Here is a 57,671-nt window from a genome sequence, read left to right as displayed (position 1 = left end):
CGGAGTGACTGTGTCGGCCACCGCAAAAGTGTCCTCGATCCGCTGGTCGATGGGGGACGGGAAGACTGTCATCTGCCATGGGCCCGGCACCAAGTACCGGGCTTCGTACGGCATGACCAAGTCGCCTGACTGCGGGCACCTCTACCGCGCCGGCTCCAAGGACCGGGCGGGAGGCCGCTTCAAGGGCACCGCGACCGCGACCTGGGCCGTCGAGTGGCACGTCACCGGCGGCGGTGAACAGGGCGAGTTCACCGAAGTCCGTGACAGCGACTTCACGGTGGCCGTGGGCGAGATGAGAGTCCTCGACTAACAGGATGGCAAGCACGTGGTGTTGAAGAGCATGTCCAAGAACAGACCGCAGGTGCCCGCTCCGCCAGCCGGGGACGCCGTGATGCGTCCCGACGTCGCCATCACCGACCCCGAGCCGCCCCGCCAGCGCCGCCGCTCCTTCATGGTGATCGGCGTGGTGATGGTGCTCGCCGGTGCCATCGGCTTTGCCGGGCTGATGAACGCCTCAGGAGATCGCTCCGATGTGCTGGCCCTGGCCCGTGACGTGCCGTCCGGGAAGAAGATCAGCGCGGCGGATCTGCGGGTGGTCTCCCTGCCCGACGATCCCGGCCTCAGGCCCGTGTCCGCGGCGAAGAAGGACACCGTCGTGGGCCGCCGGGCCGCGTCCGCGTTGTCCGAAGGCTCCCTGCTCACAGTAGGCCAGCTCACCAGCCACGGGGGGCTTAGGCCCGGCGAGGCGCTGGTCGCCGTCGAGGTCAAGCGGGGCATGGCGCCGGTGGATGCACTGCGCCCCAGCGACACGGTGAGTCTGGTGACACGGCCTCAGGAAGGTGCGGCTCCCGGCAAGGAGCCGGCCGATCTGCCCGAGGTGACCGGGCGGGTGGTCAAGGTGGGTGCGCCCGCCAGCAGCGGTGATGTCGTGGTCCAGGTCGCCGTCGGCGACGGGGACAGTTCGATGGTGGCTGCCGATGCCAGTGCGGGCCGGGTCGCGATCGTCCTCAAGGCCGGGGGTTGAGCGCGATGTCCGTCATGGTGCTCGCCGGCGGGCATGGCTGCGGAGTCACCGTGTCCTGTCTTGCCCTGGCCATGTCCAGTCCCCGTCCTTCCCTGCTCGTGGAGGCCTCGGGACGGCAGGCCTCGATCCGCAGTGGCTACCGGCAAGGGGCCTGGGGCGGGGAGGTGGGACTGTGGCATCTGGCCCAGGCGCACCTCCAGCACCACCTCGCCGAGGCCTTCGAGGCGCATCTGCGCCCGCTGGACGCGGAGGGTAACCGGCTGATCCTGCCCGGACTGACCGACCCCGCCCAGGCCTCAGCCCTTACCGGGACCTGGGAGCCGTTGTCGCTGCTGCTGCACGCCATGGACCAGCATGCGGGTTACGACGTCATGGTCGATGCCGGGCAGGTCATTGTGGACGGGGGCGGCGTGCATGCCGGGCTGTTCCCGACGGTTCTCGCTCACCGCGCCGATGTGGTGCTGCTGGTGCTGCGCAACACCTTGACCTCGGTGGCCCAGACTCTGCCGGTGGCGCGCGTCCTGCAGGGCGAACTGGAACGGCGGGGCAGCGGCAGTGAAGCGCTGCGGCTGCTGGTCATTCAGGAACTGTCCGCGGTCGCGGGGGGCTTGCGCTCCGATGCCATCGCGCGCCGGTTCGGCATCCCGGTCGTGGATCTGCTGCCCTGGGACGCGGCCGCCGCCGGCCTGTTCACCCATGGTGCGCAGCGCCCGCCGCGGCTGGCGAAGCTGCCTCTGCTCAAGCAGGCCCGTAAGACGGCCGCGGCGATCGCGGTAGAGGTCAATACTCGGCGCCGCGCGTTGGACATGCCCGCTGCTGCGGTCGGTTCCCCTCAGGTGGCCGGAGTGCTGCAGCGGCTGTCCGCGGGCCGGCCGCCTGGTGCGACCGTGCCTGATCCCCGGTTGCCGGGGGTGCCCGCGCATGGCTGAGCAGCCTCCCGCGTCCGGGGTGCCGCGTCTGCAGGACGTCTTGCGCCAGTCCCTGGCCCAGCAGGTTCCGGACATGCCGGCCGCCCCGCCGGCGGGCACGGTGGTGCGCCCTTCGGTGAGTTCCTCTCCTTCGGCCGTGGGCGTCACCGAGCAGGCCGGGGTGTTGCCCGCCTCTCCGCAGGACATTGCCGGCCTGCGGGATGCGGTCAGCGACGACATTGTCGCGGCCGATGAGAAGGACCCGCTGGCCAACGAGAGTGCGCGCCGCGAGCGGGCCCGCTCGCTGGTGGCCACGCGCGTCTCGCGGTGGGCGGTGGATCAGGCCCGCCAGCGTGCGGCGCTGACCCAGGCGCAGGTCGAGATTTTGTGCCAGGCCGTCTATGACGCGCTGTTTCACGCCGGGCCGCTGCAGAAGTATTTGGACGACCCGGACGTGGAGAACATCGTCGTGCTGGGCGACAGCGTGCAGGTCGACTACTTCAACCGGCCCACCGTGAGGGTCGCTCCGGTCGCCCAGAATGATGATGAGCTGATCGCGTTGATCAACCGGTTGGCGTCGAACTCCGGGCATCGTGAACGGCGTCTGTCGGCGTCCTCGCCCATGGTCAGTTTCCGGCTGCCGGACGGTTCCCGCGCCGAGGCCACCACTTTGACCGGCGAGCCGTTTTTGGGTGTGCGGCGCCACCGCGTGATGGCCTCCAGCCTGGAGCAGATGCAGCAGTGGGGCACCCTTTCGCCCGCGCTGTCGGCGTTCTTGCACGCGCTGGTGCTGGCGAAGAAGAACCTTTTGATCGCCGGGGACATGGGGACCGGCAAGACGTCGCTGCTGCGCGCGCTGGCGAAGAAGATTCCGGCCGAGGAGCGGGTGGTCACCCTCGAGTCGGACCGTGAGCTGTATCTGGACCAGTTCGAGGACGGCGCGCAGTTTTTGGCGATGGAGTCCCGCGAGTCCAACGGCGAACTGGTCGATGGCCGTCCGGTCGGGCAGATCACGGTGGCGGACATGTTCCCGCACGCGCTGCGCATGCTGTCCACGCGCGTCATCGTCGGCGAGGTCCGCGACCGTGAGGCGATCGCGATGCTGCAGGCGATGAGCGCCGGCGGTGCCGGGTCCATGTGTACCCTGCACGCCGCCTACCCCAAGCTGGTGCTGCCCCGCCTGGTCACGCTGTGCCCGGGGATGCACCGTGACGACGTCCACGAACTCGTGGGCACCGCCGTGAACTTCGTGGTCTATCTCAAGCAGATCAACCAGACCCGTCAGGGTGGGCGCCGCCACCGGTTTGTCTCCCACGTCTTGGAGGTGCAGCCCGGTGAGAGCGGCCGTCCCTCCCTCCAGGAGATTTTTGCGCCCAGTGGCTGTGATCCGCGCGGCATCCCGCAGCTGGCCCCGTCCTGCATCGAGGAGCTGGAGACGCTGGCCGGCTTCGACCGGCGCTGGCTGACCGTGCCCCCGTACGGCGCGTGGCCGGCGCCGCTGGATCTGCTGCGCGCGAAGGAGGATGCGGCGTGAGTACGGATCAGTGGAACCTGCTGGCTGCGCTGTGCGGGGCACTGCTGGTGGGCGGGCTGCTGGTGACGGTGCGCGGCGCCGTCCCGGCGCCGGTCGCCGGCCAGCGTCCCCCCTCGCGGGTGGGGGTGCGCTGGCAGCAGATGCGCGCCTCGCTGCCCGAGGCGTGGGCGCGCCGGTACCGGTTCATCGTTTTCCTCGCCGGGCTGTCCGCGGCGGGCGCCTGGCTGTACTGGGCCCGCCCGGTGCACGGCCTGCTGGCCGCGGTGGCGGTGCTGGGCATTCCGTGGATCTGGAATCCGGCCGGCACCAGCGAGCGGCAGATCGTGCGGCTGGAGGCACTGGCGGAGTGGCTGCAGCAGCTGGCGGGGGTGCACGAGTCCGGCGGCACCCTGGACAGTGCCATCACCGCATCGGCCACACGCGCGCCGCCGGCCATCCGCCCACAGGTACGCCGGCTGGCCGCGCGGCTGCGGGTGGGCTCCAATCCGGCGCTGGCCTACCGGCAGTTCGCCGACGCGTTCGCGGACGGGGCCGTCGACAACGCGGTCATGCTGTTCCTCACCCACGCCCAGGACCACGGTCCGGGGCTGAGCCGGGCCCTGCAGTCCATGGCCAGCCTCACCGAGCAGGAGGCCATCTCGCTGCGCACGCTGGATGCCAAACGCAGCCAGGTGCGCACCGGCACCCGCTGGGTGTCGGTCATCTCGTTGGCCATCGCCGTCTACGTCCTGACCAATCCGTCCTGGGGGGACATCTACCGCACCGGACAGGGCCAGCTCGTGATGCTGGCGTTGGGCAGTGCGTTCGGCGGCGCCCTGGTGGCCATGCGTGCGCTTGCCCGGTCCCGGCCCGCGCCCCGGCTGCTGGCCGCCCTGCCGTCCACGCCAGGCAGGCACGGGGAGGGCCGCGGGCCGGCGGATGTGGACCAGCCGAGGAAGCGGAAGGCGGCCCTGTCGTGATCTCTCCCGAAGCCCTGGTGTGCGGGGCCCTGGCGGGCGGCGGACTGTTCCTGCTGGTGCGGGAGTTGCTGCCCGCCCGGGCGGACATGGACGCCGTCTTGGACCGGCTGGAGAACACCACGCCCCTGCCCGGGCAGGCCAGGCCCGCGGGCGGCCGGGCCACACCGCAAGAGTCGGTGTGGGAGCGGGCCGGGGCGCAGATCCTGGCTGCGCACGGCCACCGGCTGAACGTGCCGCGCGCCGACCTGGAGCTGCTGAACAAGTCGATGACCCACCATGTGGGCACCAAGGTGCTGGGCGCCGTGGCGGCCCTGGTCATGGTGCAGGTCAGCTGGCTCCTGCTGAACCTGGCGGGCTTTGGCCTTTCTTTCGCTCCGCCGCTGCTGGTCTCGGTGGGCTTCGCCGCCTACCTCTGGTTCTCCGCGGACGCCGATGTGCGGCGCACAGCGAAAGCGGCCCGTCTGGAAGTCCGCTACGCCATCGCCTCCTTCCTGGAGCGCGCCCAGTTGGAGCGGGGCGCGAACGTGGGTCCAGAGGCGGCGGTGCAGCGCACCGCCGAGGTCGGTGACCACTGGATCCTGACCCGCATCAGTGCAGCCCTCAAACGGACTGAGCTGGCGGGCATCCCGCAATGGGAGGCACTCAAGCAGCTCGGCGAGCAGCTCGACATACCCGAGCTGGCGGCGCCGGCCGAGTCCTTCTCGCTGGCCGGGGCCGGGGCCTCGATCCAGAAAACGCTGGCGACCCAGGCCCTGTTGTTGCGCCAGCGGCTGCTCACCGACCGGGAGGCCGAGGCGAACTCGGCGTCCGAGCGGCTGGTGGTGCCCGGCACGGTGCTGTTCACGGTCGTGCTGGTGATGTTCGCCTACCCGGCGTTCAGCGCCTTGACCTCCATCTGACCAGACATGCCTGCACATGTGGTGTGGCATTCAACAAGGGGAAGACGTCATGAAGTTAACGGGGCTCGAGAAGGTCACGGTGCGGCTGCACACGGCGTGGCTGATCCGCAGGGAGAAGATGGCGGGGGTGCGCCGGGACGCCGGGATGGAAACCCTGGAGAAACTGATCCTGGGCGCGGTGGTGCTGGGCGTGGCAGTGGCATTCGGCACCGTGTTCAAGGACACCTCGACGACGTTGATCGACCGGTTCAAGGCCGCCGTCGGCGCATGAGCGGCCGCATCCGCACGTGGTGGCGCCTGCGGCAGGAGGCGGTGCGCGGACAGTCGGGGGTTGCCACCTTGGAGTTCCTCATCATCGCGCCGATCCTGCTGTTCATCTCCTTGCTGGTGCTGCAGTTGGGGGTGTTCTTCTTGGCCAGTACCGCCGCCCATACCGCGGCGCGCAAGGGCGCGCAGACCGGTGCCCAGTTCCAGTCCGGCCCCGGGCAGGGCGCGGCGCACGCCGAGGCCTGGCTCGCCCGGGTCGGGGTGGTGCAGCAGGCCCGCGTCAGTACGGCCGGATCGACCGGCCAGCGGGTGCGGGTGACCGTGTCGGGGCGGGTCATGAACTTCCTGCCGTGGGACTTGCGGATCGAGCGCAGCGCCGAGGACACCGTGGAGAAGAACCAGTGAGCCGGCGGCAGGAGCGCATCCGCGGCCCCAGGCAGCGGATGCGGGTCGTGGCGTTGGCCGGCCGGGCCGGTGACGATCGGGGCTCATACACGCTGGAGGCCGTGCTGTGCCTGACGGTGCTGGTACCGATTTTGGGCATCATCGCGGCGTTCGGGCTGGCCGGGCTCGGGGACAGCACGGCGGCGAACGCCGCGACCGCGGCCGCCCGCGCGGCCAGTGAGTCCGCCGACCCTGATACCGCCCAGGCGCGCGCCCGGCAGGCGGCGCTGCGCTCTCTCAGCCAGGCGCAGCGCACCTGTGCGAGCACGGACATCCAGGTCGACACCAGCCAGTTCCCCTCTCAGCCCGGCCAGGCCGGCACCGTCACGGTGTCCGTGCACTGCACGATCCCGCTGGCGCAGCTGGCCGTGCCGGGGCTCCCAGGCTCCAAAACACTGCGGGCGACCCGGCACAGCGCCGTGGACCGGTATGTGGCCCGCGCCGGTGAGGAGCACAGCCGATGACGGTTCCCCGCCTATCCGGCCGACAGCACGCAGGCCCCCGTCGTGCCCTGCGGGCGCGGGCGACGCGGGGCGGTGACCGCGGCTCGGTGCAGCTGTACTTCATCGGCTTCGCGCTCGTCATCATCGCTCTGCTCGCGCTGCTGGTCGACGGCGGACGCCTGCTGATGGCCGATGCCGATGCGGACGACATCGCCGCCGAAGCCGCGCGCGCGGCGGGCCAGGAGATCAACGGGCCCGACGCCATCACCGGCAAGGGCACCCGCGCCGACCCGGCCCAGGCCATCGCCACAGCCCAAGACTTCCTCGCGGATGCGGGCGTGCACGGCACGGTCACCGTCGCCGCGGACGGGCAGAGCCTCACCATCACCGTCCACGACACCTACCACACGCTGCTGCTCGGTGGTTTCGGCCCCACCCGCATGCAGGTGACCGCGCGGGCCGACGTCACGCTCGAACGCACCGACCCGGGAGCCTGAGATGCCCCACCCCTCCCTTGGCCGCCGGGCCCTGCGCGTGCTGCGGGCCGCGGGCAGCCTGAGCATCCTGGCCCTGCTGCTGGCCGGCGTGCCCTGGGTGCTCGCCCGGGCCGGCACCCTTCCGGCCGGGGTGCCCAGCGCAGCGGACATCAGCAACGCGCTGCTGTCGCCGGACGACGGACAGGTGCTGTTCACGGTGATGACCGTGCTGGCGTGGGCACTGTGGCTGTGGTTCGCCCTTAGCGTGCTGGCCGAGCTCCCCCGTCTTCTGCTGCGCCGCCGCCCGGCACGTGGCCGGCACCGTGCGCTGGGGGCACCGCAGCGGCTGGCCGGTTTCCTCCTGGGCGGTCTGCTGGTGTTGCCGGCCGGCACCGCGATGGCCACTCCGGCGCCCGCGCTCGCCGCTACCGCCCCGGTCCAGCCCACCCCTGAAGAGCCTGGTGGCAAGGAGGCCGCTAAGGACACCGTCCCTGCCGCGGCCGCTGCCCGGCCTGCGCCCGCGGGGCCGGTGCATGTGGTGGGGGAAACCGGCGAGACCGTGTGGGACCTGGCCGTGGACTACCTCGGATCCGGCACCCGTTCCAGCGAGATCCGGACCCTCAACCCGCATCTGCCCCAGAGCGCGCTGCTGCCTGCCGGACTCCACGTACAGCTCCCACCCGACGCCCGCATCCCCTCCCCCGCCCCCTCACCGATGCCCAACCAGCCCCCGGCGCCGGCCGCCCCCAGCCCGCGGGGGCAACTCGCGGCCGCCCGCGAGCAGGTGGAAACGGCCAAGGAGCAACAGGGCGAGCGGACCCACACCGTCAAGGCCGGCGAGTCGCTGTCCGGCATTGCCCAGGAGGAGTTGGGCGATGCCGCGCAGTGGCCGAAGCTGTTCGAGGCCAGCAAGGGAGACGATCAGCCGGGCGCTACACCGCCGGTGAGCCATCCCGACCTGATCTACCCCGGCCAACGGATCACCGTGCCCACCGCCGCGCCAGGCGCATCAGGCGACCAGCGCGAGAGGCCCGGCTCGCACGAGGACGGCTCTGCCGGGGAACAGGACAACTCCGGCAACGGAGAGGAGGCCGGGGCCGGCGCGCCTGATTCCCGGCACCCGTCGGCGACACCCCAGCAGCCCGGCCGTGAGCAACCGGGGCCCACCGACCGGCCCTCCCGCGAGCCGATGCCTGCGGCCCAACCCGCCCCGGACGCCGACGCCTCCTGGACATCGGGGGCGTTCAGCCTCCGCACTGCGGGGGTGCTGGTCTCCCTGGCGGCCGCGGTGACCTTGGCCCTGGCCCTGCGCCGTATCCTGCAGCGCCGCCGCGCCCGGCCGGGCGAGCTCATCGCCATGCCTGAGGAGACCTCCACGACCGAGGCGCAACTGGCCCAGGCCGCCGAGCCCGCAGGTCTCCTCCGCCTCGACCTGGCGCTGCGCACGCTCGCCCACCACAGCGCCCAGCAGGGGCACTCGCCTCCGGCACTGCGCGGCGCCCGGATCACCGACAGCGGCGTGCACGTCCTGCCCGAGGACCTGCAGGCCGCCCCGCTCGCCCCCTTCACGGCCGGCCGGGGCGGCTGGTGGAACTGCGAGAACACCGCCGAACTCCTCGACCAGGACGAGGCCGCTCGCGTGCCGGCCCCCTACCCGGGGCTGGTCACCATCGGCGCCGACGAGGACGGCCATCTGGTGCTGCTCGATCTGTGCCGCACCGGCGTGCTGCTGCTGGACGGTGATCTTGAACGCCGCACGGAGGTCCTCACCTGTCTGGCCCTGGAGCTCGGCATGAGCCCATGGGCGAGCGACGTGGAAATCGTCGTTGTCGGGTTCGGCAAGGGCCTGAACCACCTGCTGCCCACGGGCCGCATCGCGCACATCGACCAGCCCGATCACGCGGCCCGGGACTTCGCCGAACGTCTCCTCGAAGCCCACCAGGAACCCGCCGCATCCCGCACCCCCTACCTGATCCTGTGCGCGGCCGACCTGGGGGCGGACAGTGCCTGGCAGGTCGCCGAGACCTTCCACACAGCGGGCGACACCATGAAGGTCGCGCTGATCGCCCCCGCCGGACAAGCCCATCTGCTTTTCGAGGACAGCGAGCTCCTGGACGCGGCCCGCACCCAGCCGCAGCCACTCGACAGCCTCGGCCTGGACATCACCCTGCAGCGCCTGGAGCACGACGCACTCCAAGAGGTCACCGACGCCCTGACCGTGTCCGGACAGGAACCACGCCCGGCCGACGGGCCTTGGCAGCACGTGCCCTCCGAGACACAGACCGCCCACGCAGCCCGCACCGCGGCCACCGCGCCTTCCGCCCGCAACGACCCACCCCGCACCCCGTCCACCGACTCCCCCAGCTCTGGCTCTCCTGCCGCCACCCCGGCCACCAACCACACTGCGGCGGACAGCAACGGGCTCGGCATCTACCCGGCCCTCCTGGCCGCCTCCGCCTCCCCCAGCGCCATACCCGCGATGGCCTCTGCGGTGAGCAGGAATCCCGACGCGCCCGATGCACCGCTGGCCCCGGCACCCGAGGACCTCGACACCCCGCTGCCGTCCGCAACCGCGGGCAACGCACCACCCGCTCCCGCCGCCGAGCGACCGCTCCCGGGGACCACTCCTGCCACCAGCAGCGCACCGCCTGCCCCAGCCACCGGCCACCGGCCCTCCCCCGGCCTGGCCGGCAGTGCTCCTCCCGGCGTGCCGTTCATCCAAGTGCTGGGGCCGGTCACCATCGTGGGCGTGGCCGCCTCCCGCCACGGCAACCGCGAAGCACAACTGGCCGCTCTGCTCCACCTGCGTCCCGGCCGCAGCGCTGACACCTTGTGCGCGGAGATGGACCCGGCCCACCCCTGGGCCCCCGAGACCCTCAACTCCCGCCTCGGGGGCCTGCGCCGCAGTCTGGGCAAGGACGACGAGGGACTCTGGTACGTGCCGCGGCGCTCCGTGAAGACGGACCCGTTCGAGATCTCCCCAAAGATCTGCTGTGACTGGCACGCCTTCCTGCGCACCGTCGAAGCTGCGCTGCCCCACGGCCCCGCCGGGCTGCCCCACCTCGAACAGGCCCTGGCCCAGGTGCGCGGGAAGCCCTTCGGCACACATCCGCTGCCCTGGAGCGAGCCCCTGCAACAGGAAATCATCATGCGCATCGTCAGCACGGCACACACCGTGGCCACCCTGCGTCTGGAACCCGGGCCGCACCACGACCTGACCCTGGCCCGCCGCGCCATCGCCACCGGGCTCGAGGTCGATGACACCTGCGAACTGCTCTACCGCGACTGGTTCCAGATCGAAGCCGCTGCAGGAAACCGGAGCGGCCTGACCGCAGCAATCTCCCGCCTCGACCAGGTCAACCGTTCCCTGGGCCTGACCGCCGAACTCGATACCGAAGTCCTGATGCGCCAACTCCTCGACCAGACCGGCGACCAGACCTGATACACACACCGCCACCGCATCGGACAGGGCCGCAGCAGCTCGGCCATGCCACGAACGCGTACTTGTTCCGCCCTGTCAGACGCTATGGGCGGCCGATGCCCAGAACCTGACTCAGACCGTTTGGCCCCGCGTGCCCAGGGCCGCCTCCAAGCGGGCGATGTCCTCGGCGTCCTTGGTCCGCCGAGGCCGGGAAGGATCCCAGACGGGCATCATTCGCTTGATCTCGATCTGGGCCTGCACACTGACAATCGCGCACTCCAGACCACCGATACGGCCCGGACCGGCATCGAGCATTCCTTCGGGCCAGGGCGCACCGGCCCACGGGCCCCCGGCAACCACCACACGGCCATCCGTGTCCCGGCCCAGGAGCGTAAAGCTGCTCTCCAGACCGTCCTTGACGAAATCGAGCTGCAGGTCGGGGGGCGCCCCGGGGACCGTTTCATAGCCGTGCTGCAGCACCCCTCCCGCCAGGTCAGCGGCATCATCCGCCCAGACGAACCAGTCGATGTCCGCATGGTCCCGCGTGATCTCGCCGAGGAAGAAGTCCATGGCCCACCCACCGCGGAGCCATACCGGGACCCCAAGAACCCCAGCAACCTCCACGGCCTCCGCAATCAGGCTGAGCTGCCGATCAGCACGTCCCGTATCCACAGCGCGGCAGGTTACCCGGCAATGGCTTTGCCCAGCACATCATTTGTCCCCACAGAGCGGGCTGATGTTGCCTGATTCGGCACTAGATCGCGTCGGCGACCAGTATGCCTACCGAGGGCGGTCAGCCCGTTGACGGCCGGGAAGGCATGTGAAGATCGTTCGGACAAGCTGCCCGAAGTTCAGACGCGGCACGCAAAAAGTCGACGCACCCAAGATCTCGTCTTGGGTGCATCGACTTTGTCATGGCCATGCGCCAACATGAACCAGCGTTTCCCGTCCCTGTGCTTGCCGTGGTTGGAGCCAGTAGCGTGACCAGGGTGCCCACCTGCTTCGACTGAATCGGCCGGAGCGGCTTCTGATAAGGAGCATCCCCGGTTCATCGCATCAGCGCAGCTCTGAAGTTTGCACACGGTCAGGGTTATCTCGCTGCTCCACATGATGGACCCCCGTTTCCCCACGTCAGGTCCCTCTCCACGAGGTGTCGCAGCTTCTTTTGCCATGGACAAAGGCAGGGACAAAGCACGGGCTCTGGTTACAACGGCTTGCTGAACTGCGATCCTGGCGGGTAATGGCCGTAATGCACTGCCGGTGACGCCAATCACCCCAGTGATCGTCGGCAAATGGAGCCAGTAGCCCGGCCGGTGATCCGTCGAGATCACCGGCCGGGTCGGAAGGTGGACCGTGCCTGCCACCCCGAAGAAACCGGGTGATCGCACCGGTATAGATGCCGCGCCGTCAACGGCTGCCGCACCCCTCCCCTTTGACATGACGCAAGCTTTTGTCCTGGTCGCCTTTTTGGCAGCCGCAGTTGTGCTCACGCTCATCGCGCACATGAACGTCGGCGACGTCTTGATTCTTCTCGGCGGTGCGGGAGGTATCGGCGCAGGGGTCCTCTTCTCTGTGCACATGAAGAGCCAGAGAAGCCCCCGGGCGGGCATGGGCCTATTCCGAAGGATCATCACGGCCGTCCTCAATCAGGACACTGCCGGTATGGGCGGTGGCAGCTGATGGGCGCTCTCCGCAGGGGGCGCCCCGAGGCCCCCGTGGTCACCACGGTCCCAGAACTCGCCGCGTTGGCCACCAAACTCAGGGAGATCCGATCGGGCGAGGGAAAGGGCGTCACCTACGCCGAGCTCGCCGAGCGGACTCTGTGGTCGAAATCCCAGCTTCAGCGGGCCACTTCGGGAAAAACCCTCCCCTCCCAGAGCCTGGTGCATGCCTTCCTCTTGGGCTGCGGAGCCTCGCGCGGCCAGGCGCGCACCGTCTCGGAGCTCCACGTGCGGGCTGCCGCCGGCGTCGCCCGGCAGGCAAAGACGGCCAAGGCCTCCAGCAGGGTCCCCAAGCCTCAATACGTACGCGACCGTGCCGACCTGAGTGGAGCCCTGCGTGATGCGTGGGCTCACGCGGGTCGGCCTACGGTCCGCTCCATGGCCCATAAGGCCGGGCCCTGGATCCTGCCCCACAGTTCCGCCCACCGCATCCTGCGCGGGCACGGTCTCCCCCATGACCTGAACCAGTACAAGGCGTTTCTGCATGCCTGCGACATCCCTGACGTTGACCTTGATCCCTGGTTCGCCGCCTGGGACAAGGCCCTCAGCCCTGTCGGCCTCGCGGCATAGAGTGCCCCACCCGCCAAAGAGCACGACCACGGCAGCCGGCGTCCCACACCGGTCGGCCAGGGCCGTGGGCGTGCCCGATGGCGGCGCCCCCACCCGCCGGGCTCCCGCCCGGGGTGCCTGCCGCACCACCATCTCCACAGGTTTTGACGCAGACACAGGTGAGTGCGCGGGGCAAGGAGGGGTGTTTCTCTCCCGCGGCGGCCTTGGACGGTGCGGTGATCGAGCAGCCGGCGCCCTCAACCATCGCCCGACAGGTGAATGCCCCCTGGGCCATGCCACGCAGCCTGCGCAACGCGAAGGCGAACCGTTCTATCGACGCTGTCCTCGCATCGGCCGGCTTCCCGCTGCGTTCCCCCTTGATCCCCTTGGGCACCGGATGATCGCTTGAGCGTCATGCCTGCGGCCCAGGTGACAGGCGCGAAAGCCGCCCGTCATCCCTCTCGTGGAAGCCGCTCCAGGCATCCCCTTCCACCGGAACCCGATTGTTTACCCCTCTGAACTGGGCTGATGAACAACGCCATGGCGCGGTGAAATCGGTGCCAGGCCGCCCCAGGCCCTCCAGCCCCGCCCCAGGGGTGCACGGAGGGCCAGGGGGGATCGCCCGGCCGGGCCGAGGGCACGGCCGGGCACCGGCACCCGCACAAGGCGCAGAACGGGCGCCTGGCGGACTGAGGGCGAGGCCGGACACAGCACTACAGACCGGCACCGGCGTCTGCCAGACGACCGCCTACACAAACACCAAGGAGTTCCACCATGCGAAACACGAAGTTCGGCCGGGGCGCGATCATGGCGCTGTCAGCCACCGCACTGGCTGCCGGCGGAATCCTGGCCACATCCGCTTCGGCCCCGGCACAGCCCTCCACGGAGCGCAGCGCCGCCGCAGCTCCCTCCGACTGCCCGAAGTACTACTTCTGTGGTTACAAGGACGCCAACTTCAAGCGTTTGGCGTTCAAGTTCAAGGACTGCTACATGCAGGAAATCCCCGACGGGCTCAACAGCGGCGGCTCCTGGTACAACAACCAGTCCGCAGGCACCAAGGCGAAGATGTACAACAAGAGCAAGCAGCTCATCTTCACCACAGCCGGAGCTCCCTCGTCCGACTCCCACGGCAACTGGGCTCCTGTCTGGTACGTCGATGCCTGCTGATCTAGCACCCAGCAGCTAGCGTCGGGCGCGCGTTGCGCGGCCTGTGCCCGGAACCCCGCTGGGGCGCCGGGCACAGGCCGCGCGCCGGGGCCGGTTCAGGCGGCTGCTTTGACCTCCCATGGCAGAGCACCCACTCCACCGGCCCCCTCAAGAGATCACAGCCCTCACCTGGATTCCCGCCCGAAGGCGCCACGGGCGAATGGATGCTGCTGGCCACGGTGGTCGCTCGCCACCCTCGGTATGGCCGCGATGCCGGATTTCGCTTGGGCGCGCAATGGTGCGTTCCCTCTGCCAGAGCCCACATCATGCGGGTTGCCCGGCGGGTCTCTGTGACGGGGCCACGCGCGGCACGACCGACTGGCACCAGCATCCGCTATCCGACCGCTGACCACACACCAGGAGTTCCACTATGCGAAGCACGAAGTTCGGCCGCGGAACGGCCATGGCGTTGTCAGCCACCGCGCTGGCCGCCGGCGCAGTCCTGGCCACGCCTGACTTAGCTCCAGCACAGCCGGCCACTCAAAACAGCACTACAGCGGCCCCAGCATCTTGTCCGCCGGGCTCCTTCTGTATTTACACGAAGGACCGAGTAGTCATATTCAAGGACTGCTACATGCAAGAGATCCCTGAGGGGCTCCACAGCGGCAGCTGGTTTAACAATCAGTCTCCGGGCACCAAAGCGAAGTTCTACAACAAGGCCGGTCAGCTCATCTACACCACACCCGGAGCGCCGTCCAAGGACATCTTCGGCAACTGGAGCATATTGAGGTTCATCGATCCCTGCTGAACGACGAGCCCGTACTGCTGAGCGAGGTCTCGTTGTGACAGCGCTGATCACAAATTCACCACCCCACTGGGCGTTTCGGTCTGACTCAGGGCAGGTACCCGCTGATGAGCAATTCGGCCCGCGTCGTGCACTGGTCCTGGTCGGCGTCCCCCCAGTGCTTGAAGGCCGTACGGAGGTAGCCCTCCCGGCGCTCGGTGGCGAGCAGCAAGGAGTGGGGGCGCCGGATGGCCGGAGCAGCCGATCCTCGACGCCAGCTGATCGGTTCCTGCGACAGCCGGGGGTGGCGGTCAGGTGATCGTGTACGCGCTGCCGGGGAAATCCCAGCCGTCGGTGCCTTCGCCGATGTCGTCACAGATGACGTAGTCGATGAAGTCGTCCTGGAAGGCATCGTCGTCGAGCTCACCCTCGCGCCACAGCGAGTCGATGGAGGCCCAGTGTCCGTTGCGCCCGTCGATGCGCAGGGGCGCGGTGCCCCTGGCGCCGCGGTCGCGTGCGTCGTCACCGGTTTTGACGACGCCCCGGATCTCGAACTGGTGCTCCTTGAAGGCCTGCGGGATGGGGCTGGCCTCGATGGTCGCGGCCGCTTCGTAGGCCTGGCGGATGATCTCGCGGTAGCTGCGGCGCACGGGGTACTCGTCGTCCGCCAGCCACTTCAGCAGGGTCTGGTGGGTGATACCGAGGCCGGCCCGTGAGAGTTCGGTGTAGCCGCGGTGGGTTTCGGTGAGGTGGACGAGTTGCGCGTGCCAGCCCTTGGCCCGGTAGGACTTCAGCCGTCCCCTGGGCTGGACGTGGTAGGCGGCCAGCAGGTTGTTGAGGGCGGCGCCCAGGGTGTCGCCTTGGCCCTGGGGCATCAGGTGTCACTTCCCTGCTCGTTTTTGACCTTGACCTCGCCGAAGCCGGTTCCCACTTTGTACTTGCCGGGCGCGGTGCCGTCCGGGGTCCAGAAGACCGCCTCGTCGACGTTGCGCAGGGCGATCAGCGTGTGGTTGTCCTGGACGGCGCCCCAGGCTGTGATCCAGTGGCGAACGGAGGCCTCGGCGACCACGCTCATGCGCCAGTCCGGGCGCCAGAAGGGCGAGTTGACGCGCTCGCCCTTGGGCCAGAGCAGACGCAGGGCGATGGACAGGCGTCGCTTGTACTCGATGTAGGGCTGGCCGGTCGTGATCAGCTCGGCGCGGGCGGTCCTGGCTGCCTGGTAGAAGGGCTTGAAAAGGGAGTTGTTCGCGCGTCCGGTCCAGGAGTCGTGGATGTGCAGCTGCCCGTCGAGGTGGCCCTGTCGGATCAGTTTTTCCAGGATCTCCATGTGGGGCGTGGTGACCCAGACCCGGCCCTGCTCGTCGGCACGGTCGGCCAGGCGCCCCAGGGGGTGCGGCATGTGCAGGTGCTTCCAGGCCGGTACGTCGATCTGGAAGACACCCGCCTGGTCCTTGTCACGGTGGTCCAGGGGGCCGGTGTGCAGGAGCTGGTTCGGTGCCAGGGTGACGGCCGAGCAGGCGGAGGGGTAGGAGCCGTTGCGGTCAATCGTGCACAGCTGCCCGGGACCGAACTGGTCGGGCGGCACGATGAGCTGGTGGCGTTTGCCGCCGCGGGTGCGCACGCTGTCCACATCCGGGTGCACCCAGCGGGGCTCGCCGTCCATGACTTCGTTGAACAGGGTCCAGGGTGGCTGATCTCGCTCGTCTTTACGGATCACCTGGATCGGGTGCATCTTCGACCGCCCGATGGCCTCCTTGAGGAGGCGCAGGGCGGGGAAGGGTGCATCGTCACCTTCGTCGTCCTCGTCACCGGGCTGCAGCTCCTGCCCCGACTGTTCGAGCTGCGGGGGCGCCTGGTCGGCTTGAGGGTTGGCGTCGGTGTGCTGGGTGGGCACAGCGGCGTGTGCTGCGGGTTCGGGGCTGGGCGAGGAGGGCGGTTGCTGCTGGGTCTGGTCGTGTTGCAGGGCGGTGGTGAAGTCGTCCAGTGCGGTGCGCAGGCGGTGGGCTGCGGGGTGGTCGGGAAGGTGCAGTTGTGCGTCGTGGGCCAGAGCTGCGGTGTAGGTGCGGCGTTCGGGCAGGGTGCCGATGTGCTGGTTGAGCACGCTGTCGCGGTGGTCCGACAGGATCTGGACGGTGCGGGGGTCCAGGCCTTTGAGTGCTCCGGAGGTGTAGGGCAGGGCGGCGTCGATCAGTTCCTGCTCTGCTGCGGCTAGCCGGTACGCGGCGTCGTCTTCCGGTGGGGCAGGGGTGGGATGGGGCGGTGCGTTGGTGAAGCGTGCGCGGCTCAGGTCGGGGCGCAGGGTCAGGGTGGTCTGCCCCAGGTCGCGTTCGGTGACGGTGACGGTGGCGGTGTCCGCGCCCGGGGCGAGGCTCAGGGTGAGGGTCACGTCGGCGTCCAGGCTGCGCACCGCGTCGGCGTCGTCGGTGTTGAGGACGGCCAGGACCGGTACCGACTGCTGGCGGGCCAGGTGCATCAGGGTGCGGACCGCGGCAGGCACCCGGGGGCCAGACAGCGGCAGGTGGGGGTCAGCGGCATGATGCAGGCGGTCCACGACGACCAGGGCCAAGTCGTCCGCATAGGGCGCGGACTCGGCGATCGCCTCGGCGGTCAGGCCTGCACCGTCATCGACCAGGAGCGGGGCCTGGGTCAGGTGTGCGCCGGCCTTCTCGGCAGCAGCTCGCTCGGGGGCGGTGAGCGTGCCCGCGCGCAGCTTGCGGTGCTCCGTCCCGGACTCGGCCGCGATGATCCACCGGGTCACATCGGCCGCGGTCAGGCCCGCGGCCGCATACAGGACGCCGCGCCCGTCGCTGAGTGCGGTGCGGCGCGCGGCGGCGAGGGCCAGCAGGCTGCCGCCCGCCCCGGGTGCGGCAGCCACGAGGGTCAGTCGGCCGGGCTGCAGGCCGCCGGTGGCCGCGTCCAGTTCCGCCAGACCGAAGGTACAGCCCGGCGCCGTGGGGGTGAGGATGTCACCTACTTGGTCCTTGAGGGATACCAGCTTGCGTGCGGGTCCGGCCGCCGGTGCCGAGGGCTTGTCGCTGTCCACCATGTCCTTCTTCGGGGTGTGGTTGTCGGGGCGGTTCAGGCCGGGCGGCCGAAGAGTTGGTGCGCCTGGTCGAGGCGCTGGGCCCGGTCAGCGGCGGCGGCGCGGGCTTCCTGGTCGGGGGCGGTGACAGTGTCCAGTTCGGCCTGGGCTGCGGCACGAAGGGCACTGGGCTTGGCATGCAGACCGGCGGCGCCAGAGATGTTCGGTGCCAGGTGCTGCAGCAGCTGTTCAACGCCGGCGCTGGCGGATTCGGCACGGGCCCCGGAGGTTTCTGCGGCGGCGCAGAGGCGGATCGTCAGGGTGAGGAAGTCGGTTCGGGCGGAGGTGTCTGCGACGATGCGCTGCTGCAGAGGCCAGGTGCTGAGCGTCAGCAGGGCCCTAGCTGGCGTGAGCCGGTCGGCGGTCAGCGCCGGGCAGATGTAGGTGCGGGCGGCCCGGGTAGCTGTATAGCTGGCTTCCTCATCTCTGCGCAGGCCGGTCATCTGCCGAGCGGGCAAGTCGCTGCCGTAGAAAGCCTGGTGGACAACCCGGATCATCTTTGGTGCAGCCGGGACGCCGATCAGGGTCAGAGTGTCGAGGACCTGCTCACGCAGTGGCCGCAGACCCCTCTGGCGACTGATGGGTGACTGACCCGCAACGTCCTGGCCGCCGGGAACGACCAGCGCGTCCCAAGCGGACTGCGTGGCATGCAGATCAACGCGCAGGGATTCAACCCGTCTGCGATCCCCATCGGCCCGTGCGGTGCGCATCGCACGACGCAGATAAACCATCTCCGTCTCGAGGGCTTCCAGGGCGTCTTCCACTCCGCCACCCTATCTCACTTAACGCAACTTTTCCTGTAATTTCTCTACTTTTGACAACGTCCACACCTAAGCTGCGCCCTCCTGCTGACCGTCGCGGCCTGCCACCCTGCCGATACACGCCGCCTTGGGTCAGTTCACAGCATGGTCAAGGAGAATGGGCCGCTCCGGTTGTCCGTACTATCGCCGTGTCAGGGCATCTGTGTACTGAATATTGCTGTCACCCCGCAGGCCCGGGCCCCAACCCCGGTCCCGGGAAGCACACATGTGCAGCAGGCTCTTCAACTCCGGCCCCAGGTCCGGGAAAGGTTGTGCGCCCCATGTCCGAGAACGTTTCCGCCACCGAACTGACATCGCAGTACACCGCTCAAGTCCGTGCCGACCTCGAACGCAACACCAAGGAGCAGCAGCGCCTCAGCGCGGAAATCGCCTCCCTGCAGGAGCAGTTGGCGGCCCACCAGCGTGACCACGCGGTGCTGGTCAGCATCCAGCAGGCGCTCGGCGAGGAGCCGGCCGCCCCGGAGCCGGCGGCCCCGCAGGAGCAGGCCGCGGTGCCCGCCCCCCGTACGAAGAAGAAGTCGCCCGGCTCCGCCGCGGCGGGCAAGCGGGCGCGGGTGACCACGAGCGCTCCGCAGCAGACGGCCGCGGGCAAGAGCGCCGGGAAGGGGGCCGCCAAGAGCTCCGGCAAGGAGTCCGGCAAGGCTGAGGCCGCCCAGCCCGCCAAGGCTGCCAAGCCGGCGCAGCCGACGCTGGTCGAGCTGATCCGCGGGCATCTCACCGAGCAGAGCGAGCCGCGCTCGGCGGCGGAGATCGCCACAGCCCTCGGCCAGGCCCACCCCGAGCGCAGCGTCAAGACGACCGTGGTGCGCACCACGCTCGAAGGGCTGGTGGCCAAGAGCCAGGCCCAGCGCAGCAAGCAGGGCTCGTCCGTGTTCTACACCGCCGCTGCGGCGCCGGTGCCCGCGCAGGCGGCACCGGCGCAGGCCGGGGAGCAGGACGGCAAGACGCAGGGCAGCAAGGCGCAGGGTGAGGAGCAGGCCGCGGCTGCCGGTGCATGACCTTGCTCTTGGCCTCACTGCGGCAGGCCGGTGCCGACCACAGTGCTGGGGCAGAGTGCCGCGCAGGCCTGGGGCAGCACCTGCGCATATACCAGATGACGCCCAAGGAGGAGCAGCGGCAGTTCAGCAACGATCTGCCGCTGGCTTTTCCTGGGGCTGCGCGAATCCTTGCGGCCAGACCTTGGGCATGGGGCCAACATGAGGCGCCATAGGCATGGAGAACCCCTCGCGGCGCCAAGACGCTGACCCCGGCGGGCATCTCCTGGGTGACGAGGTCGTCCCGGGGCTGAGCCGACGCCATCGAGTCAGCCTGATCAGGGTTCAGCAGCCGGTTTGGGTCACACTGAACAATCGGGCAGGAACAGTGGTGGTGGGGAGCGGGAGGGTCAAAGGGTGGGGCGTCCTGAGAAGTCGGTGGATCCCAACGAGGGTCCGGTGCAGCGGTTCGCATATGACTTGCGGAAACTGCGGCTGGAGGCGGGCGGTCCCACCTACCGGGAGATGGCCCGTAGAACCCACTACTCGGTGACCGCACTCTCCCAGGCGGCAGCCGGGGAGCAGCTGCCCAGCCTCGCGGTGGCGCTGGCCTATGTGGCGGCCTGTGGCGGAGATACCTTCGCGTGGAAGAAGCGGTGGGACGACGTGGCGGCGGAGGTGACCACCGCTCCCCGTGCCGCCGATGGTGAGGAACCGCCCTACCGGGGACTGGCTCGTTTCGAACCCGGGGATAGCGAGGTGTTCTTCGGACGTGAGCAGTTGGTGGACGACTTGGTCGAACTGCTCCGCATACACCGGTGCGCGGCCGTGCTCGGGCCGTCCGGCAGCGGCAAGTCCTCCTTGCTGCGTGCCGGCCTCGTCCCCCGCCTGCGCCGCTCCGAGCCGTCCGAACCGCGTCCGGCGGCTCTGCGCATCCTGACGCCGGGGGAGCATCCGGCGCGCACACACGCCGACAAACTGGAGCCCGCCGCTGGCGAGGGGGACACCTATGTGCTGGTGGACCAGTTCGAGGAGCTCTTCACCCTCTGCACCGACCCTGCGGAGCGGGAAGGGTTCATCCGCCGGCTGCTGGCCGCTGCGGAGCCCGGCAGCAGGCTTCGCGTGGTGCTGGGCGTGCGCGCCGACTTCTACGGCCACTGCCTGCATCACCCGCAGTTGGTGGACGTACTGAAGAACGCCGCCGTTCCGGTGGGGCCGATGGGACCGGCGGAGCTGAGGCAGGCGATCATCAAGCCCGCCGCCGCACGGAACACGATGGTGGAACGTGCCCTCACCGCACGCCTGGTGGACGAACTCGCCGACGAACCGGGCGGTCTGCCGCTGCTCTCCCACGCCCTGCTGGAAACCTGGCGCCGCCGCTCGGGAAGAATGCTGACGTTACGGGCATACGAGGCAGTCGGCGGTGTGCGCGGCGCTATCGCCCAGACCGCCGAGCATGTGTACGGATCTCTTTCCCCCGAGCGCGCCGAGCTGGCGCGGCTGGTCTTGCTGCGTCTGATCACCCCAGGCGAGGGCGCCCAGGACACCCGCCGCCCCGTGAGCCGCGCCGAGCTGGACTTCGCCCCTGAGGAGGAGATCAACGCCGTGGTGGGCGAGTTGGTCGGTGCCCGGCTGCTGACCGTGGACGACGGCACGGTGGATCTGGCTCACGAGGCCCTGATCACCGCCTGGCCCCGGCTGCGCGGCTGGATCGACGAGGCCCGTGAAAGCCTGCTGGTCCACCGGCGGCTGACCGACGCCGCCCACGCCTGGCACGAGCTCGGCCGGGAACCGGGCTCGCTGTATCGAGGGACACGGCTGGACGCGGCGAGCGAGCAGCTGGCGGACACCGAACTCACCGCGTTGGAGCGGGGCTTCCTCGACGCGGGCCGCGCCGCGCGCACCACCGAACTGCGGCGCCGACGCGGCCTGCTCGCCACTCTCGCTGTCCTGGTCGTCCTCGCCCTGGTCGCCGGCGTCACGGCCTGGCAGCAAAACCGCACCAGCGACCGCCGCCGCGTGGAGGCCGAAGCCAGACGCATCGCCGCGGTTGCGGACGCCATGCGGTTCGCCGACCCCGCGACAGCCATGCGGCTTTCCGCCGCCGCCTGGCGGCTCGCACCCACCCTGGAGAGCCGCTCGGCGCTGCTGAGCGCCATGGCCCAACCGGAGCAGGACGTCTTCCCCATCCCCGGCCTGGCTTTCGGCCCGGCGTTGAACCGGCTCACGGCGGACGGACGCACTGTGCTGTCCATCTCCGCGCGGCGCGTGGTGGTCTGGGACGTGCGCACCCAGCGGCGCACCGGCTCCTACCGGGGTCCGGGCCGAGCGCTGTCGGACATGGATCTCGAGCCGGACCTGGAGCCGAACTGGGACATCAGCCCCGACGGTCGACTGCTTGCCCTGCCCGCGAAGGAAGACGTGCGGCTGTGGGACGTACGAGCCAGCCGGGTGGTCGCCACCCTGCCCGTGGGCGCGGCGGTGTCGGCGCATTTCGGCGCGGACGGACGCCATCTGACGGTGGTCGGCCAGGACGGTGAGGAATTCCAGCGGACACAGGTGTGGGATCTGCGCGACCGACGGCGCCTGTCGAGTGTGCGCGCTCCTGTAGTGCAGGAGTACCCGACCAGTGTGAGCGCCGATGGCCGCGCCCTCGCACTGTGCCGGGGCCGCCATCATCTGGAGGTACGGGACCTCCGCACAGGGCGGGTCCATCACCTCTCGCGGGCCGCGAGCGCTGCCCGGGTCGCTTGCCCCGACCAGGACCGCTACGCCCCGGGAGTGTTCGCTCTACGGCCGGGCGGTGATGTGCTGGCGGCCGTGGACGACAACACGATCCGACGCTGGGTCGTGCGCACGGGCCGCGAACTGCCCCGCCTGGACCTCGAGGATGCAACCGCGGTGCGCTTCAGCGCGGACGGTACTTTTTTGGCCGCCACCACGGGCACGGACATCGTGCTGTGGCGGCACAGCGAGCCGGATCAGCCCGTCTTCCGCCACCAGCTCATCGGCGAGATGATCACCGAATTCTCCCTTGCCCCCGACGCCTCTGCTGTGCAGTACCTCCGGCGGACGGGCACCTCCGTCGCCTCACTCGACTTGCAACCGATCGTCCGCGCCGACTGGCGGAAACGTCCCTTCGAACAGGCCCACCTCGCCGGTGACAGTCGCACCGCGGCCGTCCTCTCGCGTGAGCCGGGCCAGGCCGGCGTCCGGCTGATCGACACCCGCAGCGGCCGGGCTCTCACCACCCTGCCCGAGCCCCCCTGCCCGCCGGACGTCGATGCTTCCGTCTCCGATACTGAGGAGGACCCTTCGGGCTGCTCGGAACTGATGGCGTTCAGCCCCGACGGCCGTCGTTTCGCCTACGTCAGAGTCTGGAGCAATACCCGGCAACGGCAGCGGATCACCGTGTGGGACACAACGAAACACCGCAAGGTAGCCGCCCTGGACGTCGGCCCGGCGGCGGTGAACGAGATCACTGGTCTGGCTTTCGACACCGAGGGGCACAGCCTGCTGATGGCGCGCGGCTCTGACACCTGGGCGCTGGAGCGCTGGGACCTGGGCACCGGCAGACGGACAGACACCCAGTCCGCCGGCTCCCATCTGGGCAGCAGCATTCAGTCGGGTGGCTCCGGAAGGATCCTGGCCGTACGCCCGGACGACGCTCTCGTTGTTTCCAGCGATGACGAAGTCATTGACCTGCGCGCGAGGCGCGTCCGTTCACTCGTGCTCAGCGACAGCGGCCTCCCCTTTGCCGGAGCGTTCAGCAAGGACGGCACCCGCTTCGCCGTCGGCGACGCCAGCGGGCGAGTCACCATATGGGATGGCGATGTGCGTCACCGTCTCAGCGTGTTCAACGGCGCCTACACAGGCGACCGCGAAAGCGCGCAGGACTCCGTAGTCGCGCTGGCCTTCTCCCCCGACGGCCGCACTCTCGCCGTGGTGGGCACCGGATCCGTCCAGCTGTGGGACGTCGCCTCGGGACGCTCCCTGGGCTCCCCCTTGCCCACCTCCGGCCAGTACATCTCCAGTGTCGCCTTCTCCGACGACGGCACCAGCCTGTACGCATCCGGCGCGCGAAACCCCGCCGAGCGGATCGACTTGGGCCCCGAGCGTCTTCTGCGCCGGGTCTGCGCGCGCGCCGGCTCCGGACTGTCACGGGCGGACTGGCAGACCTACCTGCCGGACCTCCCCTACCTCAGAACCTGTTGAGTGTTGCCGTCGGGTGCGCGAGCGCCCAGCCCACGCCGAGCGCCCGCGCGGACGGGGCGATGCAACGGGTTTCGGCGCGGGCAGGTAGGTCGGCGTTGCCGGACGGCCCTGGGTCGACAGTCGCCTGCGCGTGCGCCGGTCTGTTGCGCACTCCGCGTTTTCGGCGCGTGAGTACTGCGCGCAGGCAGTACTGGGGCGTTGGCGTGCACGAAGGCGCGGTTCGAGATCGATGCCGCCGGGCCGGCACGGAAGACGGCCCTACAGCTTTAGGACGACCGGGCGGCCGCCGGCCGGACTCGCCGCGCGAGCGAACGGGCCTGGGCCCTCTCCTGGCCTCGCGCCACAGCCAAACCGGCCCGCCTCTACAGCGGTTCCTCCTTGGAAGAACGCCCCAAGGAGGAACGCGGCGTCGCGCACCACCGGCCCGGTTGGGTGGTGGTACGGATACGTGAGCAACCGCTGCGACCGACCCGGCATCGCGATGTGGTCGTGCCACACCTGGCAGACCCGTTCACGGCCGCCAGCATCATTATCGAGCATCTGATGTCGCTGGCGTCGTGGCCCGACAACACCCGTCAGCGTGCGCGCACCTACAGCCAGGACGACCGCCGCCTGGGAACTGCACTGGCCCAACGTTTGATCAACGAGCGCCAGCCCGCTGCTTCACCGGCCAACGGATCAGAACGGCGAAAGACGGCCCACTCCTGGTGAGGGCGGCCGCCAGACAGGGTCGAGGATCATGGGCGTTGCGGGCCTGACCTCGTCCAAGACGTCCCAAAGGTTCTGGAACCAGGCCAAGTGGAAATTCGCCACCTGCCGGGTCGCCTTAGTGTGCGAACGCATGTCCCAGCTCACGAAGCGGACGTCGGCGTGTTTGATACCGAAGCCCGCCACGTCGAGGATGTAGTAGCGCCTGCCGCCTCGCTCGAAGGTGTCCCTCCAAACTCCGTACGCGCCGTAGATGACCCGCTCATCATTGAAGATGTAGAGCTGACTCTGAGGGCTATGCGGAGACTCTCGCACCTCGCATGCAATGGAGATTTGGGGTTGGCGCTGGCCTATCTCGTCCAGCAAGGCGCATAGGGCGCCCCAGTATTTGAGGGTGAACTCTTCGCGCATGCGCTCACGGTTCACGGGCGAGTCGTCGAAGTTGAGTTTACCCTCGGGCGCCGGGGCCAGGGCCCCGGGCAGATTCATCGGCGAGTTGAGATGCACTACGACGATGTGCAGCGTGATCTGCTTCGGGCGCAATGATCCGTCGGCGACCTCGATGAGGTGGTCCCGTACGATGTCGTGCAGCGTCTGCATCGTGAAGCCAGAGAAGAATATCCGCACGTGCCTAGCCTCGAAGGCCTCCCTGGCCAGTTTGCCGAGGTCGCTCACGGTGGGGAACACATCGACGCCGCAGGCAGCCTTCCGGTCCGCCGAGTCGCTGATCGTGCCGAACACGATCTCGGCGGCGCGTTGCACAAAGTACGGCCACTTAAGTCTGCTCATACCTGTGCATGTACCCAGGCACCCACTGCCCGACCGCGATGAACAGCCGTCGCGGCAGAGCTCGGCGTCACCGCCGACTCCGTCAACCGCTATCGGCACGGCGCCCGCAAGCACGCCCGCGCCGACGTCGCCGCGAAGATTGACCCCGCCGTACGGCAGCGGTGGTAGCCGCTGGTGCGCGAGCGCCGGCAGCGCCAGGCCACAACCACGAGCGGATCACCGTAGAGACCCGGGCCCGGTTCGGCTACACCGCGCCCATCGGCACGACCGACGACCGACGACGGACGGTTGGCGTGCTGCTGGTGACAGGTAGCGTGCTGATTTGGTGACAAGCACCGTGATCTATGGGGTGATTTGTTCCTCTGCGGCTTGCACGAAGTCCGTAATGGCCTGGTGGACTGCATCACTTCGGGATTCACGTTCCCGCTCGTCAGCTGCTCTATGGATGTATTTCACCTGACCCAGCGCGTCTTCAGCCAGCTGTACGAGGTCTGGATTGCGTGCGAGGAGGCGCACCCGAAATAGTTCTTGACGTGCGACGTAACGAAGGCGGTGATATTCGAGCCGCGCCGCGACGGCTTCAGGGCTGTCCGGAGACTCGTCGTGACGATGCCACCGATCGAGAGATCCACGCTGAAGGGTGGCTAGGGCGGCGGCGAAGGCGCTGTAGGCGGCAATGCGTTCTTGCAGGAACAAGTGTTCCCGAGCGAACGACTCTCCGCGCTGACTGATCCTCCGCTGAATGACATAGCTAAGCGCTACCCCCAGCAGCGTACCGATCACGGCGACAACGCTCGTGAGGATGCTGGCCATACCGCTAGGGCAACACGGCCTCTCGCAGTTTGAGAAGAGTGCACAGATCGGTCTTGGCGAGTACCGATGGTGATAGACGCGTGAGGATGCCCTTCTGGTGACAATTATCGCGCTTCGGCTCAAGATCCCGCTGCGCTGCGCGAGCAGGCCCAAGCCGTCGATGGTCAGGGCTATGCCGGATCTGATTCAGGCGTCGGGAGCCGGGTTGCGCCAGCTGAGTACGAGCCACGGTGCAGACGAGTATCCGCGCCCATGCCCCGGCAGCGCGCGGGGCGCGGATCGCGCATACCGACCATGGAAGGAATCAACGATGAACCCGGGCACCTACGCGCGCTTGTACGACTCTGCTCAGCCCGCACCCTCGCACCGGGCGCACGGGCCTTGCCGTGGCGGGCCGGGCAACAGGCCCGCCACGCGCGGCCGGTACGCGCTGATCGGACAGCCCGAGACCCTGGCCACGCTGGGCTCCGCAACGGCCGACAACTTCCCCACGGCACCCCTGGGGCCCGGGGAGTAGCCCCGGCCCGGTTCCGCCGGGTCCTCTCGTCCAGCACGTAGGAATAGGGACACCCCCAGTAATGGCGGCGTCCCGATTCCTATGCGGGCCTGATGACCACCCCCGGCTGCGTCCGTCGGCACCCAGCCCCCGAAGCGCTCCCCACGCACCGCCCGCGACAGCGCAGATGTTGCGGGCGCCGTGCGTGGTCGGGGCACCCCGATGCCCCGACCACGCACGGGTACGGCTGGTTCACCGGGCGAGGATCGCGCCGACCAGCGCGGCCATGATGGCCACGGCGCCGAACGCGGCGCCGAGCGGCTGGCTCCACGACGGGTGGCGGTGCACGACGTAGGCGGCGCCGGCCGCGAGCAGCAGCACGACGCCGCCCAGGAGCAGCGCGACAAGCAGAGCGAGCGTGGACACGAACGATTCCCCCTCGGGATTCGAGCACGTCCCCGGACGGGGCTCGTGGTGTGTTGTAGCTATGTCGCATTGGTCTGGTCACAGAGCAGGTGGGGCGCGGCAGGCACTGCGGCATGGCCGACTCTGGCCAGCCGAGATCTTGAATCCAATGGTTCTGATCTGCGGAAACACCCGCCCGGGCTCTGGATGCGTGTCGCCGGTCCTGTTGGACCCCTGGCGGACCTGAATATGGATGCCGCCGGTCCTGTAGGCGCCCAGGCGGACGACGGAGGCGTCGTTGCGGCGCTTTCATCCGGTCACCAGAAGCGACCGCCGCAGGAACAGCGCGGCATTGGCCACAGAGGCACTGTTGAGTCATGAACGCGTACACCGGACCGGAGTTCACCCCCTACCTAGGGGGTGCGAACCACAGGTCAGAGGCTTATGCACAGGTCAGGTCCGGTAACTGCCCGCCCGCCAAGGCGCTCCACAGGGCGCCGCGGAGGCGCTTCGCAGGGCGCCTCACCGGTACGGTGCGGCCCGGAGAACGCGCACGTCACGGGGCTTGGCCAAGGGGTGCCGGACGCGCCGACTGCTTCCCTGGGAGACCCCTGCGGGCAGTACCGGACCAGTTCCGCCGGGTCCCGGCGCTCCGCTTCGGGCCCGGGCAGCGGCACCGCCAAGACCACGCTCTGGTGCTCGCCGCCTCACACGCGCGCCTTGGGACCGCGCCAAGCCGGGGCGGTGAGGAAGAACTTCCCGGCCGGTCACAGCTCCGAGCAGTCCGGTGGAGCGCGGCCTTGCCGCCCTCGCCCAGTGGATCCAGCGCGAGGGCACTCACAAGGCAGTGCCGAGAGAACACGTCGAAACCGCCGCCGTCGACAGCCAGGAACACCAGCACAAACTCGGCGTATGGATCTCCAACACCAAGACCCGCCGCGAAAAACTCACCCACGACCAGCGCGCTGCACTCGCCGCACTGGGCATGGACTGGGCGGGCGTGGTGCCGGTCGTCGAGGCCGCCCCGGAACCGTCCGCACCGCAGCCCGTGCCACCGGCAGCCCCCGAAAAAGCAGCCGGTGCGGGAGCACCACGAGGAGTGTGACAAGGCGCTGCACGAAGGCGGGAACTACACCTGCTGGTCCATCGAGCGGTTCGGGCCGCCCTCCGAGCGGGAGGGCTACGGGGACGACTTCTGACCCCTCCCCCACCGCCGCGCGAGGCCCCGGGCCTGTCGAGGTCCGGGGCCTCGCGCGCCACGTCACCGCAGCTGAATTCCTCCCCGGCATCTGCTCACAGCTCAGGCGTCCGGCAAGAAGTAGTCCTCCAGGGTGAGAGCGGGCCCCGCAGCCACCGCCGCTTGGTAGGCCTCTTCCAGCAGCTGTACGAAGCGCTTCGACTTGCCGCTGCCGTGCGCTCCTTGGATCAGCCAAAGGGCCCTGGTGGAGGCGTAGTTGTTCTGCCCGACTTGGCCGCGCAGCATCCGATAAAGCTGATCATGCATCGCTGGATCCGGGATCATGCCGTTCAGGTATTCAGCGCGCCAGCTCACAATGATGGCGTTGTTGAAGGCCTGGAGCCGGTATTGCTCCTGGGTCATCGGAGTCACTGGTGGATCCCAGCAGATCAGCAGGGAAGGGTCTTCCACTGTATGCAGCAGCAGCTCACGGAGGGCTCCGCGATACCGATCATTGCTGTCCTTCTCCAAGGCTCGCGCCTGGAATATGAGTGACCAGACCACACCGAGCAGCGCGGCGCCGGAAAGAGGGATGGACAGAGCGGCATAGGTCTGACTGACGTTGCTCAACCGGTCCCAGTCTGTGCTCTCGGGGGCTGCCCAGTTGAGGAGGAAAGGCATTGCCGATCCTAGCCCGATCAGAGCTAATGCACTGCACGCCCAAGGCAGTCCGCGGATGATGTGCTGACGGATTTGCATGGATCCTCCTGGAGGTAATGGAGGAAGGTCCACCAAGCTGCGGCAGAGACGCGAATCCTGGGGTTGCGATTCTTGGAGTCGCGAACCCAGACCCCGGCTTCGTCTCGCCGCACTTCGACGCACGAAGCTCCGTCGCCGCTGGCACTCGTCCACTGCTGGATGCGCATGCGGGCACCTCCTGCTGTTGAGGCCATGGTGTCGGGCTACCAGCCGAGGACGCACTCATTCCGGGGTTTCGTGCTCAAGACGATGGAAAGCACCGAGGCGCCATCCGACTTCCGTGCCGGCTCCGCCGCCGGTCTGACGGCGGCGGAGGCGCGCCGGGCCGACCGACGCACAACTGGCTGAGCGCGCCCGGCCCCCAACCGCGGCCGCGCCGCCCACCCCTCCCGTCCCTTCTCGCCCACTCCAGCCACAGGACGTGGGCAGAGCGGTCGCAACGGGGATGTCAGCACGCCGACCACGGCGAACCCACGCGGTGAGCTGCACGAACACGGAGACGGCCCGTCGGATCGCGCAACAGTAGGCACAACCCCTGTCGCAACCCCGTGCTCCTGGTCGACCGAGGCGGCGGGTCACGCGGCCCGGAAGGCTCCCCGGACATGGGCCAGAACCGGCACACTCCCCCGCCACGCCGCCTACCTCCACCAACGCACCGTAGGCCGCATCGGAAGCCTCACCAGACTCATCCGCCAAGCAGCCATCACCGCCATCAGCGACGGCACCGAACGCATCACCAAAACCAGCCTCGAAGCAATCCGCCTGGACCACTCGCCGAAACCCACCACCACCCCACCCCGAACCAGCCCCCACCCCACCGGTAACCCCCGAGCTGCCCGACAACCTCCCAGCCCACAACGCGGTGACCAGCGAAAACACCTCTCACCCTTTACAGAGCAGAACTATCCGAGAGACACAGAAAAACTCTCAACGAAAACGGGAAAACCCCACGCCAGCAGGCCTACAGACCCCACAAGACCGCACCCACACAGTCTCAACCAACCCCGGAAACCCCAGCACAAGACACCACCTACCCCTCAACTACACCCCCACCAAACGACACCCGCACCAGGGCCTTCGAGGAGACGGAGGACGTCGTATCGGCTGTGCTGTCCGGCCCGGGGGTTCAGGCCGCGCGGGAGCGGGTGGAGGCGGCGGAGACGGAGCTCGGCCTGGAGCTGTGCGCGTCCCCACGCAATACGACCTGCGACTGCGCATGAAAGCCCTATAACTACACAAGAAGAATTTCAAGCCGGAAATTAAGCAATCAGGCCATTCGATTCATTGGATCATTAAATATGACGAATCGGGCGTCTTCTCGACTAGGCTGATGAGTGCCAGCCGGAGAATTTCTCTGACTGAGCAAAAGGGAAGGCGTACCTCATGCGCTCCACGCGCACCACCCTCGTTCCCCGTACGGTCTTGATCGCCGCGATCGCCGCGGCCGGCCTGGCCTTCACCCCCGCCCTCGCCTCGGCGACAGCCCCGGCCAAGACGAGCAGCACCAGCACAGCCCCCGGCTTCGGCATCCTCGGGCTCCCCGGCGCCAACGGCGCCAACGGCGTAGGCAGCAACGGCGGTGTCGGCGGTCTCGGCGGCACCGGGGGCGCGGCCGGCGCCAACGGCAACGGCGGTACCGGAGGTGCCGGAGGCAACGGCGACGGCAGCGCGAGCACCGGAGGCGCAGGTGGCACCGGCGGGGCCGGTGGCGCCAACGGCAACGGTGGCGCGGGCGGCTTCGGCGGCGCGGCCAAGCTCGGCGGCACGGGCGGCAAGGGCGGAGTCGGTGGCGTAGGCGATGCCGGCGCCGGTATCGCCGGCGGCAAGGGCGGCAACGGCGGCGCGTCCGTCGTCGGTGGCGGCCACACCGGCGGCAACGGCGGCGCAGGCGGCGCGGCCAGCCCGGTGTGCCCCGGCAAGCCCGGCGGCAACGGCACCGCAGCCACTCTCACAGCCGACGGCACCACCGGTGCCACAGGAGCAGCCGGCAAGACCACCCTCCCCTGCTGAACGGACTCCCGGGGAAACAACAGGCCCGTGACCCATCGGCTGTCAGGACCGGAGTACAGGCCCGACCGTGACAGAAAATCCAGGACACACTCAGGTGTCACGTGCCCGGTACGAGACACTGAGACGTGGTGAACGATTCACGAGAGCGCCCGGCTGGAAGACCTCCAGCCGGGCGCTCTCTCGTCCAAAAACTTCAACGGCCGGGGCGTACGGGTCAGGGATCTTGTCGGCGTCACAGCGGACGACGTGGACCATTTAGGGACTGAAGGGCTACGAGATCGCGCGCGAGCTGAATGTTTCCACCGGTCTGGTGCCCGTCCGGCTCAAGGAAGCCCGCTCAGCCGGTGTCGACCTCACCCGCTACGCCGCTGCCGGTGAAACCCACGTGGTTGCGGAGGTCTTAGCGGGCTCTGGTCCACTTGCTGTGGACGCGTACGCAGCGTGACTATCGATCTCATCGTGACGGTGGCTGAGATAGCCCGAAAATCGCCCGGCCGGTGTGCGGTGTGGTCGACAGTGCTGCGTCGTGAACGAAGTACGACCGCAACTCGAAGAGTTGCTGTTCTCCTCATCGGAGGACGTGGTGGTGGAGTCGGTCGAGACGACCGACATGGCCGTCCGGGTAGAGGCCCTGAGTACTGCCCGGCAGGCGACCTGTCCGGGCTGCGAGAACCTGTCAGGGCGAATAGATGGTTCCTATCTGCGGTTTCCTCGTGATCTGCTGGCGGCGGGCAAGTCCGTCGTAGTGGCATTGAGGGTGCGCCGGTTCGTCTGCCCGGAGAGCTCTTGTCCGCGCAAGACATTCGTCGAGCAGGTGCCGGGACTCACCCGCCGGTTCGGCCGACGGACGGAACGGCTGCGATCGACGCTCATCTCAGTCGGTCTCGCGCTCGCGGGCCGGGCCGGGGCTCGCATGACTGACGTCTTCGGGGCGCCCGCCAGCCGCAACACCCTGCTACGGCTGATCTCCTCGATCCCGGATCCGCCTATTGCCGCGCCCCGTGTGGTTGGGGTGGACGAATACGCCCAGTGCAAGGGACAGGTCTACGGGACCGTACTCGTCGACGTCGAGACACGTCGTCCGATCGACCTCCTGCCCGACCGGGAGGCGGACACCCTCGCGGCCTGGCTCGCCGAGCGACCCGGCATCGAGATCGTCTGCCGCGACCGCGCCCCCTTCTTCGCCGACGGCGCCACCCGCGGTGCCCCGCAGGCCATCCAAATGGCCGACCGGTGGCACCTCTGGCACAACCTGGGCGAAGCCGCCGAGAAATGCGTCCACCGGCATCGCGGCTGCCTGCGCCCTACGCCGGAACAGCCGGAGGAACCCCAGGAGGAGGTGGAGTCGGCTGCGTCATCGCCGTGGCCCACAGGACACCGCTTCGCCGAACGCACCCGCTCCAAGCACGCCACCATCCACGCGCTCCTCGCCGCCGGCCACAGCAAGCGGTCCGTCGCCCGCCAGCTCGGCATGACGCTCAACACGATCCTGCGCTTCTCCCGCGCCACCACTCCGGAGGAGATGTTCACCGGTCAGTGGCAAAACCGTCCCACCAGGCTCGACGCCTACAAGCCCTATCTCGATCAGCGTTGGCAGGAAGGCTGCACCAACGCCTGGAAACTGTGGGAGGAGATCAAGGAGCAAGGCTATCCCCGCGGTTACGCCTGCGTCCGCGCCTACGTCAGCAGGAACCTGCGCGGCAAGCCCCAACCGGTCGGAGCCCGGCCGCCATCGGCCCGCGCCGTCACACGCTGGCTTCTCACCCACCCCGACGCCCTCCCCGAAAGCGACCGGATCCAGCTCAAGGCCGTCCTGGCCAACTGTCCCGAACTCACGGCGCTTTCCGCGAGCACGTGCGCTCCTTCGGCCACATGGTCGCTCACCTTCAGGGCCATCAGTTGCCGACCTGGATCGAAGCAGCCACCGCCACTACCGACCTGCCCAGCCTCCGGCACTTCGCCCAACACCTCGAACGCGGCCTCGACGCCGTGACCGCGGGCCTCACGCTGCCCTGGAACTCCGGCGTCGTGGAAGACCATGTCAACCGGATCAAGATGCTCAAGCGGCAGATGTTCGGCCGCGCAGGATTCGAACTCCTCCGCAAACGGGTCCTGCTCTACGCATAGGACTCCAGATCAGGAGTCTTCCTCGACGAGGCCGAACCCTTCAGGGAAGCCCAGCAAGAAGTCGCGACGCGACGGATCGTTCTCCTGCGAAGCCATCGAACCGAGCAAATCCATGAACTCGCTTCGCTGATCATCCGACAGATGAGACATCAGAGCAGCGACACCCTCCAGGACCTTCACCGCGTCATCCGGGTCCATCTGCTCGTCCTCGCACCTTTCGACGAACCAGAGGACGTCGACCAGCGCCTCTGCCAGAGCACGGGTCAGCGACGGATACCCAGACACAGAACGACCTCCTCCACAGCGACTGACAGAGCACGGTCATCTCACCACACACCACTGACGTCACCGCCGGTGAGCTCTTCACAGCAAGTGGACCAGAGCCCTAACTGACGTTCACAGTCAACGGCCTTGCAAGTCGGGGATTCGACACGGCGCATCCACGAGCGCACGAGATCCGTCTCAGCATCGGACCGGAGGTGCCGTCGCCACTTACCACCCCACGGAATGCTCTGCGATCCGTTCTCCACGCCCATTGGCCCCCCTGAGTCCGGTGGTGTGCGCCCTCTTGCCGGCCGTGAAACTGACCGTGCCTGCGCTGACGCCCTTCAGCGGTCGATCGGGGGAATGCCGTCCAGGCCGCTCTCGGCGAGGATCTGTTGGACCGTGTCGTCCAAGGCGCTGGCCGCGTCGATGACGGTCTCCAGGCCGTCGGGGAGCAGGTCTTTGTCTCGGTACCAGTCGCGCAGGTGGCCCTCGTTGACGTGCGCGAGGTACTCGGCATCTGGTTTCGTCGCGTGCCGGAGCACCGTCTCCTCGAAGGGCACGTGGAGGTAGTAGCACCGTGTGACGCCCTGGTGGGCGCGCACCAGGGCCTGGAGCATCGTGCCGTAGCGGTCGGCGTACAGGATGCCTTCCAGGACGACGTGGAAGCCGTTGTCGAGGGCGTAGCGGGCGGTGAGGTCGATCAGGCCGATATTGGCACCGCCGGGCCGGTCGCGTTCGCGCAGCACGATCCGGCGGAGGTTGTCCTGGGCGACGATGGCGAGGTTGCGGCCGAACTTCTCGCGCAGGCCGGCTGCGACGGACGACTTGCCCGAGGCGCTGTTGCCGCGGAGCACGATGAGGCGCGTGTCGCTGGTCCCCGCGGTGCCGTGCGCGGCCTCAGTCACCCGCGGCTCACCTGGATTCGGTTGTTGTGGAAGTGCTCCCAGTCCATGACCAGGCGGAAGCGGCGGTGGGCTTCCAGGCGCTCCGCGTCGGCTGGCGCCTCGCCGCGCTGGACACGGGCATCGCCGGATTTCACGAGTTCCGCAAGGGCGAGCCGGACGTCGTCGACGTCCTGGCCCGTGGCTGCCGCCAGCCGGTCCAGGGAGGTGAGGGTCTCTGCCGGTTCACCCAGATCGTTGACCAGATGGTCGATGAGGGTGTCCAGGAGCGGGCCGGTGTGCATCATCCAGCGGATTTCGTCGAGGCGCTGGTTGAGTTCGGGGTCCAGGGGCAGCAGGTCGCCGGGCAGCGGCAGCACGGCGCATGGACCATCGGGTGCCGTCCGGCGTCTCTGCGCAGCGGGCCAGGCCCCACGACAGGTAGAGCTCGGACAGGTCCCGCACGGTGGTGGGCACCGGGAAGCCGGCTGTCGTCAGCATGGTGCTGAACTGCTCCCAGCGGACCGCCTCGCATGCCTCGCGGCCCTCGGGCGCGTCCTCGTAGTCCCATTCCTCATCGGGCCAGGAGAAGGTGAGGGAACTGTCGAGGTCGCCGCCGATCATGTCCCAGCGGCCGTCGAAGATCTCTTGCAGGAGGTCGTCCAGGGAGCCGGTGAAACCGGGCTGGCACGCCGTCCCGATCAGCATGGTCAGCGGGAAGCCCTGACGGGGCAGGACGTACTCCCAGCCCGACACCCACCAGTCGTTGTGCATCGCCAGGTCCCGGCGCGGGCCGGACACAGACGCCTTCTCAGTCATCCGCAGCTCTTCCTCGAAAACACCTCGATGCCCGCAGCGTACGCAGTGAGACGGGGCAGATTCTCACGGACGCGCCACCCACACCTGGTGGTCGGGCGCGACGTGCAGTCCTTCGCGCACGCGGCCGCGCAGGACGCCGACGCGGGTTCGGCCCTCCACGACCTGCAGCCCGCTGCCCGACGGGTCCAGGAAGCACCGGTCGATCAGGAGCGGCGGGCGTAGCCACGTCCCGTGCTCTTCCCAGTGCAGGCCGACTTCGCGGGGGCGGACGTCGACCCAGTGCACCGGGTTCTTGGCGTACTCCTCGATGCAGCCGTCGTCGGAGGCTCCGGTCGGCATCCCGTGGAAGTCCGCGGCCGGGATCGTCTCGAGCCGCCAGGTGATCTCGCGCAGGTCGATGCTGCCGTAGTCGGTTACGAAGTGGTCGTTGTCGCCGAAGTCGTAGAGGAACTGTTCCAGGACGTCGTCTGGCCACTGAAGCGGGGCCACGGCCGGGTCGATGCGGAAGCGGTCGTAGCCGTAGCTGAGACCGCCGGTTCGGCGGCGCTTCATCAGGGGGCTGAGGTCTTTCAGCTTCATGCCGTCAGGTGTACCGCAGACTCTGGACGACCTGGAGTTCGTGGGAGGGCCCGCGCATCCGCCTCAGCCGGTGAGCAACCGGGAACCAGCAGTAGGGCCGGACAGGGTGATTCTGTCCGGCCCCGCTGTCGTCGGTCAGCGGATGCGTGTGACCGAGACGGTGGCGTACCGGGTGGTGCCGGCCTCTACCTCCACGACCGGGCCCTGGGTGGTGGTGTACCGCTCGCCGTCGTCGGTGTGGGCGCGCTGCCCGGGCCCGGCCGCGGCGATGGAGCGGGCGACCGCCGCGGCGAGCGGCGCGGTCAGGGCGCGTGACAGCACCCGGCGCCCGTCCGGCAGCCGTACGGCCGCGCGGTGCGGGCGGGTGGCGGGCCCGACGTAGCCGATGACGTCCGCGTCCACCGTTTCCGCGTGCCGGAGCTTGGCCCAGATCCGCCCGGCCAGGTACACACTCATTGCCCGCTTGGCGACCACACCCTCCAGACCCTACGCGGGCAGGTGCTCGTACCAGGCGAGCGCGACGTCTGGGGCGTCGCTCGCCGGCGTCGCCTGGATCGGCGGCGGCACCCCGTCAAGCACCTCCATGAGCGCGGCCCTTCTCTCCGTATACGGCCGTCCGCGCAGGTCGACGCCGTCCGCCTGGAGGCAGTCCCACACGACGTAGTTCGCCGGGTACTCCGCTGCGAGGGCGGCCGCACGCTGCGCGGTGGCGTTGCCGCGGGCATGCGCGGCCGAGAAGGACAACCGGCCCTGAACCCACACGACCGCCTCACCGTCCAAGACCGTCCCGGGGCGCAGCACCGGCAGGCTCGTGCCCCGCGCTCAACCGCCTTGGCCTCCCTACAGTTGGTCTCCCCTGCTGGGTGCTTCCGGGGGATGCATCCCGCCACCGTCCTTGCTGTCCACTTCGCAGGTGCGCGGGTCGTAGGACTGGTCATTGGGAATCAACAGCACTGCGTCAACCTGCTCAGGGTGCTCGACGTCGAGCCAGTCGTCGCCCGTGAGGGGATCGTCCGCCGGACCGAACGCCTGGGACGAGGAAACCGTCTGACACCCCAACGCCACACGCTCCTTGTCGACCGCGCAGGCGTCCACCGCGGGATCGGAATATTCATTGGTGCCGTCGAAGCGGAAGCGGAAGTGGACCTGGTCACCGTCGGAGGGCACCTGCGGGTGGGGTTCAGGGCGCCAGTCAACGACCGCGACGGTGACGCCGAGAGGCTTCCCATCCGTGTCCACGACCTGCACCCTGACACCAGCCTTACCGCGCTCCGCCATCGTGTCGGTGCAGCCCAGGGAAGAGCAGCCGGACAGGGCGACAACCACCAGCGGGGCAACGGCGAATACCCGTGCAGGTAACACTGGATGACCTCCGGTCGCGGCGGGGCGGTAGCGTACCAAGGGCCTGGCAGCTGCGGGTGGTGACGACGAGCCCCTGCGGCGGCGAAGCCGAAGCGCAGAGCAGCCCAACAACTCCGCGTTACCAGCCGATCCCCGGCGACGAGGCGACGACCCTCGGCAGGGTCGTGGCCATACTCCGGCTCACTGAGCGCCACGGCTTGGCTCCCTGAGCCCGCACGTCACACCGAGAGAAATGGATCCGGACCCCGGCCCACGCTGTCACCGCGCCGCGCACCAACTGAGGGAGCAGCAGGCTCACCCCCGACACCGGAACGCGGGCGCCAGCTCGTGATCCGGACTGGCCGCGAACCGCACCAGGAAGGCACGAATAGGCACAACGCCTTCGACTCCCTTACCGGCATTCGGCCCGTCAGACTCCCGATATCTCGGGACCCGCGCCCGCGCTCCCCCATACCCACCCGACCCGAACCGTCCGGCCCGGCCGGCGCGGGGACATTGTCAGAGGCCCCGCTGCTGTCAGTGCACGCCGCCGTGGTGTTCCTAGCGGCCGTCCTCATCGGTCTCGTCATGGGCGGCCTCATGTTCCTCCACGACAAGTCCGTGCCCGCGGCCGTCGCCACGAGCCTCAGTCCTGGAAGGACCCGGCGGACGTGGCGAAACCCGGTGTACGCATGAGAAGTTGAGCGGGTGGACAACGACATAACCGTCGCGCTGATCGGTGCGATCGGTGTGGGTGGCACTATCGTCGGAACCTTCGCCGGCACGGTGCTCGGCGCTCGCATCCAAGCCCGCGGCGGACACGACCAGGCCCAAGCTGCACGCGACGCGGCCACCACCACCGTTACGGCCACGGCGCGTCAAGCGATGGTCGAACGCCGTTGGGCGATCCTCGCCGAGTACCTCCGCGCGGCCGCCGCCCTCCACGAGAGCGCGAATCGGCTCTACGCTCTGAGCGCGGATGCCCGTGTCGCCGGAAGTCTGATCACTGCGGACGGACCGACTCTTGAAGCCGACGTCGAGGAACGGCGGCACACCTTCCTCTACGCATACGCCGAGGCCGAACTCGGCGCACCCGCCGAGATGCGCCCCCTTGTCTACGACCTAAGAAAATGCACGTTTTCCCACGTCGAGCAATCCATCAGGGGCAGGGACCTCATCAACGCCCATACAGTCCTGCGCGACCTCGCCGCAACGCAGGGCCACGGTTCACCAGCCGGTCGAGCACATCTCGCCGTCACGACGTCGTCCGCCCCTCATCCGGTCGACGACACGACCCACGAGGACCTCGCACGCTGGCGTGTCGAAGCCACGAGGGCCTTGGAAGGTGTCCGCGCACTAGGGTGTGTTTCGAAAGTGGATCTTGATGATGCGCTTGCCTTACTTCGGAGGTAATCGTCTCGGCCGGACTGTGCGGGCTAGGTTGGTGATCTCGCCGCCTGAGCAGAACGCGGACCATACGGAGGGGCCAATCATGTCCATAGCCACATCTACAAACACACGGACCGCGGTTGAGAAGTTGCTGCGCACGATCGGTGAGGGCGATCCCGAGCGCATCGCCGAGCTGTACGCCGAGCGGGGCGATTGGAAGTTGAACTGGCCGGAGGCCGAGCACGGTCGTGCCGCCACGCCCTGGATCCGCCATCGGGCCACCCGGGCCGATGCGGCCGCCCACTATCGCGAACTTGCCGAGCACCACGTGCCGGAGCGGGTGGCAACTGAGGTCGAGCGCATCCTCATCGACGGAAACGACGCGGTCGTGATCGGCGAGATTCGCCAGACTGCTCGATCCACCGGACGTGCGTATCGCGCGCGGTTCGCTATGCACCTCACCTTCGAAGACGGCTTGGTCACCCGGCACCATATCTACGAAGACAGTCTCGCCGTTGCCCAGGCATTCGACACCGAAGACAAGTGAAAGTCACCAGGACGACGAGCATGAGGACGCTGGTCACAGCCACTCGTTGATGGCTGCGACGAGGACGGTTGCCTCATAGCGGACGGCGAGCTTGTCGTAGCGAGTCGCCACGGCACGGTGCCTTTTGAGGCGATTAATGCCGCACTCGACCGCATGCCGAGCCTTGTAGTCCTCGGCGTCGAACTTGGGCGGCCGGCCACCGCGAGAGCCGCGCTTCTTGCGGTGGCGAGCCTGGTCGGCCTTGTCCGGGATGGTGCAGCGGATACCGCGTCGCCGCAGGTAGGCGCGGTTCTTGCGGGACGCGTATGCCTTGTCGGCGCGGACTCGGTCGGGCCGGGTGCGCGGACGCCCCAGACCCCAGCGAGCGACGCGGACCTTGTCCAGGACGGGCTCGAACTGCGGGGAGTCGCCCCGTTGTCCGGCGGTGATCACGATGGACATGGGCTTCTGTCCTTGCTCGACGGCCAGGTGGAGCTTGGTGGTCAGGCCGCCGCGCGATCGTCCAAGGCCGTGGTCGTCCGGCTCCACGGCGATGCCGCCGGGCGGCTCGGCCTGCAGATCCCCCTTTTCTGCGCCCCGGCGGCATGCTGGTGGGCCCGGCACACGGTGGAGTCGATGTTGAGGTCCCAGGTGATGAGCTCCTTGGCGTCGGCCTGGGCCTGTAGTTCGGCGAAGATCCGCTGCCAGGTGCCGTCCCGCTGCCAGCGCCGGAACAGGTCGTACGAACGGGCCCAGGGCCCGTACCGTTCCGGCACATCCCGCCACGGGACACCGGTGCGGGTGCGAAACCGTATGCCGTCGATCAGCTGCCGCCTGGTCCATATCGGCGGACGGCCCGGCTTCTTACCCCTGGGCAACAGCGGCTCCAGGCAGGCCCACTGCGCATCAGTCAGATCCCCACGTGCCACAAAGCAAGATCATCCCACCTCAAGATCCACTTTCGATACACGCCCTAACCCCCGAACAGCGCCACTTGCTCGCCTACCGACCCGATGAGGACCAGACCCTTGTCCTCATGGAGGCCGGGGACCGGTACACAGAGGCGTGGGACGCGTTGGTCACTGCCGCGCGCCGAACACTGGGAACCGACCCCAGTTAAAGGACGTCTGAACCGCCGACTGCGTGCCCCGGCTCGGCGGCGCAGGCGCGAGAGCCAGCCGGTGGCCTTCTGCTCGGGCACAACCGGCTCCTTCTCAGCCATCCGCAGCTCTTCCTCGAAACACCTCGATGCCCGCAGCGTACGCAGCGAGACGGGGCAGATTCTCACGAACGCGCCACCCACACCTGGTGGGCGGGAGGGACGTGCAGTCCTTCGCGCACGCGGCCGCGCAGGACGTGCTGCTCGCCCCCCCCCGGGACGCTCGGCTCGCGCCGCGCCCGTGGTCCCGGTCGTGCGCGTGGTCATTGCTAGTGCCTGCTCGTCCTGGCTGGCGCCGTGCTGCCGGCCCGGCCGCCTGCAACTGCCGCTGCTCCCTGCCGGTTCCGGCCTGCGAGGCCATTCGGCGGGCTGTTCCCCGTCCGCTGCACCCTGTCGTCGGTCCGCTGCAGTTACTCCGTGACGCGGCCCGCGAGCCGCCATTCCACATCACCTCACCTCGGCGCATCCTCCCCTGAGCCCCTACCCCGTGTGGCGATGATCGCGGCAACGATGCCGCCCATGGCACTGATGACGGCCGCAATGATGGCGTCCACATCTCCCCCTTGCTCATGGGCGCCGAGTTACGCCCGGCAAGCACACTGGCAGGCCCCGGCCGGACGAGTCCAGCGGGCATCTCCGCAGCTCAGAGGCAGCTTCCATGCAAGATTGCGTGTGCATTTCGCCCAGGGTTCCGCGCCCAATCCGTACAGGAACGCGCCCGGAAAACGTGCAGCGTACTGACGGTGCAAGACCACCAGCAGCAACGCGTCCCCTCCTGTCACACCTGGGCGCGCGGCCCTATGAGGTTTCGTGCCGGACTCCTGACACTTTCTGGAACCGCTCCGGGCCAGGTCCCGACGACACGGGATACGCCCCACGCCTCGAGACCACGATGGCAGGTGGCGTAGGCAGCCGCGACGCAAACCATCCCGGGTCACAGTCCGCGGCCGTGTCTACTACCGTCGCGCTGCCCGCACACGGATCGCAAGAGCGGTGCCGCCCGGCGGCCTTGCAGGCCCGGCTGGCGCGCCTCGGCACGGGGCGGGGCGGGGCGGCGTGGCAGCCCGCCGACGGCGTCCACGAAGGAAGAGGGACTTGGTGGTGTGGAGCGAAGCAGTGGGCTGGCGTCGGGAGTTGGGCTGGGGGACGCCGCCTTCGCCCACCCAGTGGCAGCGTGGGGCCCCAGTGCCGCAGCTGCCCGCCGGCGATGTCGCCGCGTGCTGCCGCTGCTCCTGCCCGTCGCTGGCTGCCACTTCGGCGGTCCGCTTCCGCCGCGCCTGTGCCCGTCGGTCCGCTGCCGTGCTCGTGCAGGCGCGGCCGCCCAGTGTGCTTGAGCTCCGCGAGGCCCCCCGTTGGGCCGCCTGTCCGTCACCGCGTGCTGCACCGCGGTTTCGCGCCGTCCCTCAGCCGCTTGCGCCCGTGGTGTGGGCGGCTCTTCGTCGAGCTCACCGCCCGCCCCGTAGCCGCCGCTCGTTGTCACGCCGGTCGGCCGCGGGCCGCCGCCGCCCGTGGTCTTTCCCCAGGTCGGCCCGGTGCGCAAGGTGCCCCGGCTGCACACCGAACGGGCAAGTCCACCGCCATCGTCCACCAGGACTGACACCTCGTACGGTCCGGGGCGCGGCGCACTGGGCGCGCCGTGCCCCGACTCCGCATCAGCTCAGAACTTCTCGGCTCAGAACTCCTCGTTGGTGACGAGGGCGTTGCCGAAGACGTCGTACACCGAGACGTAGCCCTCCTTGGAGTCCTTCCAGTCGTCGAAGGCCGCGGCGAGCGCGCGTGCGGTGGCCATGGGCTCCTTGACCGGCGTCGTCCCACCGTTGATGTCGGTGGAGATGTAGGCGTTGCCGGTTCTGTCGTCCCATTCGCCGATGACGCGCCGTACGCGGGACGCCGCCTTCTTCTGCTCCTGGGTGCCGTTGGCCTCGACCCACGCGCGGAAGTCGTCGGCGTTCTTCCTCGACTGCTTCTTGTCGGCGTCGGGCGGCAGGGTCTCCTGCTCGGTGGCGGTGCCCTGGGCCGTCGTGTCGGTCCACTCGCAGCCACTCGTGAGGCCGATGGCGACGCACGCGCCGAGGGCGAGCGCCGCGGATCGGATCAGCCGTGGGCGCATCACGCGCTCCTCCCTCTCAGAACTTGATCGCGTCGGCCTTGTCGTTCCAGTTACCACCGTAAGCGTAGGAAATCTTCTTGAAGTTCGGGTACCGGGTGTATCCGGCCCCGAGGAAGAGGTGCGGGTCGGGCATGCCGGTGCGGAAGTCGTACAGCTCCACACCGCGCTGGGGGCGGTTGACGTACGCGGAGGACGCCTTGTCCCGGAAGCTCGGGCTGTACTGGTCCAGGTGGCGGGTCTTTGCGGTGTCGTACGTCGGCCACTGCAGGCGACGGCCCTTGAAGTCCGCGTCCTGCCACAGGCACACCCAGCTCTTGGGGCAGTCCAGCCAGCTGCTGCGCAGGGCGGTGGCGGCCGGCGCCGCCTTCGGGGCGCTCTGGGCGGCCGCGCCATTGCGCGCCTGCGGAGTCGGCGCGTGCTCGGCGAGGTAGGCGTCGGCCTCGGCCTGGTCATCGAAGCACTCCATCGTGCCGTCCTGCGAGACCTCGGCGCAGACCTGCGCGCCGCCGAGGTCGTCGGACCGGGAGTCGATCTTCTCGCCGTGGTAGTACATCTCGACCTTCGGCGCGTTCTCCACCTCCTGGTGGACCTGCGCCTCCTCTTGGGCGGTCGCGGTGCCGGAGACGGCGCCGGGTACCTCGGGGAGGGAGCTGTCGGCGAAGGCCGGAGCGGCGGTGATGCCTGCGGTCGCGAGGGCGAGGGTGGCGGCGGCCATGGTGGTGCGGGTGCTGATGTGCACGGGTGTTCCCCAGAAAGACGTCATGTTCGAGCGGATCCACGGAGCTCCGGGTTCTCCGGAGGGCGGTTCCGATCAAGGAACGTATTGCATGGAGTGTGCACCGATCTAGCGGATGAATCCCCTTAAAGCCGACAAGTTCCACCCGCCCCATCTGTGGCGTTAAGCATGGTTGTACGGCGAGGAATAACAGCCCTATCAAGATCGACTCACGGCACGGTCAAGCACGTCGTGACGCGGCGTCACGCGGTGACGAGTCCTCATATGTCCGTCGTGGCACCCGGTTTACGACCTCCCTTATCTACGCCTTACGATGATCAATCCCATTTCCCCCACACCTCACAGCTTGACCGGCAACGCACCGACATCACGGGAGAAGACCCGTATCACACCATCGGTGCTACTTTGCCATGCGCCAACTGTGAGAGGAAGAGCATGAGTTGACATCGCACATACGGAGACCGGCACGCGCCGGGATCGCGGGCCTCGCGGCCGCCGCGGTCCTGGCCGGGCTGATCCAGACCGGCACGGCCCACGCCGCGCCCGACGGCACGACCGTCGCCTCCCAGCCGAAGTCGGCCGGAGACGGACCCGGCTCGGGTGCCGTCACCGACCCCGACGAGAAGCTCGGCAAGGACTGGGACACCTCGAAGGACCGAGCCGTCACCGCCGCCGCCGACTCCGAGGGGCTGCGCATCCTCGCCGCCGCATCGGACGAGGCGTACGCATGGAAGACCGCCGCCGTCCTCAACGAACCCGGAATGCCCGCCGATTCGTGGATCGGCAACCAGTGCGTCATGGACGACTCCCATGTCGCCGCCGCGTACGCGCCGCGCGCGTTCACCAACAAGCCGGACCTGATGCAGGGCGGCGCGTTCACCGCGATCGTGAACACGAGGACGGGGGACGTGACGAAGCTGCCGTTCACCGGCACCCTCGCCTACTTCGACCCCACCTGTAACACCACCACGCACACCGCGGCCTTCACCCAGTACCGCGACATGAACGACGTGTCGCAGGTGAAAACGCAGGTGATCACGGTGGACACGGCGGGCAGGACCATCGCCAAGACCGGTGAGCTGCGCGGCCAGGTGTCGTCGGCGGCGCCCGTGAAGGACGGCGTGGTCGCCGGTCTCGGCCGCAACCTCGTCCACGTCGACGGCAAGGGCAGGATCCGCAAGGTCGCCGAGGGCGACAGCATCCCCTTCGACATCCGCCCCATGGACGGCGACCGCGTCGGCTTCGTGGACCGCAAGGGCACGAAGACGGCGCAGGCGAAGGTGTACGACGGGCACGGCGAGCCCCGCACGATCGCCACCGGCCGCCTCGGCGACCTCGGCCTCGAACCCGGCGCACGGGGCCGCACCTTCCTGACCGGCGAGGCCAAGGACGTGCGACTGCGGGACAGCGGGGTCACCCGGGTCGACGCGCCCGCCGACACCGACCTCTCCTCGCACGGCCGGCTCGCCGTCGAGCCCGTCCTCACCCCCGGCGTCCGCGCCGGCCTGACCCGCATCAAGGGCGCGGGCAAGGGCTTCGACAAGGCGAACGAGCCCGAGGCGGGCGTGCGTTCGCGCTCCGGCCAGGCCCCGGGCACCGCGGACGACGAGACCACCATCACCGTGACGTCGACCGCGACGACCACCGGCGAGAAGGTCGAGCAGCGGGTCGAGTCGGCGCAGCCGCGCACCACCGCGGGTCTCTCTCCCGCCCTGACCGGCGACAGCAAGCCGCGCACGCTGACCCGCGCCTCGGCCGTCAAGACCGCGGCCGCGTCCGCGCCCGTCTCGCACGATCCCGTCGACACCGACCGCTGGTGCTCCATCTCGCGCAACGACATGAGCGCCCAGGCGTTGCAGCCGACGCCGAACCAGGTGGAGTGGGCAGTGGACATGGCCGTACGCGGTGAGCTGCGCGCCAAGTGGATCCGTCAGGGCGACTACCGGGGCCAGGCGGGGCTCGGCACGATCGACCCGCAGGGCCTGTTCCCGCTGCCGAAGCTGAACGGGGGCGGCCGGATCCCGGCGAGCGTGCTCCTCGGCATCCTGGCGCAGGAGTCCAACCTGTGGCAGGCCGAGTCCGGCGCGATCCCCGGCCAGATGGGCAATCCGCTGGCCGCCGTGGACGGCTACTACGGCCACAAGGCGAAGGACACGCTCCTCGGCTACTGGCGCATCAACTGGGACAAGTCCGACTGCGGTTACGGCGTCGGCCAGGTCACCGACGGCATGCGCCTGAAGGGTCACGAGAAGAAGGACGAGACGAGCCTCGACCCGAAGCTGCAGAAGGTCATCGCGGTCGACTACGCGACCAACATCGCCGCCTCCATGAAGATCCTCGCCGACAAGTGGAACGAGGTTCACAAGGACGGGCAGAAGATCACGGTCAACAACGACGATCCGTCCCGCATGGAGAACTGGTTCACCGCCGCCTGGAACTACAACCTCGGCTTCAACCCCAAGTCGGAGTCGGGCAAGAACGGCGGACACTGGGGCCTCGGCTGGTACAACAACCCGGCCAACCCCATGTACAAGAAGGGTGCCTGGGACCACCCGTTCATGGATGTCAGCCTCAACGCAAACAACATCCGTGACGCGGCGCACCCGCAGGACTGGCCGTACGAGGAGAAGGTGATGGGCTGGTCCGCCTGGTCCATCGACACCGGCTTCTCCTACGGCACGGACGGCAAGCAGGACTGGAAGGGCGAGTCCGGCTTCAACACCGCCGGGTTCCGTCCCGCGTGGTGGGCGAGCATCGCCGACCGCTCCCGCGTCAGCCCGCCGCTGGACACGTTCTGCAACAAGAAGAACAACTGCGACCCGGCCAACCCGGTCGACTGCCCGGACGAGGCCTGCTACCGGCAGTTCTGGTGGACGCAGGAGAAGGCGGTGTGGAAGCCCGACTGCGACCAGACGTGCGGGCACGAGAGCATCAAGTACGTCACGCTGCGCTCCGAGCCGGGCCGCGGCTACCGGCTGAAGAACGGCGACCCGGTGTGCGGAGGCGCCCCCGCGGGCTCCGACGTCGTCGCCTCCGTACCCAGCGGAACGCCGACCTGGTCCACTTGCGGCAAGGCGTCCTCGACGGGCTCGTTCCAGTTCACCTTCCATCCTGACTGGGACAAGCACTACGAGGCGAAGGCCGATCTGCACTCCATCGGCGGCGGCCACGGCGGCCACTTCTGGTACACCCACACCCGTAACGAGGACAACCTCGGCGGCGATGGCAACCGGATGACGATCGAGGGCGAGTGGACGGCGGGCAAGAAGTACGACCTCGCCGCCGTCTACGCCTACGTCCCCGACACCGGGGCGCAGACCAGGCACGCGACGTACGTCGTCAGCGGCGCGTCCGGCGGCCCCTACGAGCGGGTCGTCGACCAGAACGCGAACAACGGCAAGTGGGTGCCGCTGGGCGCCTACAAGTTCACGGGCACGCCGAAGGTGAAGCTCACGAACTACACGAAGACGGGCACCGCGGACCACGACGTCGCCTGGAATTCCGTGGCGTTCAAGCCGATCAAGGGCAAGTTCGTGCACCGCTCGCTGACCGCCGCGGCGATCTTCGACCCGAACCAGGAGCTGAACTCCAACTGGCCGGTGTCGACCGAGATCAACTCGCCGGTGCAGTCGATGAAGGCGCTCTACGACTGGGGTCTCGGCCTCGCTGACCAGGGTCCCCTGTGGAACAACCCGGAGGGCGCCGACGCCGTCGGCATGTCCTCCAAGGCGCGCTGCCCTTCGGCGAAGGCCGTCGGTGAGTGCACGGGCCAGAAGACGTGGGACGCGGCCGACAAGTGGGCCAAGGAGATCAAGGCGGGCGGCTGGAAGCCCCGCGCCGACGGCTCCGCCCCCGCGCACTCCATCCCGCGTTGGATGGCCATGTCCAACGAGCGGCCCGACCCGGCCGCCCCCGCGTCGAAGGCGTACGCGGACCCGAACAGCTACAAGATCAAGTCTGATGTGAACGTGACGTTCGTGGTCGGCGAGGACGGGAAGATCGTCGACGGCAGCGTGGGGTCCGACTACCGCGCCCGCGTCGGCAACGCCCACCTGCCGCACTTCGTCACGGACATCATGCAGGCGATCGAGGCGGACTACGGCATCCCGGCGCCGGACATCGACTACACCACGCAGGACGCGCTCGAGTACGGCAACGTCCACACGTCCCACCCCTACAAGGACGGCGACACCCCTGGTCAGGCGTACTTCCCGCACTTCCGCGGCGCACGTCTGGACGACGCCAAGCAGTGCGTTGACTTCCGCGGGGTCGGCGGCGGTGTGCACGGCTACCGGGCGATGATCGGCCACAAGTCCGTCAACGACAACGTCAAGGCGTGGGTGGACCAGGTCAACAACGACCTGGAGACCAACCACACCGTGCGGCGGTTCGCCGGGGACGTCTACTCGATGTTCTTCAAGAACACCGGGAAGTGGAACAACAACATGTTCGGCTCCATGATCGGCAACGCCCCGCCGATCTGGCAGGACATCGCCGCGGCCTTCTGCGCCGACGGCTCCGTGAAGCCGACTCACCTGCAGAAGAACAAGGACGCCAACCCGTCCGACGGCATCGTCTTCCAGTCGTACATGCCGGACCTCTATCTGTACGTGGACGACCGGCTGACCGACAACCTCGGCCGGAAGTCGAACCACCGCATCAGCGGCGGCGACTGGCGGAACTTCTCCAACTTCCCCGCCACCGCGCCGAACGGCAACGCCTACGCCTCCTGCTCCGCCTACCACCGGGGCAGCGGCGGCAATCCGTGGGGCGTGGACGCCCCTGTTCCGCTTATCGGGGACGGGCCGGGGAACCGTCCCGGCAGTGTGGTGCACTGTGACGAGCCGGCGAACAAGTTCACCGAAAACCTCACCCGGTGACCCGGAGTGGGTGAGTGAGCACATGACCACCGACTGATCCGATGCACGAAGAGGGGGGACGGACCGGCCCGCACCGGCCGGCCCGTCCCCCCTCCACACGTCTAGGGAGAAATCCTCATGGGCTTTCTGTACTTGGCCTTCTTCGCCGCGTTCCTCTACCTGGTGCCCGTGGCCCTGCTCTGCAGGAAGGTCGCGATCAAGACAACGGCGAAGATGGGCTGGACCATGGCTTTCCTGCTGATCGTCTTCCCCGTCACCCTGCTGGTCATCGGCGGCGTCATGGACGCCAAGGGAGCCGCGTCGTAGGCATGGCCGGGCGGAAACTGCCGTTAGATTCGTTTCCTCATGCCCAGACCTCTTGGACGTCAGCCAATAGGGCCATCGGTCCACACGAGCGTCCCGGGAAAATCTGGGTCTACGTCGGTTACCTCCAACTCGCCTCCTCCTGGGAGGGAAATGATCCACGGCGGCGGAGAGGCCAGCAGGTTCCCGACAAACGCAAGGGCCACGGACAAAGAGGCGCGCAGAGGGTCTGTGCTGAGAAAGTAGCCTTCCTCGATGTCCCACGAGCCGAGTCTGCCTGTTCTGGTGTCGACCATCATCTTCGTGACGCTGAGCTCAGCGATAGGAACGAGGAAGGTCTTGTCCTCTAAGGCCAGGTTGGCGTCGTCGGGCGTCGCATACTCCAGCCAGATCGAACGGTTCCTGAGGATTTCCTCGATGCCGAGGAGCGTGTACCCCGGGGGCAAGATCTCGGTGAGGCCAGACCCGTCATGCCGTAACAGCGACCGCTCAACGTCCTCAGGTAGCCGCACCCCGAGGTGTTCATAGAGACGTCGAAGGTCTTCGCGGGTACAGGGGGCCGGCAGTGGGTCCTCCTCCGGGGCCTGCTGGGCAATCCAGCGTTCGATCTTCGCCCAGGACTCCTCGACCGTCATACGTCCACTCCCTTGCCCCTGTGCCGAGCGCGGTGCCCGCCTTGCCCTTGGGGAGGGGGCACCGCGTGTGGTTCAACGACTTTGCGCTATGAACAGGTCTTGCCGTGTGGCAGGGTGAAGACCCCAGCCGGCGGTCGGTGTTCTGGTCGGCACGGCGCGGACGCCTTGCCCGGCGGCCGTGTCCCGTAGCTCATCTTCGCGTCCTTTCGTTTGACCGTGGAGCTCTCCAGGGTGAAGGACACGAAGCGTGGCCGGTAGATGGTGGGGTCGCGGTAGTGGGCCCCAGTGGGGGTGACGTTGTTGTCGAAGTTGTTCACGTTGTAGGACATGATCCAGCGGCCGCCGCTCGCCAGTGACGGGTGTACGTGCGCGTTGTACGCGAAGCACCTGCCGTCTTCCTCCTTCTCGGTGCAGTCACCGTACGGGCCTGGCTCGGGCATCCGGTACACCACGTCGTGGCCTTCCCAGGAGCCGAAGACCCCGTATGGGTCGCAGCCGGACCACAGGCGGACCTTCCCGCTGAAGGCTTCGGTGCTGTCCTGGCTGATGAGGACATAGTTGCCCTTGTACGGCGTGACGCTGTACTCGTTGGCCACGCCGATCAGTGCGTTGTCGCCCTCGGTCTCGCCGTACATCCACTGGCTTCTGCCGGAGTTGAGGTACTGCCACTTGTCGGGGTCGGAGATGTTGGTTCCCTTGACGCGGGCAATCCGCATGTCCTTGTTGATGGGCGCGTCATCGGTGCCGTAGATGTAGGTGTACCCGTCGCCGCTCTGATCGGCGGACATCACGGCTGATCCCCACTGGACACCCGCCTCCGAGGGGAGGGGCTGCATCGATTCGGGCTCGGTGAGGTCCGCCAGGTCGAACGTGGCCACGAGCGATTGCTTGATTTTGAAGTCCCAGTCGCCGGAACCGAACTTGTGCCACTCGTGGAAGATGACCTGGAGCTTCTTCTCCCCGCCGATGGTGCTGACGAGGCCGTCGCCGAGCCAGTACCAGTGCTTCTCCGCCGAAGGCGGCATGATCGCTTTCCTGCCGGCGCCGGTGATGGTGGTGAGGTTGTCCCCGACCTGGGACACGAACGTGCTGTTGATCAACGGCGCGCTGGTGGGCCGTGTGCCGTTGTCGTTCAACGGGCCGAGGAAGGTGTCGGAGAACAGCCACAGGCGGCGGCCGTCAGGCAGCGTGACGCTGTACGTCGAATCGCCCGGGAACACGGTTCGTGCACCGTTACATGTCTCTGAGCTGGGGACTCTTACTCCAGCAGCGTGTTCCTGCCGTACTCCGGCCCTCAGTTCTGGCTGCCGTAGTCGCTTGCGGCCACCGTCACCGAGGTAGCTTGACCACGCGCTCGGGGTGGGCCGCGGTGACGTAGCGCATGGCCGCCTGCTCGGTGACACCGAACAGGCGCATCAGCCTGAGGGGGTCGGCGCTTTCGGACGCCTCGTGGAGGATGCGGGGTCGTGTCCCTCGTCGTGGTGTTGGGGATCAACTGGTCGGCGTGTTCGGGGTGTTGGGTAGCGCGGGGGCGCTTTCGGGGAGTTCGCGGTAGATCTCGCTCATGCCGCCTTCGGGGAGGTAGCGGCGGGGGAACGCGATCCATTCGTCGTGCATCTCGAAGAGCACAGCGGTGACCAGCCGGATGAGTGCGTCGTCGTTGGGGAAGACCTGGACGACGTCGATCCTGCGCTTGATCTCCCGGTTCACCCGTTCCAGCGGGTTCGTTGACTGGATCTTCTTCCAGTGTCGGGGCGGGAAGTCCGCGAATGCGGTCAGATCCTCTTTCGCCTCCAGCAGCATCGCTTTGACCTTGGGGAACTGGGTGCCGAGCATGTCGGCGACGGTGTCGAGCTGGGTGCGCACGAGGTCGGCGGTGGGCTGGGTGAAGATGGTGCGGATCGTCGCGGCGACCATTTCACCGGAATCCCGGTCGATCACGCTGAAGGCATTGCGCAGGAAATGAACCCTGCATCGCTGCCAGGCGGCGCCGAGCATCACCTTGCGGACCGCGGCGACCAGTCCGGCGTGCTGGTCGGTGACGACGAGACGGACCCCGGACAGGCCGCGTTCTCGCAGCGAGCGCAGGAACTCCTTCCAGAACGCCTCGCTCTCGCTGTCACCGACCATCAGGCCCAGGACCTCGCGATTGCCGTCTTCGGTGATGCCGGTGGCGACGACGACGGCCCGCGAGACGATCTGGTGGTTCACCCGTGCCTTGCAGTAGGTCGCGTCCAGGTAGACGTAGGGGAAGCGGACGTGGTCCAGCGGGCGGGTGCGGAACGCGGTCAGCGGCTCGTCCAGCGCCGTGCAGATCCGGGAGACCTCGGACTTGGAGATGGCGCTGTCGCCGCCGAGGGCTTTGACCAGGTCATCGACGCTGCGGGTGGACACGCCGTGCACGTATGCCTCCATGATGACGGCGTAGAGGGCTTGGTCGATGCGGCGTCGTCGCTCCAGCAGGCTGGGGAAGAAGCTGCCGGTGCGGACTTTGGGGATCTCCAGGTCCAGATCGCCGGCCAGCGTGGTGAGCACCTTCTCGCGGTGCCCGTTGCGGACGTTGGTCCGCGTCGGCGTGTGCTCGTTCCACTCCGCGCCGATGTGGGCACTCGCCTCGGCCTCGATCAGCTCCTGCACCATCCGCTCGGCGATGGCGCGGATGAGCTCGATTCCGTCGGTCGAGCGTAGTGACTCGAGCAGCCGTATCAGTTCAGACTGGGACAGGGCCATCGTGCACTCCTCGTGGTTGAACTGGGCGTTCACCAAGGAGAGTTACGCGGTGGCCCGCCTCCTGTTCAGGGAGCGGTACTCACCTGTGGAAGTGCGCCCCGGGCAGACGCCCGCGCACTCCCGGCTACTGATCGCGTACACCACGACGAGGGAAACCATCTCGCCGGAGACGTCGTACAGCACCACTTCGCCCTCGAGGACCTGGAGGTAGCGCTCGTACTGCTGCCACCACCGCTGGGACACCTTGCCCCAGGGCGCGTCCAGCGAGTTGTAGGTACGCGCCAGGGTCAGCTCCTGGCCGACGCCCGCGATGGAGAAGTCGGTGGCGGTCAGCATCAGGTTGCCCGTGGAATAGTTGATCCGGGCCGTCAGCGCGTCAGTGATCGCGAAGTCACTGATCTTGTGCCACGGCACGTCACCCTGCCCCTCGGGCACATGGGCCGGGATCTCCTGGACGGAGCGAGAGGACACCGACGTCGGCTCTGTCCCCTCGGCGCGCTTCTTCTGCTGCGCTCGCCAGGCAGCCACCTCGGGCGAGGGCGTGCGTTCGGCTTCTGGCGCGACGGGCTTGTTGGTGCCGACCTTCACGTCGGGCATCGTGAACGACGGAGCGTCCTGGCCCCACGCCGACTCCGGCTCATCGGCAGCGGAAGCGCCCGCGGCCGGCAGGAGGGACAGGGTGAGAGCGCCGGTGGCCAGAGCGGCGGCGGTGGTGAGGCGGGTTCTCTTTCGGGCACGCGAAACACGCGCACCCATGGTGCGTTGCGTCAAGACTTCCCCCCACAGGAAGACGGACCTCGCAGACCCCAGCGGTCACGAGGGGCCCACAATCTGGCACACGTCACCCCCCGAGACACGCGGCGATTCCCTCGAACAGTCGTTCCATGTGAAATGAAATGGCCTTCATGCAAGATCGGTATAAAACGGCCGGGATTTCACGGAGCCCACTTGTCTGAACACGACCGTTGCGCCCCGCGCGCCGAGCACCGGCGGCTAAGTGGCCGAGAAGACTCGGCCATGGACTGCACGCGCGGGGATTGTCGTCTCAATCCGCAGCCATTTCGGGCGTACAGAAAGGCAGAGCCGCGGTGGGCATCGGCGAGCGGCGGCTGCCGCTCCGCGCGGTGCCACCTGGTCGGCAGGAACACTTGCGCACCAACATCCGCCTCGAACACAGGACGCCCCCGGCTGGCCGGGGGCGTCCTGTGACGAGGCCCCCGGACCGAAGCCTCGGGAGGTCAGCTGGCATCGGGGCGCTGGCTCACAAGCTGGGTCAGCAGCTCGATGATCTGGACCTGGTTCCGGCGTCGATCTTGTTGCTGAGTGCCTCGACGTTCTGGTCCAGGTTGCCGACCTGGAGGCGCACCGCGATCAGATCGGACACGATGATCCCGAACTCACGGTCGTGCTGCGCCGCGACCTCTCCTTCGCCTCCTGCCAGATCCCTAAGGCATGGGGCAGGCGCCGGGCGGTGGAAGTAGCTGTGCTCAATCCCCCTGTCTGTGACGTTCGGTGACGGTGGCAGAGCCGTTCAGCGGTGTGCCGCCTATAGCGCTCTGTGGTGGTCCCATGCAAAGAGGGGAGAGGGGCCCGCCTCCCGCCGGTGCCCTGTGACGGCGTCTTGCGTGGTGTGACATCGAAGGATGAGGGGGCGGGATCACTCGCTTTGCGTCGGGCGGCCGCCTGTTGCGGATGTGTCCGACGTTACGTGGTGGATGCGTGCGGGATCAGTTGCGGTATTGCCGGCATTCACCAGTAAAGACAGCATCGAGGGCGTCGCGGAGTAGTTCCTTGCAGGCGGCGCGCAGCGGCCGGCCTCCGAGGGTGCGGTCGGGGTCCTGGTAGAGCTGTGCGGCCAGTCCGTCGGCGAGCGCTGTGATCCGGGTGGCAGCCAGGTCGGGGTCGGCGACCTCTTCGACTTCGCCGCATTCCTTGCCGTTGTGGACGGCGGTGGCCAGTTGGGCGCGGATGTCGGCGGCGGTGGCGTCGGCGACCTGGGCGAGCGTTGCGTTGTCGACGGAGCGGCCGAGGAAGGCTCGTGTGACGCGGTATTCGCCGCGTCGTTCGTCGTCGAGGGGCAATAGCTCCAGCAGGCTTTCGAAGACAACGTCGGAGATCCGCCGCTGGTGGGCGACCCCGTCCGTGATCTGTGCGGTGACCCGGTCCCGGAAAGCCTGGGTGACTTGGCCGTAGGCGAACAGCAGCAGCTCGTTTTTGCTGGCGAAGTAGTGCTGTACGAGGCCGACGGAGATCTGTGCCTCTTGGGCAACGGCTGCCATGGTCACCGCCTCCAGCCCTGCTGCGGCGACGAGGCGCTGGACGGCGTCGGCGATCTGGCGGCGACGGGCTGGGTGATCAGCAACTCGGGGCACGGGATAACCGTATCAATGTACGGTTACGAGGTAGCCATACGACCATACGGTTATGGCCGCCCACGCCTGCCCGGAGACCGGAGAGCCATGCCCCTGCGACCAGTCGCCCTGTCCTGCCTGCTCCTAGCCCTGCTGGTGTGGACCGGAGCGATCACCGCCCCGGCTGCACACGCCCGTGGTGACACCACCGCCAAGGTCGATACCTTCCTGCGCGAACGCGCGAAGGCCACGAAATCCCCCGGCCTGGCCTACGCAATCGTCAACCGCCGTGCCGTCGGGCACGTCGGAACCATCGGCCGCGACGGCGACGGCCAACCGGTCACCAAGAACACCCCGTTTCTGTGGGGTTCGGTCGCCAAACCGGTGACCGCTACCGCAGTCATGACCCTCGTCGAGGCCAGCAAGGTCGACCTCGACCAGCCGGTACGCGCCTATCTGCCGCACTTCACGCTGGCCGACCCCCAGGCGGCCAGCCGCATCACCGTCCGGCACCTGCTCACCCAGACCAGCGGCATACCCGAGTTTACCGACGCCGTCGACCGCTTCGAGCAGCGGGCCGATCCCTACCGCGCGGCGATGGCGGAACTGGCCGATGTCGAGCCCGCGTCCGAGCCCGGGCAGCGGCACAGCTACTCCAGCGCCAACTACCTGCTCCTCGGCGCCCTCGTGGAGGACGTCAGCGGCCGACCGTACGCGCAGTATCTGCGCGAACACGTCCTCAACCCACTCGGCATGCGTGACGCCATCACCACCCCGGAACAGGCCCACGCGATCCCGGGCGGCCACGACATCGTCTTCGGGCGGGCAGTCAAGACCAAGACCCGCTTCGATCAGACCGGCCCCAGCTACGGCTACCTCGGCGGCACCGTCGAAGACCTCGCGCACTTCGCTGTGGCCCACCTGAACAACGGCGCCTACGGACCGAACCAACTGCTAACGCGGCGCTCGGTGACCGAGATGCACCGGGGCGTCGCCCTCGTGGGCGGCACCCAGAAGTACGGTCTGGGCTGGCGCGACGATGCCCGCAATGCCGACCTGGGCACTCGCACGATCTGGCACAGCGGCGCTTCCCCCGGCTACCAGGCCACGGTGGTGCTGCTGCCCGGCGCCGACCGTGCCTTCGTCGTGATGCACAACGTCCACGGCTACTTTCAGGGCTCCGACCTCACCGCCACCGGACTGGGCGCCGCCCGCATTCTCGCCGGCGGCCAGCCCAACGTGCCCGCGGCCGACACCTCGTACCACGTGATCCTGGGCGTCCTGGTGAGTGTCCTGGCCCTTGCCGCGGCTGAGATCGCCTGGAGCGTCTATCGGTTATTCCGCCCGGCGTCCAAGCCGCGCAGCCGTCTGCGGCTCCTGACCGGCACTGCGGGCTGGACTCTCGGCGGCATCGGCTTGGCTTGGCTGGCCAAGGGCCTCGTCCCGCTGGCCACCGGCGCGGACCAGGATCTGATCCGCCTGTGGGCACCGGACATCGGCTGGCTTCTGCTCGCCATCATCATCGCCGGATACACCCTGGCCGCTGTCCGGCTGGCGGAAGGCTGCCTGCGGTTACGGCCAAGCCGTCGCCGCCTCCACGTCATCGCCTCCGAGCACCGGCAACCATCACGTAACGTCACGGGTCAGGGGTTATGACACCGCCTCTCACCACCGGCGTACCAAGTATCGACATCGGCCTGCGTGCACTCGGCGAGGATCGCCGCGGCGGCTTGGGAGGCACAGGGGGCACGGGCGGTAACGCATCGTCATGCCCTCGAGCGCACCGCGGGTGAGCGTAGACGCGAGGAGGCCCGTACACGCTGTGCGTGCACGGGCCTCTGGTCGAGCGCCGGGCAGGCCTTGCACCTGCATTTCCCCGCAGGAAGCGGGGCATCTTTCCTTGGACCACCAACGCATCACCGGCTGCCGCGTGTTGTGGCGACCAGTTCAAGATCTACTGTATCGGACGGAGGGGCGGGGGTGCGACATGAGGCGGGCGTTGGGCGCGAAGGCGGAGGCGGGAGACCGCGCCAGGGCGGCTCGTGCGCGGAAGCGCTTGAGGTAGTAGGCCGTGGCGGTACCGTTCGTGCTGCCGGCGAGAATCGCCTTTTCCCAGCAGACGGCGACCGCTTCCTTGAAGAACATCCGGGCTGAGGCCCGTTCGTGGTCGTCGGCGGTGACTTCCACCAACAAACGTTCGGGGCCCTGTCCGCGCCCAGGCGCCGGAAGGTGGCTGGTGGCGCAGCCGCTCCGGTTGGGCAGTTCCTCGGCCGGCGCGGTCTCAGTAGTGACGGGGCGGTCGCTCAGGGACGCCGCGAGGATGACCAGTTGTTCGGCGAACTCGGGGCCCAGCACCGGGAACTCGAGGTCGGGGTGCTGGTCGTAGCTGGCGGTCACGGAAGCGGCGACGAATTCGATGACGGCCTGAGCCGCCTGCGTGCGCGGGCTCGTGCGGCTGAGCCGGCTCAGGACACGCAGGAGCGTGGCCAGGTTGGTGTCGGCGGTCATCACCTGGCAGGCCAGGGCCTGTTCGCCGGTGTCGGCGGTGTCACCGTCTTGCGGGGGGGGGTGAACAACGGTCTGGTCCTGCCACAGTGCAGCGGCGTAGGTGTCACCGCGGGCGAAGTCTGCCGGAGCGGGGCCTGAGCGCGGTAACCGGGGTGCCGCGGACATTTTGTCTCCGGTGACCGCCCAGGAGCCTGTCCCCCTGGCCGGACCGGAAGCGACAGCCAGACGTCACTCCACGAGCCGCAGCGGACGGGCCCTGCGGCGGTCACCGGAGGCGGGAGGGGGCGTCGGGCTTCAGAGGATGTCGTCGTTGGAGTCGAACGCGTGCTCGTCGGGGGGAAACTCGTCGAAGTACACCGAGTCCGTCTCTCCTGTCAGGACGGACAGGAGAAAGGGCGTGCACTGGGTCGGGTGGTGTTCCCATTCCGGTCCCCGGCCCTCGTTGAACATGACGGTCCACTCATCAGGCTTCTGCTCCGGCCGACGCAACCAGTACAGCATGGCGCCGCTGCCCTCGATGTACGCCCACGGCAGGACCTGGGCCTGGGGATCGTCCTGCAGCTGCGCCGGCTTGGGTTCGGTCTCCCACAAGTTGGCCAGGACTTCTGCCCGCTCCGTGGCCTGGTCGAGGAGGTTGTAGTCCTCGTCCGGACATGCGGGGTCCAGGAGCCAGATGGTCTCGTCGAAGACCCCGCCTCCGTAGGCCTCAACGAGTTCCTTGTAGTCCTGCGGCAAGGCGGTGCCAAGCCGCTGCTCGGCGGCAACCCAATCTCGCGGGCGGCGGGGGCCAGGGGGAGGAACGAGAGCGGCAAGGCGTTCCACGGTGGGGTGCATCGGGGCCGGTTTCCTTTCCTTGACGGGGGCCTACTTGGGCTTGGGGCATTGAAGGTAGAGACGCTGTTGGTGCTGCTTCCGCCTTCGTAGGGGGTGAAGGAGAAGCCGCGGTTGCCGTGCGCCTCCAGGGTCATTCCCAGGGGGATGACGTCGCCGGGATCGTTGGTCCGGTAGATGGGCGTGGCCTTGTCGTCGATGGTCTGGCCGCACTCGGACTCGACACGGGCACCGAACGCGTCTACCGCGCCATGCTGGACCATCGTGACGACGGGATATCCGCACTGTCCCAGCGACTCGCACTGCCGGAGGACCGGTTACGCGACTGCCTCGACCGGCTCCATTCCCTCGCACTCGTCCGGCCGTCCGCCAAGGTCGACAGCGCCTTTCGGGTACTGGGACCGGAACAGGCCATGAAGCTGCTGCTCGCCCGCCAGCAGGCCGAACTCGCCGCCCACCAGGAGCGCCTGGAGAGCGCGCGGGTCGCGGCCGCGCAACTCGTCGCGGAGTGCGCCGCCCTGCACAGACCCTCGGCCGGCTTCCACACCGAGGAGCTGACCGGCGCGGAGGAGATACGCGAGCGGCTCGCCCGACTCGCCTCCGACGTCCGCCACGAGATCATGACCCTCGCTCCGGGCGGCGCCCATTCGGAGAGCGACCTGGAAGCCAGCCGCA

Annotated in this window: 53 protein-coding genes and 2 pseudogenes (2 of these 55 running past the window's edge); 28 read left to right on the top strand and 27 right to left on the bottom strand. The window is 68.5% G+C overall.

The window, feature by feature from the left end:
* The 11 genes in view from ACZ7LU_RS38280 to ACZ7LU_RS38230 are tightly spaced (at most 49 nt apart) and all read left to right on the top strand, a layout consistent with a single transcriptional unit that may run on beyond the window.
* Positions 1-310 carry the 3' portion of an ATP/GTP-binding protein gene (locus ACZ7LU_RS38280; RefSeq protein ID WP_471919439.1) on the top strand. It extends 71 nt beyond the left edge of the window, so 310 of the gene's 381 nt are visible here — the last part of the coding sequence; its start codon lies beyond the left edge, outside the window; it ends in the stop codon at positions 308-310.
* A 30-nt stretch (positions 311-340) separates the two neighbouring features.
* On the top strand, positions 341-1,024 hold the full coding sequence (locus ACZ7LU_RS38275) for an SAF domain-containing protein (RefSeq protein ID WP_471919438.1): 684 nt from the start codon (positions 341-343) through the stop codon (positions 1,022-1,024).
* 5 nt (positions 1,025-1,029) lie between these two features.
* Positions 1,030-1,953, top strand: coding sequence for a hypothetical protein (locus tag ACZ7LU_RS38270; RefSeq protein ID WP_471919437.1), 924 nt, complete (start codon positions 1,030-1,032; stop codon positions 1,951-1,953).
* Positions 1,946-3,466 carry a CpaF family protein gene (locus tag ACZ7LU_RS38265; protein ID WP_471919436.1) on the top strand — a complete coding sequence of 507 codons (1,521 nt, stop codon included), beginning with the start codon at positions 1,946-1,948 and terminating at the stop codon, positions 3,464-3,466. The genes ACZ7LU_RS38270 and ACZ7LU_RS38265 overlap by 8 nt, the downstream gene beginning before the upstream one ends.
* Positions 3,463-4,425, top strand: coding sequence for a type II secretion system F family protein (locus ACZ7LU_RS38260; protein WP_468317578.1), 963 nt, complete (start codon positions 3,463-3,465; stop codon positions 4,423-4,425). Before ACZ7LU_RS38265 ends, ACZ7LU_RS38260 begins: the two co-directional genes overlap by 4 nt.
* On the top strand, positions 4,422-5,324 hold the full coding sequence (locus ACZ7LU_RS38255; protein WP_471919435.1) for a hypothetical protein: 903 nt from the start codon (positions 4,422-4,424) through the stop codon (positions 5,322-5,324). The genes ACZ7LU_RS38260 and ACZ7LU_RS38255 overlap by 4 nt, the downstream gene beginning before the upstream one ends.
* Before the next feature lie 49 nt (positions 5,325-5,373).
* The gene (locus tag ACZ7LU_RS38250; protein WP_468317573.1) at positions 5,374-5,595 is read left to right on the top strand and encodes a hypothetical protein; all 222 of its coding nucleotides are present in this window, start codon (positions 5,374-5,376) and stop codon (positions 5,593-5,595) included.
* A complete protein-coding gene (locus ACZ7LU_RS38245) occupies positions 5,592-5,996 on the top strand; it encodes a TadE/TadG family type IV pilus assembly protein (protein ID WP_471919434.1) in 405 nt (134 codons plus the stop codon). Before ACZ7LU_RS38250 ends, ACZ7LU_RS38245 begins: the two co-directional genes overlap by 4 nt.
* On the top strand, positions 5,993-6,499 hold the full coding sequence (locus tag ACZ7LU_RS38240) for a TadE/TadG family type IV pilus assembly protein (protein WP_471919433.1): 507 nt from the start codon (positions 5,993-5,995) through the stop codon (positions 6,497-6,499). The genes ACZ7LU_RS38245 and ACZ7LU_RS38240 overlap by 4 nt, the downstream gene beginning before the upstream one ends.
* Positions 6,496-6,975, top strand: a complete 480-nt coding sequence (locus ACZ7LU_RS38235) for a hypothetical protein (RefSeq protein ID WP_471919432.1) — start codon at positions 6,496-6,498, stop codon at positions 6,973-6,975. Before ACZ7LU_RS38240 ends, ACZ7LU_RS38235 begins: the two co-directional genes overlap by 4 nt.
* Position 6,976: 1 nt before the next feature.
* Entirely contained in the window at positions 6,977-10,396 is a 3,420-nt protein-coding gene (locus ACZ7LU_RS38230; protein WP_471919431.1) for a LysM peptidoglycan-binding domain-containing protein, read from the top strand.
* Between the two features lie 111 nt (positions 10,397-10,507).
* Here the strand turns inward: ACZ7LU_RS38230 and ACZ7LU_RS38225 are convergent, their stop codons facing one another.
* Positions 10,508-10,999, bottom strand: a complete 492-nt coding sequence (locus tag ACZ7LU_RS38225; protein WP_471919527.1) for a nucleotidyltransferase domain-containing protein — start codon at positions 10,997-10,999, stop codon at positions 10,508-10,510.
* 729 nt (positions 11,000-11,728) lie between these two features.
* On the opposite strand from ACZ7LU_RS38225, the gene ACZ7LU_RS38220 reads away from it, so the two are divergent.
* The 4 genes from ACZ7LU_RS38220 to ACZ7LU_RS38205 all read left to right on the top strand — a co-directional run bounded on the left by ACZ7LU_RS38220 (position 11,729) and on the right by ACZ7LU_RS38205 (position 14,599).
* The gene (locus ACZ7LU_RS38220) at positions 11,729-12,055 is read left to right on the top strand and encodes a hypothetical protein (protein WP_471919430.1); all 327 of its coding nucleotides are present in this window, start codon (positions 11,729-11,731) and stop codon (positions 12,053-12,055) included.
* A 35-nt stretch (positions 12,056-12,090) separates the two neighbouring features.
* The gene (locus tag ACZ7LU_RS38215) at positions 12,091-12,666 is read left to right on the top strand and encodes a helix-turn-helix domain-containing protein (RefSeq protein WP_471919429.1); all 576 of its coding nucleotides are present in this window, start codon (positions 12,091-12,093) and stop codon (positions 12,664-12,666) included.
* A gap of 753 nt (positions 12,667-13,419) precedes the next feature.
* Positions 13,420-13,812: a hypothetical protein gene (locus tag ACZ7LU_RS38210; RefSeq protein WP_468317557.1), complete on the top strand. Its 393-nt coding sequence runs from the start codon at positions 13,420-13,422 to the stop codon at positions 13,810-13,812.
* 409 nt (positions 13,813-14,221) lie between these two features.
* Entirely contained in the window at positions 14,222-14,599 is a 378-nt protein-coding gene (locus tag ACZ7LU_RS38205) for a hypothetical protein (RefSeq protein WP_471919428.1), read from the top strand.
* Between the two features lie 85 nt (positions 14,600-14,684).
* Here the strand turns inward: ACZ7LU_RS38205 and ACZ7LU_RS38200 are convergent, their stop codons facing one another.
* From ACZ7LU_RS38200 to ACZ7LU_RS38185, 4 genes are all read right to left on the bottom strand, one after another.
* Positions 14,685-14,807 (bottom strand): hypothetical protein, encoded by a 123-nt coding sequence (locus tag ACZ7LU_RS38200; protein WP_471919427.1) that lies wholly within the window; start codon positions 14,805-14,807, stop codon positions 14,685-14,687.
* Positions 14,808-14,886: 79 nt separating this feature from the next.
* A complete protein-coding gene (locus tag ACZ7LU_RS38195) occupies positions 14,887-15,450 on the bottom strand; it encodes a hypothetical protein (protein ID WP_471919426.1) in 564 nt (187 codons plus the stop codon).
* Entirely contained in the window at positions 15,450-17,621 is a 2,172-nt protein-coding gene (locus ACZ7LU_RS38190; RefSeq protein WP_471919425.1) for a DnaB-like helicase C-terminal domain-containing protein, read from the bottom strand. Before ACZ7LU_RS38190 ends, ACZ7LU_RS38195 begins: the two co-directional genes overlap by 1 nt.
* A 32-nt stretch (positions 17,622-17,653) precedes the next feature.
* Entirely contained in the window at positions 17,654-18,421 is a 768-nt protein-coding gene (locus tag ACZ7LU_RS38185; RefSeq protein WP_471919424.1) for a hypothetical protein, read from the bottom strand.
* Positions 18,422-18,738: 317 nt separating this feature from the next.
* Here ACZ7LU_RS38185 and ACZ7LU_RS38180 point away from each other — a divergent pair, with 317 nt between their 5' ends.
* The 3 genes from ACZ7LU_RS38180 (at position 18,739) to ACZ7LU_RS38170 (ending at position 24,378) form a co-directional block, all read left to right on the top strand.
* Positions 18,739-19,476, top strand: a complete 738-nt coding sequence (locus ACZ7LU_RS38180; protein WP_471919423.1) for a hypothetical protein — start codon at positions 18,739-18,741, stop codon at positions 19,474-19,476.
* Between the two features lie 435 nt (positions 19,477-19,911).
* Positions 19,912-23,667 carry a WD40 repeat domain-containing protein gene (locus tag ACZ7LU_RS38175; protein ID WP_471919422.1) on the top strand — a complete coding sequence of 1,252 codons (3,756 nt, stop codon included), beginning with the start codon at positions 19,912-19,914 and terminating at the stop codon, positions 23,665-23,667.
* A gap of 378 nt (positions 23,668-24,045) precedes the next feature.
* Positions 24,046-24,378, top strand: coding sequence for a hypothetical protein (locus ACZ7LU_RS38170; RefSeq protein WP_471919421.1), 333 nt, complete (start codon positions 24,046-24,048; stop codon positions 24,376-24,378).
* Here ACZ7LU_RS38170 and ACZ7LU_RS38165 read toward each other — a convergent pair.
* A complete protein-coding gene (locus ACZ7LU_RS38165) occupies positions 24,346-25,164 on the bottom strand; it encodes a hypothetical protein (protein WP_471919420.1) in 819 nt (272 codons plus the stop codon). The two genes, ACZ7LU_RS38170 and ACZ7LU_RS38165, sit on opposite strands and share 33 nt — an antisense overlap.
* A 45-nt stretch (positions 25,165-25,209) precedes the next feature.
* Between ACZ7LU_RS38165 and tpg the strand changes: the two are divergent.
* Positions 25,210-25,445 (top strand): annotated as a pseudogene (gene tpg, locus ACZ7LU_RS38160) (telomere-protecting terminal protein Tpg); the annotation flags it as partial.
* A gap of 61 nt (positions 25,446-25,506) precedes the next feature.
* Here the strand turns inward: tpg and ACZ7LU_RS38155 are convergent.
* Together ACZ7LU_RS38155 and ACZ7LU_RS38150 are read right to left on the bottom strand one after the other, a co-directional pair.
* On the bottom strand, positions 25,507-25,977 hold the full coding sequence (locus ACZ7LU_RS38155) for a hypothetical protein (protein ID WP_471919419.1): 471 nt from the start codon (positions 25,975-25,977) through the stop codon (positions 25,507-25,509).
* Between the two features lie 748 nt (positions 25,978-26,725).
* Positions 26,726-26,899 carry a hypothetical protein gene (locus ACZ7LU_RS38150; protein WP_471919418.1) on the bottom strand — a complete coding sequence of 58 codons (174 nt, stop codon included), beginning with the start codon at positions 26,897-26,899 and terminating at the stop codon, positions 26,726-26,728.
* 766 nt (positions 26,900-27,665) lie between these two features.
* Here ACZ7LU_RS38150 and ACZ7LU_RS38145 point away from each other — a divergent pair.
* A complete protein-coding gene (locus tag ACZ7LU_RS38145; RefSeq protein WP_471919417.1) occupies positions 27,666-27,983 on the top strand; it encodes a helicase associated domain-containing protein in 318 nt (105 codons plus the stop codon).
* Positions 27,984-28,178: 195 nt separating this feature from the next.
* On the opposite strand, the gene ACZ7LU_RS38140 is transcribed toward ACZ7LU_RS38145, so the two are convergent.
* On the bottom strand, positions 28,179-28,814 hold the full coding sequence (locus tag ACZ7LU_RS38140) for a DUF6082 family protein (protein WP_471919416.1): 636 nt from the start codon (positions 28,812-28,814) through the stop codon (positions 28,179-28,181).
* A complete protein-coding gene (locus tag ACZ7LU_RS38135) occupies positions 28,760-28,981 on the bottom strand; it encodes a DUF397 domain-containing protein (RefSeq protein WP_471919415.1) in 222 nt (73 codons plus the stop codon). Before ACZ7LU_RS38135 ends, ACZ7LU_RS38140 begins: the two co-directional genes overlap by 55 nt.
* 1,216 nt (positions 28,982-30,197) lie before the next feature.
* Between ACZ7LU_RS38135 and ACZ7LU_RS38130 the strand changes: the two genes are divergently transcribed.
* Both ACZ7LU_RS38130 and ACZ7LU_RS38125 read left to right on the top strand, forming a co-directional pair.
* Positions 30,198-30,824, top strand: a complete 627-nt coding sequence (locus ACZ7LU_RS38130) for a hypothetical protein (RefSeq protein WP_471919414.1) — start codon at positions 30,198-30,200, stop codon at positions 30,822-30,824.
* A gap of 526 nt (positions 30,825-31,350) precedes the next feature.
* Entirely contained in the window at positions 31,351-32,817 is a 1,467-nt protein-coding gene (locus tag ACZ7LU_RS38125) for an ISL3 family transposase (protein ID WP_471919413.1), read from the top strand.
* Between the two features lie 143 nt (positions 32,818-32,960).
* Here ACZ7LU_RS38125 and ACZ7LU_RS38120 read toward each other — a convergent pair whose 3' ends face one another.
* From ACZ7LU_RS38120 to ACZ7LU_RS38090, 7 genes and pseudogenes are all read right to left on the bottom strand, one after another.
* Positions 32,961-33,236, bottom strand: coding sequence for a hypothetical protein (locus ACZ7LU_RS38120; protein ID WP_471220867.1), 276 nt, complete (start codon positions 33,234-33,236; stop codon positions 32,961-32,963).
* 323 nt (positions 33,237-33,559) lie between these two features.
* The gene (locus ACZ7LU_RS38115; RefSeq protein WP_471919412.1) at positions 33,560-34,123 is read right to left on the bottom strand and encodes an AAA family ATPase; all 564 of its coding nucleotides are present in this window, start codon (positions 34,121-34,123) and stop codon (positions 33,560-33,562) included.
* Positions 34,120-34,873: pseudogene (locus ACZ7LU_RS38110) on the bottom strand (DUF6042 family protein). The gene ACZ7LU_RS38115 and the pseudogene ACZ7LU_RS38110 overlap by 4 nt, the downstream one beginning before the upstream one ends.
* Positions 34,874-34,981: 108 nt before the next feature.
* Positions 34,982-35,497: a hypothetical protein gene (locus ACZ7LU_RS38105; protein WP_471919411.1), complete on the bottom strand. Its 516-nt coding sequence runs from the start codon at positions 35,495-35,497 to the stop codon at positions 34,982-34,984.
* A 135-nt stretch (positions 35,498-35,632) separates the two neighbouring features.
* Positions 35,633-35,953, bottom strand: a complete 321-nt coding sequence (locus ACZ7LU_RS38100; RefSeq protein WP_471919410.1) for a hypothetical protein — start codon at positions 35,951-35,953, stop codon at positions 35,633-35,635.
* Positions 35,954-35,983: 30 nt separating this feature from the next.
* Positions 35,984-36,298: an ATP-dependent DNA ligase gene (locus ACZ7LU_RS38095; RefSeq protein WP_471919409.1), complete on the bottom strand. Its 315-nt coding sequence runs from the start codon at positions 36,296-36,298 to the stop codon at positions 35,984-35,986.
* Between the two features lie 39 nt (positions 36,299-36,337).
* A complete protein-coding gene (locus tag ACZ7LU_RS38090; protein WP_471220880.1) occupies positions 36,338-36,859 on the bottom strand; it encodes a hypothetical protein in 522 nt (173 codons plus the stop codon).
* Positions 36,860-37,546: 687 nt separating this feature from the next.
* On the opposite strand from ACZ7LU_RS38090, the gene ACZ7LU_RS38085 reads away from it, so the two are divergent.
* Positions 37,547-38,251, top strand: coding sequence for a hypothetical protein (locus ACZ7LU_RS38085; RefSeq protein ID WP_471919408.1), 705 nt, complete (start codon positions 37,547-37,549; stop codon positions 38,249-38,251).
* Positions 38,252-38,330: 79 nt separating this feature from the next.
* Positions 38,331-38,774 carry a nuclear transport factor 2 family protein gene (locus ACZ7LU_RS38080; RefSeq protein WP_468311606.1) on the top strand — a complete coding sequence of 148 codons (444 nt, stop codon included), beginning with the start codon at positions 38,331-38,333 and terminating at the stop codon, positions 38,772-38,774.
* A gap of 33 nt (positions 38,775-38,807) precedes the next feature.
* Here ACZ7LU_RS38080 and ACZ7LU_RS38075 read toward each other — a convergent pair.
* The 3 genes from ACZ7LU_RS38075 to ACZ7LU_RS38065 form a co-directional block, all read right to left on the bottom strand.
* Positions 38,808-39,682 (bottom strand): IS5 family transposase gene (locus tag ACZ7LU_RS38075; protein ID WP_468311608.1). Its coding sequence is split into 2 segments (ribosomal slippage): positions 38,808-39,292 and positions 39,292-39,682, totalling 876 coding nucleotides; the frame shifts between segments, so codons are not numbered across the junction.
* A gap of 1,902 nt (positions 39,683-41,584) precedes the next feature.
* Positions 41,585-42,022 (bottom strand): hypothetical protein, encoded by a 438-nt coding sequence (locus ACZ7LU_RS38070; RefSeq protein ID WP_384252985.1) that lies wholly within the window; start codon positions 42,020-42,022, stop codon positions 41,585-41,587.
* A gap of 16 nt (positions 42,023-42,038) precedes the next feature.
* The gene (locus tag ACZ7LU_RS38065) at positions 42,039-42,761 is read right to left on the bottom strand and encodes a peptidase inhibitor family I36 protein (RefSeq protein ID WP_471919407.1); all 723 of its coding nucleotides are present in this window, start codon (positions 42,759-42,761) and stop codon (positions 42,039-42,041) included.
* A 437-nt stretch (positions 42,762-43,198) separates the two neighbouring features.
* Here ACZ7LU_RS38065 and ACZ7LU_RS38060 point away from each other — a divergent pair, with 437 nt between their 5' ends.
* Positions 43,199-47,638, top strand: coding sequence for a carbohydrate-binding protein (locus ACZ7LU_RS38060; RefSeq protein ID WP_471919406.1), 4,440 nt, complete (start codon positions 43,199-43,201; stop codon positions 47,636-47,638).
* A gap of 117 nt (positions 47,639-47,755) precedes the next feature.
* On the top strand, positions 47,756-47,944 hold the full coding sequence (locus ACZ7LU_RS38055) for a hypothetical protein (protein ID WP_471919405.1): 189 nt from the start codon (positions 47,756-47,758) through the stop codon (positions 47,942-47,944).
* Between the two features lie 59 nt (positions 47,945-48,003).
* On the opposite strand, the gene ACZ7LU_RS38050 is transcribed toward ACZ7LU_RS38055, so the two are convergent.
* The 5 genes from ACZ7LU_RS38050 to ACZ7LU_RS38030 form a co-directional block, all read right to left on the bottom strand.
* Positions 48,004-48,576, bottom strand: coding sequence for an SMI1/KNR4 family protein (locus ACZ7LU_RS38050; protein ID WP_384262387.1), 573 nt, complete (start codon positions 48,574-48,576; stop codon positions 48,004-48,006).
* Between the two features lie 86 nt (positions 48,577-48,662).
* On the bottom strand, positions 48,663-49,796 hold the full coding sequence (locus ACZ7LU_RS38045; RefSeq protein WP_471919404.1) for a hypothetical protein: 1,134 nt from the start codon (positions 49,794-49,796) through the stop codon (positions 48,663-48,665).
* A 271-nt stretch (positions 49,797-50,067) separates the two neighbouring features.
* Complete coding sequence (locus tag ACZ7LU_RS38040) at positions 50,068-51,306, bottom strand: IS256 family transposase (RefSeq protein WP_471919403.1); 1,239 nt, start codon at positions 51,304-51,306, stop codon at positions 50,068-50,070.
* A 42-nt stretch (positions 51,307-51,348) separates the two neighbouring features.
* Positions 51,349-52,062 carry a DUF6531 domain-containing protein gene (locus ACZ7LU_RS38035; protein WP_471919402.1) on the bottom strand — a complete coding sequence of 238 codons (714 nt, stop codon included), beginning with the start codon at positions 52,060-52,062 and terminating at the stop codon, positions 51,349-51,351.
* Between the two features lie 971 nt (positions 52,063-53,033).
* Positions 53,034-53,678 carry a TetR/AcrR family transcriptional regulator gene (locus ACZ7LU_RS38030; protein WP_471919401.1) on the bottom strand — a complete coding sequence of 215 codons (645 nt, stop codon included), beginning with the start codon at positions 53,676-53,678 and terminating at the stop codon, positions 53,034-53,036.
* Between the two features lie 135 nt (positions 53,679-53,813).
* On the opposite strand from ACZ7LU_RS38030, the gene ACZ7LU_RS38025 reads away from it, so the two are divergent.
* Positions 53,814-55,313, top strand: a complete 1,500-nt coding sequence (locus ACZ7LU_RS38025) for a serine hydrolase domain-containing protein (protein ID WP_471919400.1) — start codon at positions 53,814-53,816, stop codon at positions 55,311-55,313.
* A 291-nt stretch (positions 55,314-55,604) separates the two neighbouring features.
* Here ACZ7LU_RS38025 and ACZ7LU_RS38020 read toward each other — a convergent pair whose 3' ends face one another.
* On the bottom strand, positions 55,605-56,330 hold the full coding sequence (locus ACZ7LU_RS38020; protein WP_471919399.1) for a hypothetical protein: 726 nt from the start codon (positions 56,328-56,330) through the stop codon (positions 55,605-55,607).
* 129 nt (positions 56,331-56,459) lie between these two features.
* Positions 56,460-56,999 carry an SMI1/KNR4 family protein gene (locus tag ACZ7LU_RS38015; protein WP_471919398.1) on the bottom strand — a complete coding sequence of 180 codons (540 nt, stop codon included), beginning with the start codon at positions 56,997-56,999 and terminating at the stop codon, positions 56,460-56,462.
* A 248-nt stretch (positions 57,000-57,247) separates the two neighbouring features.
* Between ACZ7LU_RS38015 and ACZ7LU_RS38010 the strand changes: the two genes are divergently transcribed.
* Positions 57,248-57,671, top strand: the 5' end (the start) of a protein-coding gene (locus tag ACZ7LU_RS38010) for a helix-turn-helix transcriptional regulator (RefSeq protein WP_471919397.1). Its footprint extends 524 nt past the window's final position; only the first 424 of its 948 coding nucleotides appear in the window; its start codon is at positions 57,248-57,250; its stop codon lies beyond the right edge, outside the window.

The organism is Streptomyces sp. NPDC039462, assembly GCF_055639375.1.
This window is presented reverse-complemented; position numbering and strand designations above follow the sequence as displayed.

Coding starts and splice junctions, on each gene's coding strand:
- ACZ7LU_RS38190 (WP_471919425.1), bottom strand. CDS start 17,621: ATGGTGGACAGCGACAAGCCCTCGGCACCGGCGGCCGGACCCGCACGC.
- ACZ7LU_RS38155 (WP_471919419.1), bottom strand. CDS start 25,977: ATGGCCAGCATCCTCACGAGCGTTGTCGCCGTGATCGGTACGCTGCTG.
- ACZ7LU_RS38165 (WP_471919420.1), bottom strand. CDS start 25,164: ATGAGCAGACTTAAGTGGCCGTACTTTGTGCAACGCGCCGCCGAGATC.
- ACZ7LU_RS38055 (WP_471919405.1), top strand. CDS start 47,756: ATGGGCTTTCTGTACTTGGCCTTCTTCGCCGCGTTCCTCTACCTGGTG.
- ACZ7LU_RS38250 (WP_468317573.1), top strand. CDS start 5,374: ATGAAGTTAACGGGGCTCGAGAAGGTCACGGTGCGGCTGCACACGGCG.
- ACZ7LU_RS38105 (WP_471919411.1), bottom strand. CDS start 35,497: ATGAAGCTGAAAGACCTCAGCCCCCTGATGAAGCGCCGCCGAACCGGC.
- ACZ7LU_RS38230 (WP_471919431.1), top strand. CDS start 6,977: ATGCCCCACCCCTCCCTTGGCCGCCGGGCCCTGCGCGTGCTGCGGGCC.
- ACZ7LU_RS38050 (WP_384262387.1), bottom strand. CDS start 48,576: ATGACGGTCGAGGAGTCCTGGGCGAAGATCGAACGCTGGATTGCCCAG.
- ACZ7LU_RS38130 (WP_471919414.1), top strand. CDS start 30,198: ATGCGCTCCACGCGCACCACCCTCGTTCCCCGTACGGTCTTGATCGCC.
- ACZ7LU_RS38180 (WP_471919423.1), top strand. CDS start 18,739: ATGTCCGAGAACGTTTCCGCCACCGAACTGACATCGCAGTACACCGCT.
- ACZ7LU_RS38100 (WP_471919410.1), bottom strand. CDS start 35,953: ATGAGTGTGTACCTGGCCGGGCGGATCTGGGCCAAGCTCCGGCACGCG.
- ACZ7LU_RS38015 (WP_471919398.1), bottom strand. CDS start 56,999: ATGCACCCCACCGTGGAACGCCTTGCCGCTCTCGTTCCTCCCCCTGGC.
- ACZ7LU_RS38270 (WP_471919437.1), top strand. CDS start 1,030: ATGTCCGTCATGGTGCTCGCCGGCGGGCATGGCTGCGGAGTCACCGTG.
- ACZ7LU_RS38140 (WP_471919416.1), bottom strand. CDS start 28,814: ATGCAAATCCGTCAGCACATCATCCGCGGACTGCCTTGGGCGTGCAGT.
- ACZ7LU_RS38245 (WP_471919434.1), top strand. CDS start 5,592: ATGAGCGGCCGCATCCGCACGTGGTGGCGCCTGCGGCAGGAGGCGGTG.
- ACZ7LU_RS38040 (WP_471919403.1), bottom strand. CDS start 51,306: ATGGCCCTGTCCCAGTCTGAACTGATACGGCTGCTCGAGTCACTACGC.
- ACZ7LU_RS38235 (WP_471919432.1), top strand. CDS start 6,496: ATGACGGTTCCCCGCCTATCCGGCCGACAGCACGCAGGCCCCCGTCGT.
- ACZ7LU_RS38020 (WP_471919399.1), bottom strand. CDS start 56,330: ATGTCCGCGGCACCCCGGTTACCGCGCTCAGGCCCCGCTCCGGCAGAC.
- ACZ7LU_RS38210 (WP_468317557.1), top strand. CDS start 13,420: ATGCGAAACACGAAGTTCGGCCGGGGCGCGATCATGGCGCTGTCAGCC.
- ACZ7LU_RS38205 (WP_471919428.1), top strand. CDS start 14,222: ATGCGAAGCACGAAGTTCGGCCGCGGAACGGCCATGGCGTTGTCAGCC.
- ACZ7LU_RS38135 (WP_471919415.1), bottom strand. CDS start 28,981: ATGCGCATCCAGCAGTGGACGAGTGCCAGCGGCGACGGAGCTTCGTGC.
- ACZ7LU_RS38195 (WP_471919426.1), bottom strand. CDS start 15,450: ATGCCCCAGGGCCAAGGCGACACCCTGGGCGCCGCCCTCAACAACCTG.
- ACZ7LU_RS38035 (WP_471919402.1), bottom strand. CDS start 52,062: ATGGGTGCGCGTGTTTCGCGTGCCCGAAAGAGAACCCGCCTCACCACC.
- ACZ7LU_RS38275 (WP_471919438.1), top strand. CDS start 341: ATGTCCAAGAACAGACCGCAGGTGCCCGCTCCGCCAGCCGGGGACGCC.
- ACZ7LU_RS38265 (WP_471919436.1), top strand. CDS start 1,946: ATGGCTGAGCAGCCTCCCGCGTCCGGGGTGCCGCGTCTGCAGGACGTC.
- ACZ7LU_RS38080 (WP_468311606.1), top strand. CDS start 38,331: ATGTCCATAGCCACATCTACAAACACACGGACCGCGGTTGAGAAGTTG.
- ACZ7LU_RS38070 (WP_384252985.1), bottom strand. CDS start 42,022: ATGCGCCCACGGCTGATCCGATCCGCGGCGCTCGCCCTCGGCGCGTGC.